The organism is Marinobacterium nitratireducens (assembly GCF_014645375.1).
In the GTDB taxonomy this organism is placed as follows: domain Bacteria; phylum Pseudomonadota; class Gammaproteobacteria; order Pseudomonadales; family Balneatricaceae; genus Marinobacterium_A; species Marinobacterium_A nitratireducens.
On the sequence record NZ_BMLT01000001.1, the window covers coordinates 285930 to 343600 of the forward strand.

A 57671-nucleotide genomic window follows, 5' to 3' on the forward strand; every position below is an offset into this window, starting at 1 on the left:
CTCGAGCCTTTCCTCGATGCCGAGCGTGTCCAGCAGGGCACCGGTGAAGGGGTCGTCATTGATGTTGTAGCGGCCGCACATCGATCGTCTCCCTGTCGTTCTGCATCTGCGCCATCCCGTTCAATCGGCGCCGGCCGGCGGTTCGAAAGGGTAAAGCTGAACGTCTTCCTGTTCGCCGGCGCAGTTGCGTGCAACCAGACCGACCGCCGGTTCCGTGTCGCTCAGGTTGACCGCCTGGTGCGGCACGTTCTCCGGTATGTAAAGGAAATCGCCGGGTCCGTTGATCACCGATCGTTTCAGGTCGTCGCCATAACAGGTCTGAACCCGGCCGCTGAGCAGGTAAATGGCGGTCTCGAAGCCGCAATGCAGATGTGGTTCGGAACGCGCGCCCGGCGGTATCACCACCAGGTTCATCGAGATGCCGCGGGCGCCGGCGGTACGATCGGAAATGCCGACAAAATACGAAAGCTTCTGCAGTGTCTCCGTGCCGGCGGACGGATGCACGGTCACGACTTCGCCGCCGCCCGCTCCCGGCTTGTTGCGCCACCTGCGCCGCCCCTGCGACATGATATTCTCCCACTTTGGGTCAACACCATCAGTTTAGGTCAGCTGCGTCGCGGCGGGGGACCCTACTGGCTTGGGCTGGGGCTGTTCGGCCTGTATAATCGCCGCCGTTTTTGAACTACGGCGGACTCCATGGACATCCTCGACGAAATCAAAGCGTTCCTCGGCTGCGAAACCCCCGACAGCTGGATACAGGCGGCACTGGAGCACCAGGACCTGCTGCTGATCGATCATGCCCACTGCGAAAAGAAGGCGGCGTCCACGGCGATGTCGCTGATGTTCCGCTACGTCGAGCGGCCGGACCTGCTGAACAAGATGTCGCGCCTGGCGCGCGAGGAGTTGATTCACTTCGAGCAGGTGCTGGCGATCATGGAGAAGCGGGGGATCGTCTACGATCACCTGTCACCGGCGCGTTATGCGGGTGGTTTGCGGGCCGAGGTGCGGACCTACGAGCCCGGCAAGCTGGTGGATACCCTCATCGTCGGTGCGCTGATCGAGGCGCGGTCCTGTGAGCGCTTCGCCAAGCTCGCGCCGCACCTGGATTCGGAACTGTCTAAGTTCTACCGTTCGCTGCTCAAGTCCGAAGGGCGTCACTACCAGGATTATCTGGGGCTGGCGCGGGATGCGGCGGGTGAGCCGATCGAAGAGCGCATCGAGACCTTCCGCCGCATCGAAAACGAGCTGATCCTGTCCGAGGACGATACCTTCCGTTTCCACAGCGGCGCGCCGGCAGCGGCCTGAGTATCGGCGCAGGAGCAGCGCCTCGCCGCGAATGATCCGGTATCGTGCCAAGTTTGTTCGTCGCGGGGGCGCGACTCCTACGGGTATGGCAAGCCGGGTGGCTGATTCGTGTAGGAGCGGCGCCTCGCCGCGAATGATCCGGCATCGTGCCAAGTTTGTTCGTCGCGAGGGCGTGACTCCTACGGGTATGGCCAGCCGCGTGCCTGATTTTCGTAGGAGCGGCGCCCCGCCGCGAATGATCCGGTATCGTGCCAAGTTTGTTCGTCGCGGGGGCGTGACTCCTACGGGTATGGCCAGCCGGGTGGCTGACTCGTGTAGGAGCGGCGCCCCGCCGCGAATGATCCGGCATCGTGCCAAGTTTGTTCGTCGCGAGGGCGCGACTCCTACGGGTATGGCCAGCCGGGTGGCTGATTCGTGTAGGAGCGGCGCCCCGCCGCGAATGATCCGGCATCGTGCCAAGTTTGTTCGTCGCGGGGGCGCGACTCCTACGGGCATAGCCAGCGGGGCGTCGCTGCCACTAAACCGCTAATCGATCGGGAAATCGATCAGTTCGAAACCCGCGTCGTCCAGCCGCAGGTACCAGCCCCGGGCATCCCAGTCACCCAGCACGATGCGGGTGCCGACGCCGGCGCCGATCTGATCCGGATGGATGGCGGGGCGGTGGGTATGGCCGTGGATCAGCAGCTCGACCCCCGCCTGCTGCATGGCGGCTTTCACGGCCTGTGGATTGACGTCCATGATATCGGCCGTCTTTTCCATGCCGCGGGCTTTGCTGGCGTCACGCAGCTGGCGCGCGATCGCCATGCGTTGCTCGAGCGACTGGGCCAGAAACTGCCGTTGCCATTCGGGATCGCGTACCTGGGCGCGGAATGCCTGATACTCGACATCGTCGGTGCACAGCTGATCGCCGTGCATGAGCAGTACCGGCCCCCTGGGGTGGTCGATGACCTGCTCGCCGGGCAGCAGTTGCGCGCCGATCCGTTCCATGAAGGCCTGGCCGACGAGAAAGTCGCGGTTGCCATGCTGGAAGTATAGGCGGGTGCCGCTGGCGGCCAGCGCCGGGAGCGCAGCGTAGACCTCGTCGAGCCCCGGCATGGGCGCATCGTCGCCGATCCAGGCCTCGAAGATGTCCCCGAGCAGATAGAGTTCGTCGGCACCCGGCGCCGTCTGCTGCAAAAACTGCAGAAACGCCCCGCACAGGTCGGGGCGTTCGGGGCGCAGATGCAGATCTGACGCGAAGAGTCGAAGCATGCCGCGGGCTTAGTCTTCGATCGTGGCGGATTCGATCACGACGTCCTCGACCGGAACGTCCTGGTGGCCGGCGCGGAAGCCGGTCTTGACCGCCTTGATCTTGTTGACCACGTCCATGCCCTCGACGACCTTGCCGAATACCGCGTAGCCCCAGCCCTGGGTGGTTTTGGCGCTGTGGTTGAGGAAACTGTTGTCGTTGACGTTGATGAAGAACTGCGCCGACGCCGAGTGCGGATCCATGGTGCGTGCCATGGCCAGGGTGCCGGTTTCGTTCTTCAGACCGTTGTCGGCTTCGTTTTCGATGCTGGCACGGGTCTGCTTCTCTTTCATGCCGGGTTCCATACCGCCGCCCTGGATCATGAAGCCGTCGATGACGCGGTGGAAGATGACGCCGTCGTAGAAGCCGTCACGCACGTACTGTTCGAAGTTGGCGGCGGTTTTCGGCGCCTTCTCGTGGTTGAGCTCGATCTTGATGACGCCGTGATTGGTGTTGAGGATTACCATGGGTACTGTCCTGATAGGCTGTGCTTGAACGCCGACATTATAACGAAGTGCTTGCGAATCGCACCCCTGGAAGCGTCTCGCGCCTTCGCTCGACCGTTCGATGCGTATATAATATTGCGACTTTTTCGCTGTCAGGACAGACTTGGACGCCCAGCCGACTATGAGCAAACACGAAACCGTCAAGCCGACGAACTTTATTCACCAGATCATCGAGAAAGACCTTGCGGAACAAAAGGTTGCCGGTGGTCAGGTCATCACCCGCTTTCCGCCGGAGCCGAACGGCTACCTGCATATCGGGCACGCCAAGTCCATCTGTCTCAATTTCGGTACCGCCGAGAAGTATCAGGGCGTCTGTCACCTGCGCTTCGACGACACCAACCCGGAGAAGGAAAGCCAGGAGTACATCGACGCCATCGCCGAGGACGTGCGCTGGCTCGGCTTCAAATGGGCCGGTGATATCCGCTACACCTCCGACTACTTCGAGCAGCTGCACCAGTGGGCGGTATACCTGATCGAGCAGGGCAAGGCCTACGTCGACAGTCTCAGCGCCCACGAGATGCGCGAGTTCCGCGGCACCCTGACCGAACCGGGCAGGAACAGCCCGTACCGCGAGCGCTCGGTCGAAGAGAACCTGGAGCTGTTCGAGCGCATGCGCAACGGCGAGTTCGACGAGGGCGACTGCGTGCTGCGCGCCAGAATCGACATGGCGGCGCCGAACATGAACCTGCGCGACCCGGTCATCTACCGTATTCGCAAGGCGCACCACCACCAGAGCGGCGACAAGTGGTGCATCTACCCGTCCTACGACTTCGCCCACGGCCAGTCCGATGCCATCGAGGGTATTACCCACTCGATCTGCACCCTGGAGTTCGAGGACCACCGGCCGTTGTACGACTGGTTCGTCGAAAACCTGCCGGTGCCGGCGCAGCCGCGTCAGTACGAATTCGCGCGCCTGAACCTGAATTATACCGTTACCAGCAAGCGCAAGCTGAAACTGCTGGTGGAAGAGAAGCACGTCGCCGGCTGGGACGACCCGCGCATGCCGACCATCTCCGGCTTGCGCCGTCGCGGCTTCACCCCGGCCTCGATCCGCAATTTCTGTGAAATGATCGGCGTCACGCGCTCCAACGGCATCGTCGACATGGGCATGCTGGAAGCGGCGATCCGGGAAGATCTCGACGCCAACGCGCCGCGCGCCATGTGCGTCACCCGTCCGCTGAAAGTCACCATCAGCAACTTCGACGCGGGCGCGGAGGAGTGGTTCGAGCTGCCGGCGCACCCGAAGGACGAGTCGATGGGCCTGCGCAAGGTGCCTTTCACCCGCAACCTGCTGATCGAGCAGGAAGACTTCGCCGAAGAGAAGCCGCGCAAGTGGAAGCGCCTGGCGCCGGGCGATGCGGTGCGTCTGCGCGGTTCCTACGTCATCACCTGCGACGAGGTAATCAAGGACGAAGCGGGCAGCGTTGTCGAGCTGATCTGCAGCTACGACCCGGCGACCCGCGGCGAGAACCCCACCGGCTACAAACCCAACGGCGTCATTCACTGGGTGTCCGCCGACAACTCCGTGCCCTGCGAGGTGCGCCTCTATGATCGCCTGTTCACCGAGGCAAACCCGGACGGCGACAAAGAGCGCGATTTCCACGCCTTCCTCAACCCCGAGTCGCTGGAAGTGCTGACCGAGAGCCGTGCCGAGATCGGGCTCAAGCATGCCGTCGCCGAATCCCACTATCAGTTCGAGCGTCTGGGTTACTTCAGCGTCGACAGGGATTCCGACGAATCCCGCCTGGTGTTCAACCGCACCGTCACGCTGCGCGACTCCTGGGCCAAGATTCAGGGCAAGTAGCAGTATCTGCAGGAGTGCGCTCCTCGACCGAAGGAAGCCTGGCACCGTTGCCGGATGGGTTCGCCCGTAGGAGTCCGCTCCGCGGGCGAATGAGCGTCGCCATCGTTGCAGGGTTCGTCGCGAGGAAATGCCCGCAAGTTTGGCTGCGCCGTTCCCACGGGTGATTCGCTACCGGTCATGCGTAGCCGCGCCCCGCGGCGAATAAAACCGGCACGGTGTCATCTGATTCGCCGCGAGGAAGTGCCCGTAGGTTTGGCTGCGCCGCTCCCACGGGCGATTCGCTACCGGTCATGCGCAGGAGCCGCGCCCCGCGGCGAATTTTCCAGTCTGAAGGTGTGTCTACCGGGTCCAGGCCCGGTCGGACTGCCAGCGCTCGATGCGCTCTATGACCCAGTCGGGATCGTCGTGCGGCAGGTCGTGGCCGGCGCTTGAGTGATATTCCAGCCGTGCGCCCCAGCGCTCGGCGATGGTGGCGCTGCAGGCCGGGCTCACCAGCCGGTCCTGGTCGCAGGCCAGCACCAGGGTCGGGGCCAGCGGATGCTTGCCGCCGGCACGGCAGCGGGCCGACGCCAGCAACTGGCGCAGGAAGTTGCCGTGGCTGACCGGGTTCTCGGCGGCGTAGCGACGCCAGGCCGTCAGTGTCGCGTCACGGGTATCGCTTCGGTTGCAGCTGATATCGAAGATGGTCGCCTCGCGGGCGTCGCTCGATTGCATCAGGGCTCTCAGCAGTCTGATCAGCGCGGGCGGCCTTATTCGCTGCCAGGGCGGACTCATGTCGCCGAAGCTGGTATTGATCACCACCAGTCCTGCAACCTCGTGCGGATAGCGCAGTGCCCAGCGCGCCGCCACCATGGCGCCCATCGACAGTCCCAGCAGGTTCAGCGGTCCAGGCAACGCCAGCGATTCCCGTACGCTTGCCAGTGCCTGCTCCAGGCTGAGAGCGCTGCTTTCGCGACAGTAGGTGCCATTGCCCGGGAGGTCCGGGCAGTAAACCGGCACGCCGAGGCGGTCGGCCAGTCGCTGTGGGAAGTCGCCCCAGTGACGGTGCTCGCGAACCAGTCCGCGCAGCAATACCCAGGGCTTTGCTTCGTCGTCTTGCACTCCCGTTGCGGGCAGGAAGCGGGGAATATCGGCGTTCATTCAGGATCGCTCCGGCCGCGCCCAGCGCCGCACGGCCTGGCGCTGGTGCCTGGCCCGGCTGTCTTCGTCCGGCAGCCAGCTTTGCCAGGAGCGGGTGGCGCGGATCAGGAAGTCGAACAGCAGGCTGTGACGGCGCAGAATGCGTTTGTGCCGGTGCGGCACCAGGGGGTTGAACAGGCCCTTGAAACTGGTCAGCTGGCGCAGGTTTTTCTTCACCCAGAGCCAGGAACCCATTTCCAGCGTCAGTGGCAGAAAGATCCCGCCCTGGCGTTCGCGCTGCTGCGCATAGAGATAGTCCCACAGATCGCCGTGGGTACGGTACTGGTGAAACTGCGGCTCGATGACGTACGGATGGTGCGGCTGGGCGCGCTCGAACAGACGGGTCAGCGCGTGTACCTCGGCGGCATGTTCCAGCATCCGCTGGCTTCCGGCGTAGGGAAACCAGATTCGGTCGCGCATGCCGAAACCGGAGTGGCAGTCCAGCGCCAGGGTGAAGGGGGCATCTGCGATCTGCGCCGTCACCAGGTCGCAGAGCGCCTGCGATTCGGGCTGCATGGCGCTGTCGCGCGCGCCGCGGTACCAGGGCAGCCAGCTCCCGACGCGGTGGCCGGACAGCGGCCAGGCGCTGGGTGCTTCGGCGTCGATAGGGGCGTTGCGCATCAGATCGACGCCGTTGCCGTTACTGCGCCAGCCGTGCGCCATGCCGACCGGATTCACCAGCGGGCACAGCACCAGCCGGATGTGCGCGAGATCCTGCTGTAGGCCCTGATCCCACTCGAGCCGGCTGAGCAGATTGCGCAACTGCGCCAGCAGGAGTTGGGTGCCAATTCGCTCGACACCGTGGATTCCGCCGCTGAGCATCAGTACAGGCGCGTCGGATGCCGGGTTGCCCAGGGTCAGAGCATACAGCGGCAGGGCCAGGTCGCCGTCGCGGATCTCGGCAATCACGGTCGTGTCGAGGCGCGACGCGCCCTTGCGGATCAGGCGCTCGAGCCGATGCAGTTCCGGCAGATGACGGCGGTAATAGGTTGTCAGCGGCTCGTTGCGGCGGGCGGGGCGGCGGGCGGTGGCGAGCAGGGATTCCATCATTGCGCGAAAAGGCCGGGCTGGGGTTATGAGAAATCAGTCTAGCAGCCAGTCGGGCTCAACGCTGATCTACTGCGAAAACGCCGCTTTTGGTGATTTTATGTTCTCTTCTTCGTTAAATAGCACCACTATTCGCCTCAAAAGAGCTCATAAACTGCCTCAAAACGGTCTTTCCCTCGCTACAATCGGTCAAGACCGGCAGGCTGCTGGCAGCCAGCTGCGGTGTGCGGGCCTGGGGGAAAGCCTGGGTCGATCTGCTATGCTCGCGGACATCGTGAACGAAGGGCGGGTAAAGGATGAAACGCAAGGCAGGTTTGGGTGTCGCGGCCATGGCAGCGTTGCTGCTCGGCGGCTGCAGTGCAGTCGCCACCGATTCGACGGGTATCATTCGTGGCGATATCGCCGTCGAACGGCTGGCGCTGTTGCCGGAGGCGGTGCTCGAGACCTCCGGTCTGGCGCGGATCGACGGCCAGTTGTGGACCATCAACGACAGTGGCAACGAGGCCGCCCTTTACCAGCTCTCGGCCAGCGGCGACGCCCTGAGCCGGACGCTGTACCTGGCCGGAGCCCGGAATATCGACTGGGAAGCGCTGGCGGCGGATGACGAGCAGCTCTACGTTGCCGACTGTGGCAACAATCGCGGCCGTCGTACGCAGCTCGATCTGTACCGGGTGGCGCGGACAGAGCTTGGCGCCCGGGACGGCAGTCGCATCGATAGCCGGCGCATGCAGTTTCGTTACGGTGACCGGACCGAGGTGACGGCATCCGACAGTCACAACTACGACTGCGAGGCATTGACGGTGGTCGACGGCAGCCTCTGGATGTTCAGCAAGAACCGCGGCGACGGCCGCAGCAGTCTCTACCGGCTCGACCCTTCGCTCTCCGAACAGGCGGTGTTTCCCGAGGCGAGCTACCCGGTGGACGGTCTTGTCACCGGCGCCGACTTCGACCCGGTTGGCCGTCAGCTGGCCCTGGTCGGCTACAGCCGGGAGCGGCTGCCGGGCTATAGCTTCCTGTGGCTGGTTCCGGTACCCGGCGAGCTGCCGGACTGGTCCGCTGCAAGGCGTTACCGTCTGGGCGTCTATGCGCAGTGGGAAGCGGTCAGCTGGGACGGTCCTCGGCGCCTGGTGCTGAGCGCCGAGCGCAGCGCGCTTTCGGACACCATGCTCGGCGAAATTCGCCTCGATGAAGAGGGCAGGCCGCCGCCGGCGCGTCAGGCCACCAGGGATCTCTGGTGATAGGCAAAACGGCCGCGCCAGAGCAGGGCCAATTGCTTTATAATGGCCGCAACTTGTGCCACCGGCCCCGTTCGGTCGGTGGATCGGCAACTTGAAACGCAAAAGCTGGTTTGATGCTGCAAATCTACAACACTCTGAGCAAGGAAAAGGCGCCTTTCGAGCCGCTCGAGGCGGGCAAAATCAAGATGTACGTCTGCGGTATCACCGTGTACGACTACTGTCATATCGGCCATGCCCGGGTGATGGTGGCGTTCGACGTCATCACCCGTTATCTGCGGGCCCGTGGCTGGGACGTCAATTATGTCCGCAACATCACCGACGTCGACGACAAGATCATCCGCCGCGCAGCGGAAAACGGCGAGGCGCCGGATGAACTGACGGCGCGCATGATCGACGCCATGCACGAGGACGAGGATCGTCTTGCCGTGCTGCGTCCGGATCGGGAGCCCCGCGCCACCGCGCACATGGACGACATCATCGCCCTGGTGCAGACGCTGATCGACAAGGGTTATGCCTATCAGGCATCGAATGGCGACGTCTACTACCGCGTCGAGAAGTTCGAGGGCTACGGCAAGCTCACGCGCCAGAACATCGACGAGCTGCGTTCCGGGGCCCGTATCGAGGTCGGCGAAGCCAAGGAAAGCCCGCTTGATTTCGTGCTCTGGAAGGCGGCGAAACCGGGCGAGGTCAGCTGGCCGTCACCCTGGGGCGACGGGCGTCCCGGCTGGCATATCGAGTGCTCCGCGATGTCCAAGTGCTGCCTCGGCGATACCTTCGACATTCACGGCGGTGGTCCGGATCTGCCGTTCCCGCACCATGAAAACGAAATCGCCCAGTCGGAGGCGGCCAACGGTGTGACCTTCGCCAATACCTGGATGCACGCGGGCCCGGTAAGGGTGAACAGCGAAAAGATGTCGAAGTCGCTCGGCAATTTCTTCACCATTCGCGATGTACTGGAAAAGTACAACCCGGAGGTGGTGCGCTATTTCCTGGCCAGCGTTCACTACCGCAGTTACATCGACTACAGCGAAGACAGTCTTAAGGAAGCGCAGAGTGCGCTCGAGCGTTTCTATCAGGCGCTGGCCTCGGTCGACGCGGCCGACTCCGAGCCGGAAAACGATTACGAGGCGCGCTTCTTCGCCGCGATGGACGACGACTTCAACACCCCGAAGGCGCTGGCGGTGCTGTTCGAACTGGTCACCGAACTCAACAAGGCGAGTCGCGACGGCCTGGCCGTTGCCGGACAGCTGGCCGCTCAGCTCAAGCGTCTGGGCGGCATCATCGGCCTGCTGCAGCAGGCGCCGGATGCCTACCTCAAAGGTGAGGATCGCGCCGGCGAGCTGACCTCAGAGGCGATCGAGGCGATGATCGAGCAGCGCAATGCCGCGCGGCGCGAGAAAAACTTCGCCGAATCCGATCGTATTCGCGACGAGCTTGCGGCCCAGGGCGTCATTCTCAAGGACAGCCGTGAGGGTACCAGCTGGTATCGCGAAAGCTGATCGTCAAGGCGGCCCCCGGGCCGCCTTTTTCATGCCGCTTTCAGATCCATTTCATCGCGGTTTTCTACACTCATGTCCGTGACCCTGATACTGTTTTGTAAAAAGCCCGCAGTGGGTGTCGGCAAGCAGCGTCTCGCGGCATCGCTGGGCAAATCGGCGGCGCTGCGGATCGCCGCTGCGCTGCACGAATGTGCGCTGGCACAGCTGCGCCAGTGGCCGGGACCGAAGGTGGTTGCGGTTGCCGACCCCGGTGACCTGGCGGATTACCATTGCCGCTATCCCGATATCGACCGGGTGCTGGCGCAGCCGCAGGGCAATCTGGGGGTGCGAATCAACGGTATCGACCAGCAGTTGCGGCGTGCGGGCATGACCTGCGGTATCGTCATCGGTTCGGATACGCCCGAGCAAACCCCGGCGATGCTGGCCCGGGCCGCCGCTGCGCTGGAAGCCCGTGATGTCGTGCTGGCGCCGGCCAGCGATGGCGGCGTTTCGCTGATGGCCAGTCGCCGCCCCTGGCCGGAACTCGAAGCGTTGCCCTGGAGTACCGCCTTGCTGGGCGAAGCGCTGGCGCGTTGCTGCACCGGGGCCGGGCTGGAGCTCGGCTGGTGCGAGCCCTGCGCCGATGTCGACAGGCTGCAGGACCTGCGCCGACTCAAGCGTACGCTCGCCGACGACTGCCGGCCAGAGCAGCGGGCATTGCATCAATTGCTGGAGGAATTGATCTGATGGAACCTATTCGTAGTCGCGCCTGGTACCAGACGCCCGGCGGTCAGCCCCGTGGCTATATTCGGCCTCACCGGCTGCGCGAGCTCTGGTTCCATACCGGCACCGCCTGCAACCTCAGCTGTCCGTTTTGCCTGGAGGGTTCCGGGCCCGGTGACGATCGCCTGGAGATCCTGAAACTGGCCGATATCGAGCCGTTCCTGGCCGAGGCCCGGGAACTGGGGGTGGAACAGCTTTCCTTTACCGGCGGCGAACCCTTTCTGGCGAAGGACCTGATCCGCATTCTGCAGGCGGCCGGCGACATCGCCCCATGCCTGGTGCTGACCAACGGCACCGATGCCCTGCATGCGCGTGCCGACCAACTGGAGGCATTGCGCGCGACGCGGCACCCGGTGAGCTTTCGCGTCAGTATCGACTACCCGCAGCGCGAAGCCCACGATGCGGGACGCGGGGAGGGTAACTTCGACAAGGCGCTAGAAGGGCTGAAGTTGCTGCATGAGCGCGGTTTTCATCTCTCCATCGCCCGTCAGATGAAGCCCGACGAAGATCGTGCTGCGGTCGAGGCGCAGTTCGCGGCCCTGCTGCGCGCGCGGGGCCTGCCCGCGGATCTCCGGCTGGTGGCGTTTCCCGACTTTCTACCGCCCGGCAGCAGCGCCGAGGTGCCTGCCGTGACGACCGACTGCATGACCCGCTATCAGACCGAGGAGAGCCGGCGCGACTTTATGTGTGCGTTCAGCAAGATGGTGGTCAAGCAGCATGGCCGCATGCGCGTCTATGCCTGTACTCTGGTCGACGACGACCCCGAGTACGACCTGGGGGCGACGCTGCGCGAGGCGATGGAGCAGCAGGTCAGCATGAAGCACCACCGCTGCTTCTCCTGTTTCCGCTACGGCGCCTCCTGCAGCGAGATCTGAGTCTTGGCGGCCCGTCCCGATGTCAGTCTTGTTATCCCGGTGGGGCCGGGCGAGTCCGGAGATTTCCCTCTGCTGTCGCAACTGGCCATGCTGCCGCCTGATTGGGAGTTGATTCTGGCGCTGTGCGAGCCGCGCGAGGATCTCGAGGCGCTTGTTTCTCGTCATATTTATACCGTTATCTCAGCTCCCGGACGCAGCTCTCAGATGAACCGTGCCAGCGAGGTCGCCAGGGGGCGGTGGCTCTGGTTTCTTCACCTCGACTCCCGGCTCACCGACAAAATGCTGCTGGCTCTGCAGGAGGGGCTTGGTTCGGCGCCAGAGGCGCTGCACTATTTTCGCCTTGGCTTTGCCGGTGACGGTGCGGGCCCCATGCACCTCAATGCCGTCGGCGCCAATCTGCGCTCGCGGCTGCTGGGCGTGCCGTTCGGAGACCAGGGCTTTTGTCTTCCGGCTTCAGTGTTCCGCCGGCTGGGCGGCTATCCCGAGCAGGTGCCTTACGGCGAGGACCATTTGCTGGTTTGGCGAGCCAGGCAGGAGGGCGTCAGGCTGAACGAACTGAACGCCACGCTGGAGACCAGCGCGCGCAAATATTGCAGGCACGGCTGGCTCAGGCTGACCCTCCTGTACCAGTGGCGCTGGATACGTCAGGCGCTGCCCGAGTACTATCGGCTGCTGGCCGGACGTCTGTGATGCAGGGCGCGCCGGGGGACGTTTTCGGCACGAGAGGCAATGATGAGCAATATCGCGATGCAAAAACCCCGGATCGAAATCGAATACTGCCCCGGCTGTCGATGGCTGCTGCGTGCCGGCTGGATGGCCCAGGAGCTGCTGAGTACCTTCGAGGCGCAACTGGGGGAGGTGGCGTTGATCCCGAGCAGGGTTCCCGGCGCCTTCCAGGTACGCTTCGACGGCGAGCTGCTTTGGTGTCGCAAGCGTAATCAGGGCTTTCCGGGAATCAAGGAACTCAAGCAATTGGTGCGCGACAAGCTCGATCCCGATATGAACCTGGGACACCTCGATCGCGAGTAGAAGAGGCGACGCTTACGGCGTTGGGTTCGTAGCGGGCGCTGCCCGGGACGTCTCGTAACCTATCTGCCTGTGCTGGCACCGGGCTGAAAGTCGAGGGGGTTCGTAGGGCGCCATGAGTGCAGCGAATCGCGCCGTTTGATGGCGCCGTTCGTCGGTATTTGCTCCTGCAATACCGATCTTCCCGCCATCCATGGCGGTTGCTTCGCTCAGGGCGCCCTACGCAGTTGCACCCTACGGATCAACCGCGCCTTTGCAGTATCACCGCGTCGGCTGCGACGAATTCGAGATCGCAGTCGTAGCGCCGGGCCAGGTATTCGAAGGTATGGTTGCTGAAGAAGCAGACATGGGTCTGGTCATTCTTGTAGTGCCAGCGGCTGAAGGCCTCGGCATCGATGACGCGCTTGGTCATGACGCCAAGCAGGCCGCCCGGCTTCAGCAATCCCATCAGGCGTTCGATTTCCTCGCCCGGGCGGTACAGGTGCTCGACGACTTCGGTTGCGCAGACGAAATCGTAGCGCTGCTGCAGCGCCGACTCGTCCGGGGCGTAGTAGAGATCGTACAGGCGAACCTGATGGCCGGCCTCTCGCAGCATTGTTGCCAGTGCAGGGCCCGGGCCGCAGCCAAAATCCAGCCCGCTGCTGCCCGGAGCCAGACGTGCGTTCAGCGGCTCGAAAAGCCGGGACAGGAAACGCCGGTAGCCGGCATCCATCGGGTCGTTTTCGTGGGTATCGTAGATCGTCTTTTCAGCGCTGGCGTCGAGACGCTGCTGCGGCGGCACGAATACCAGATCGCAGTCGTCGCACTGCAGATATTCCCGGCGTCGGTCGCGATGGTAGGGATGGCAGTCGCCGCCCGCGCAGAGCGGGCAGGCGGGCTGGGTTGCCATCAGCTTGCGCTGAAGGCGTTGCAGGCTTCGAGGGTGTTTTCCATCAGGCAGGCAACCGTCATCGGTCCTACGCCGCCCGGGACCGGAGTGATCCAGCTGGCGCGCTCCGCGGCTGTTTCGTACTCGACATCGCCAACCAGGCGGCCATCGTCGAGACGATTGATGCCGACGTCGATCACCACCGCGCCGGGCTTGATCCATTCTCCCTTCACAAGGCCGGGGATACCGACCCCGACCACAACGATCTCGCCACGGGCCACGTGCTTGTCGAGGTCGCGGGTGAAGCGGTGGGTGGTGGTGACGGTGCAGCCGGCCAGCAGCAGCTCCAGCGACATCGGGCGACCGACGATGTTGGAGGCGCCTACCACGACCGCTTCCTTGCCGTGAAATTCGATGCCGGTGGACTCGAGCAGCTTCATGACGCCTTTCGGGGTGCAGGGGCGCAGCGCGGGCAGGCGCTGTGCCAGTCGGCCAAGATTGAACGGGTGGAAACCGTCGACATCCTTGTCGGGACGGATGCGTTCGAGGATTTCGTTGGCTTCGAGATGCTCCGGCAGCGGCAGCTGCACCAGGATGCCGTCGACTTCGGCGTTGGCATTGAGGTCGTCTACCAGTCCGAGCAGTTCCTGCTGGCTGGTGGAGGCGGGGAGGTCGTAGGAGAGCGATTCAATGCCGACTTCCTTGCAGGCATTCTTCTTGTTGCGGACATAGACCTGGGAAGCGGAGTCGCTGCCGACCAGTACCACCGCCAGGCAGGGCGCGCGCTTGCCCGCCGCCAGGCGCTGTTGGACGCCTTCGGCGACCTGCTGGCGTACTTCGGTGGCGATTCGCTTACCGTCTATAATGTGTGCAGTCATCGTTGAGCTGTCTTCCTCGAACCTAAGGCTATTTAACTGCCGCGGATTTTCTCATGGTTACAGCTGTGGGGCCAAGTGGGTATTTCAAATAGAGCGCGACTGTATACCCCGGACCCGCCCGTCAGGAGGATTCGGGCGTAAAGCAGGGGCGTTTCGAGTCGGTTCGGCCAGCCCTGCCCAGGGCAACGAACCTCCTGTATCGGCATCATCCGCAAATACAGGGTGCAGCAGGGCCTGTCTGCTGCTTTATCGGCGCCGTTCTGTATCCCTGTATAATCTCTAACCAGTTTGATTTTGCTGAAAAAAATTCGAACTGGGTGTTGACGCGGGGGAAGAGCGGGCTTAGTATACGCACCTCCTTCGGACGGGTCGCCAGCTAGGGCGGCAAGTGAGAAGGCGGGCAGCAAGCAAGGCGCCCGTAGCTCAACCGGATAGAGCAACGGCCTTCTAAGCCGTAGGTTGCAGGTTCGAGTCCTGCCGGGCGTGCCACTTGCAACCTTGCTGTACCGGACGAGTAGAAATCAGGTAGTGGTGGGCGTAGCTCAGTTGGTAGAGCCCAGGATTGTGACTCCTGTGGTCGTGGGTTCAAGTCCCATCGTCCACCCCATTCCTGACTTCGCTTTATGCGGACGTGGTGAAATTGGTAGACACGCCAGATTTAGGTTCTGGTGCCGAGAGGTGTGAGAGTTCGAGTCTCTCCGTCCGCACCATGTCTGTACATTACGCTGTGGTGGGCGTAGCTCAGTTGGTAGAGCCCAGGATTGTGACTCCTGTGGTCGTGGGTTCAAGTCCCATCGTCCACCCCATTTTCTCCTTTCTTTCCCGTCTTTTATCTGTCTTTTCGCCTGCGCGAATCCAGGGTGCAGCTGCGCCTTTAGGGTAGCGGAAACCCGTTATTTCAGGGTGTATTCGCCTTGACTATTCGGGGTAACTGGCACAGAATTTCGCGCTTTGCTATTTCAGGTTCTGCGGCGTCTGTGTCAGGTCGGGAAACGATGTTACCGCCTTGCGGATCTCTCAGGGACGGATACGTGCCCCGCAGATCTCGATCCAATATGCTGCAAGTTTTTTTGTGAGGAATTCCATGCAAGTTTCTGTTGAAGCGACTTCGGGCCTCGAGCGTCAGATGACGATCACTGTTCCGGCCGAGCGTATCGATAATGATGTAGCCAAGCGTGTGCAGGAGACTGCCCGTCGCGTCCGTATCGATGGCTTCCGTCCGGGCAAAGTACCGGTCAAGATTGTCCAGAAGCGCTACGGTGCCGGTATTCGCCAGGAAGTTCTGGGTGAAGTCGTACAGCAGAGCTTCTATGAAGCGGCTCAGCAGGAGAAGCTGATCCCGGCCGGCGGCCCGAATATCGAATTCAAGACCGACAAGGCCGGCGAAGACTTCGAGTTCGTCGCGACTTTCGAAGTGTACCCGGAAATTGCTCTGGCCGACTTCTCCGAAGTCGAGATCGAGAAGCAGAACGCCACCGTTACCGACGCCGATCTGGACAACATGATCGAAACCCTGCGCAAGCAGCAGGCTGGCTGGGACGTGGTAGAGCGTGCCGCCGAAGAAGGCGACCGCGTCAAGATCGACTTCGAAGGCTTTATCGACGGTGAAGCTTTCGAAGGCGGCAAGGGCGAGGGCATGGACCTGGTGCTGGGCTCCAACACCATGATCCCGGGCTTCGAGGCAGGCTTGATCGGCGTATCTGCCGGCGACGAGAAAGAACTTAACGTCACTTTCCCGGAAGACTACCAGGCGGAAAACCTCAAGGGTAAAGACGCTGTCTTCAAGGTCAAGGTCGAAAGCGTTTCCGCTTCCTCTCTGCCGGAACTGAACGAAGAGTTCTTCGCCAAGTTCGGCCTGGAAGGCAAGACCGAAGAAGAATTCAAGTCAGAAGTTCGCGCCAACATGGAGCGTGAGCTGAAGCAGGCGCTGAAGATGAAGCTCAAGGAGCAGGCCTTCGGCAAGCTGGTCAAGCAGAACAGCATCGACGTGCCGAGCGCGCTGGTCGACAGCGAAATCGACAACCTGCGCAAGCAGGCGCTGCAGCAGTTTGGCGGCGGCAACGCCAACCTGGATCCGAGCATGCTGCCGAAGGAGCTGTTCGAAGATCAGGCCAAGCGTCGCGTCAGCGTCGGTCTGCTGGTTCAGGAAGTGATCAAGGCCAACGAAATCAAGGTCGACGAAGACCGTGTTCGCGCCCAGATCGAAGAGCTGGCCGCTACTTACCAGGAACCGCAGCAGGTGATCGACTGGTACTACGGCAACAACGAAATGCTGAACCAGATCCAGAGCCTGGTGATGGAAGATCAGGTAGTTGATCAGCTGCTCGCATCTGCTAAAGTCGTGGAAGTAGAAGTCAGCTACGAAGACGCGATCAAGCCGGCTCAGCCCGAAGCTGAAGCCGAGGGCGAAGAAGAAGCTGCCGCTGAATAAGCCGGTCGCGGATTCGCTCTAGCAGGTCAAGGAAAAACGACAGTTGGCGCAGGCTGGCTGTCGTTTTTTTCGCTTATAAGGCTAAGGAGAGAAGTTGAATGTCAGATATCTTCAAGGGGCAGGGCGCATCCACCATCACCTCCAACCTGGTGCCGATGGTGGTCGAGCAGACCGCACGCGGAGAGCGGGCCTACGATATCTACTCGCGGTTGCTGAAGGAGCGCGTGATTTTCCTCGTGGGCCAGGTTGAAGACCATATGGCCAATCTGATCGTGGCGCAGCTGTTGTTCCTCGAAGCCGAAAACCCGGACAAGGATATCCATCTGTATATCAACTCTCCGGGTGGTTCGGTGACAGCGGGCCTGGCGATTTACGATACCATGCGTTTCATCAAGCCCGACGTCAGTACCATGTGTATCGGCCAGGCGGCCAGCATGGGTGCCTTCCTGTTGGCGGGCGGAGCCGCTGGCAAGCGTTTCGCGCTGCCGAACTCCCGCGTCATGATCCATCAGCCGCTGGGTGGCTACCAGGGCCAGGCGACCGATATCGAGATCCATACCAAGGAAATCCTGTCGATTCGCCACAAGCTCAATGAAATCCTGGCGCACCATACCGGTCAGGATCTCGAAACCATCTCCCGCGATACCGATCGCGACAACTTCATGGGCCCGGAGGCGGCCCGGGAGTACGGTCTGATCGACGAGGTACTGAGCCAGCGGGTAGCCGAAGGCTGACCAACACGGCCGGAGCCGCCGGGCAGCCGACAGGGCCCGATGGCTCCGGAACGGTTATAATTGGCGTATCGGGTTGAAATCGTGCGACCATGCCGTTATCTATAAAGTTTACGCTATCGCACAGTTGAGGTAGTCGAATGTCCGACGTTATGAAAGGTAAAGGCGGAGACGGCAGCAAGCTGTTCTGTTCGTTCTGTGGCAAAAGCCAGGACGAGGTACGCAAGCTGATTGCCGGACCGTCCGTCTTTATCTGTGATGAGTGTGTCGATCTGTGCAACGACATCATTCGTGAAGAGATCCAGGAGATCGAAAGCCAGGAGCAGAGCGAGCGCCTGCCGATTCCGGCCGAGATCAAGAGCAACCTGGATGACTACGTGATCGGCCAGGAGCAGGCCAAGAAGGTTCTGTCGGTTGCAGTCTATAACCACTACAAGCGCCTGCGCTTCAAGGAGCGTCGGGAGCAGGGCGTCGAGCTCGGCAAGAGCAACATCCTGCTGATCGGTCCCACCGGTAGCGGCAAGACGCTGCTGGCGCAGACGCTGGCGCGCATGCTCAACGTGCCCTTTACCATCGCCGACGCCACTACGCTGACCGAAGCGGGCTATGTCGGCGAGGATGTCGAGAACATCATTCAGAAGCTGCTGCAGAAGTGCGACTACGATGTCGAGAAGGCTCAGCTGGGTATCGTCTACATTGACGAGATCGACAAGATCTCGCGCAAGTCCGACAATCCGTCCATCACCCGTGACGTCTCGGGCGAGGGCGTGCAGCAGGCTCTGCTGAAGCTGATCGAAGGCACCGTGGCTTCGGTACCGCCTCAGGGTGGCCGCAAGCATCCGCAGCAGGAGTTCCTGCAGGTCGATACCTCGAACATCCTGTTCATCTGTGGCGGCGCCTTTGCCGGCCTGGACCAGATCATCCGGGCGCGCTCGGAAAAGAGCTCTATCGGCTTCAGTGCCCAGGTCAAGGGCAAGGAAGATCAGAAGTCGGTCGGCGAAACCCTGATGGGTGTCGAAGCGGACGACCTGGTCAAGTATGGTCTGATCCCGGAGTTCGTCGGCCGTCTGCCGATGGTGGCGGTGCTGTCTGAACTCGACGAGGAAGCGCTGATCACCATCCTGACCGAGCCGAAGAACAGCCTGACCAAGCAGTACGCGGCGCTGTTCGAGATGGAAGGTGTCGAAGTCGACTTCCGCAAGGAGGCGCTGCGCGCCGTCGCCCGCAAGGCGCTGGAGCGTCGTACCGGTGCCCGTGGTCTGCGCTCGATTCTCGAGGCGGTCCTGCTCGATACCATGTATCAGCTGCCGTCGCTCGAAAATGTCGGCAAGGTCGTGATCGACGAGGGCGTGATCGAAGGCGAATCGGAACCGCTGCTGATCTACGAGTCGCCTGAAAAGGCGCCACGCGCCGCAGCGGAAGACTGATTCCGCGCTTTCTGTGAAAGTGCATGAAAAGGGACGCCTCGCGCGTCCCTTTTGCGTTGCGCTCGGCGTGAACCTTACCGTCTCCGTAGGGTGCCGGTGAACGGAGTGAACCGCACCAAAGGTGGGAGGTGCGGTTCGCAGGCTTACCGGCACCCTACATCCGTGCCCACGTGCCGGCTTTTTCGCGCAGTCACGACGAAACGGCTTCGCCATAGAGGCGATCCCGGGCCCGTAGGGTGCCGGTGAACGGAGTGAACCGCACCAAAGCGGCGGGCGGTGCGGTTCGCAAGCTCAGGGCACCCTACAAGTCGGCAGCAGCACGTGCCCGTTCTGGCCAGCTGTCCGGCACCACGAAGCCTCGCGAGTGTTCGACCCAGTCGTCGCCACTGCCGGACGGCCGTAACAGACTGACCAGCAACGGCCCGGCCTGATGCGCGAGCCGGTCGAGCAGCGACGGCAGATCGAGCACCTCTGCCGGATCGAGCCGGGCAGGGGACAGCCAGGAGAGCTTGGGCAGGATGCTGAAACCTTCGGCCGGCGCTGGTGACCGGCTTTGGAACTCGGCAAGCGTGCACCAGAACCCCCGCAGGTGCCCGGGACTGATCTCCGGGTGCAGCCGGCGAGGTATCCCGGTCGCGATGTCCCCGGCTGTGCTGTGATAGAACAGGTATCCCGGCATCAGCAGCTCGATAGCGGGGTTGTCGGCGCCAATTTCTGCCAGCTGCTGCTGGCCTGCGGGGCTTTGCGACAGCAGCAGCTGGTGCTGCTGCAGGCGCTGCCACTTGATATCGAGCCGGTCGCGAAGCCCGGGACCTACGAAGTGCTCCAGTTCGCTGCCGTCGCCCACGCAGAGGTAGAATTTCACTGCAGCCTCGAGGTGGTGCCAGCGCCCCAGGTGGCGATAGACGAAATCGAACTCGCCGAGGGTGCGACCCTCCGTGCGGCACTGCATATTGCGATGCAGGTCGTCGACGCCGTCCTGCAGCAGCTCCGCGACCAGGTCTTCGAAGTAGAATCCGAGCCGACGCTGCCGGGAGGGCTCGGGCGCGCTGTCGGGAACGGCTGAGGGGACGCCGATACCGGCAAGGGACGGCAGGGCGCTGCGCATCAGTGCCGGTGCCCTCAGCGTCCAGAGGCGGTCGCGCCGCAGCGCATCGGGTTCATGCAGCAGCTCGTCGAACAGTTGTCGCCCGGCTTTGGCCGTATCCAGTGAGTTCAAAAGCTTGGTAAACTCCCTGTTTTGTGATGCAAAGGAAGATATGCCGCGATGACGTTTGTCCAGAAACGCTCCACCAACACCACGCCGGTAAGCGCCCGCGAGCGCAGACTGATGGTATCGGATAACGATATCAACTACATCCTGGTCAACGGAGCCCAGCTGGCGCTGAGCAAGCTCAAAAGAGCCAAGACATTCGACGCGCGCCTCTACTATTTTGCCGAGATCGGTGTCTACCTGGAAGTGTCCCTGTCCCGCGGCGCCGGTATCAGCGATGATACCCGCGAGACTCTGCAGGAGATCCACAAGCGCGCGCTGCATCTGCATATGGACGCCAACAAGGCCGACCACCTGGACAGATCCGAAAAAGCCACCAGCTGATTCCGACCACAGGACTGCAATCGAGTTGTGACTGAAACCATCTCCCGGAGCTTCGATGCCAAAGCGTTTTTAACGCGCCTGACCTCCCGGCCCGGTGTCTACCAGATGTATGGCGCCGACGGCGAGATCCTCTATGTCGGCAAGGCCAAGAATCTCAAAAAGCGAGTCAGCAGTTATTTTCGCAGCACGGGCCTGGCGCCGAAAACCCGGGCACTGGTGGCGCGCATCACCCACGTCGAGGTGACCGTAACCAACAGCGAGACCGAAGCGCTGCTGCTGGAACAGAACCTGATCAAGGAGCAGCGACCGCCCTACAATATCCTGCTCCGGGACGACAAGTCCTACCCCTACATCTTCGTGTCGGACCGGGACACCTATCCGGCGGTACGCTTTCATCGCGGCGCCAAGCGCAGAAAAGGCCGTTACTTCGGCCCCTATCCCAGCGGCGGTGCGGTGCGCGAGACGCTGAACCTGATGCAGAAGCTGTTTCGCATCCGCTCCTGCGAGGACAGTTTTTTCCGCAACCGCTCGCGCCCCTGTCTGCAGTACCAGATCGACCGCTGCACCGGCCCCTGTGTCGAACTGGTGACGCCGCAGCAGTATGCCGACGATCTGCGCCATGCCACCATGTTTCTCGACGGCAAGAGCCAGGCGGTGATGCAGGAGCTGGCGCAACAGATGGACGCGGCCGCGGCGCGTCTCGACTTCGAGCAGGCAGCCCGCTACCGCGACCAGATTTCCCAGTTGCAACGCATTCAGGAACAGCAGTACGTCAGCGGCATGGACGGCGATGCCGACGTCGTCGGCTGCGCGCTCAAGGCCGGCGCCGTTGGCGTGCACATGCTATACGTTCGCGGCGGGCGAATCATCGGCAGCAAGGTGTTTCATCCCAAGGTTTCGGTCGAGGACAGCGAGGCCGGCGTGCTGTCGGCGTTTCTGGCGCAGTGGTACCTCGGTTCCGCGCGGGAGATTCCCGACCAGGTGATAGTGCCGTTTGCGCTGGAGGACGGGGAGGCGCTGGAGCAGGCGCTGGCACAGCGTCGCGGGCGCAAGGTGGCACTGCAGCACCGGGTCCGGGGTGACAAGGCCGGCTGGCAACGCCTGGCGCAGACCAACGCCGAGCAGCAGCTCGCCAGTCACCTGGCCAGCAAGCAGAACATCTACAATCGTTTTCTCGTGCTTCAGGAGACTCTGGGGCTGGATGCGGTGCCGCAACGTCTCGAGTGCTTCGATATCAGTCACAGCTCGGGTGAGGCCACGGTCGCCTCCTGCGTGGTGTTCGACCGCAACGGACCGCTCAAATCGGACTACCGTCATTTCAATATCGAGGGCATTACCGCCGGCGACGACTATGCCGCGATGCAGCAGGCGCTGTCGCGACGCTATACGCGGCTGAAGAAGGGCGAGGGCAAGCTGCCCGATATCCTGCTGATAGACGGCGGCAAGGGACAGGTCACCCAGGCACGCGAGGTGCTGCAGGAACTGCAGATCGACGAGGTACTGATCGTCGGCGTCGCCAAGGGCCCGAGCCGGCGCGCCGGACTCGAAGTGCTGGTGCTGGCCGACAGCAACGAGGAGATCACCCTGGCGGGCGATGCGCCGGCGCTGCACCTGATACAGCACATCCGCGACGAGGCCCACCGATTCGCCATCACCGGCCACCGCGCGCGGCGCGGGAAGGCGCGGCGCCAGTCGAGGCTCGAAGGCATCGCCGGCGTCGGTCCGAAAAGACGGCGGGAGTTGTTACGCTATTTCGGTGGCGCGGCGGAAGTGGAGCGCGCGAGTGTTGAAGAAATTGCAAAAGTCTCTACCATAAGCCGCAAGCTCGCGGAGGAAATCTACGCCGCGCTACATCCAGATCCCTAGAAGCCTGTCGAACTGAAGATTGTTCTACTGCTGAAAAACTGATTCAAAAAGGCTTCTAGCAGCAGGTAAGCTGTAGTACATGAAAATCCCTAATCTGTTGACCCTTGCGCGAATTCTCCTTATCCCCGTTTTCGTGCTGCTCTATTATCTGCCGCAGGCGTGGTCGCCGCTGGCTGCCGCGATGGTGTTCGGTCTGGCGGCGCTGACCGACTGGTTCGATGGCTATCTGGCGCGGCGCCTCGACCAGTCAACGCCGTTCGGCGCCTTTCTCGACCCGGTTGCCGACAAGCTGATGGTCGCGGTCGCCCTGGTGCTGCTGGTCGAAACCTTCGACGAGCCCTGGATCACGATACCGGCAATGATCATCATCGGCCGCGAGATCGTGATTTCGGCACTGCGCGAGTGGATGGCCGAGATCGGCGAGCGCGCGAGCGTCGCGGTGTCCTATATCGGCAAGGTCAAAACCACGCTGCAGATGATCGCGATCCTGCTGCTGATCGCCTTTACGCCGTACTCGACACTGTCCTGGATCGGTGTCGCGGCGCTGTACGGTGCCACCCTGCTGACCCTCTGGTCGATGGTGCAGTACCTGATGGCCGCCTGGCCGCTGCTGCGCGAGGATATCTGATACCGCCAAAGACCGGCGTTATCAGCGTGAAGCCGCAGGAGACCGGCCGATGCCGGGCTCCTGCGGCTTTTTTATGGTTCTTCGCGCTTTAGCGGTAAAAACGTAAATCGTGGGATGACTGGAGCGACGCCCCGGTACGGCGTATCCGTCACTGCTACGGCCAGGGCGTCGTGCGACCCCTCTTGGGCGTATGCATGCCCACGCGCGTTCGCAGGCAGAGGCCCAGATTGAGTCGCTTGAACGTTTTTTGACCTAAGTGCTTAATCTCTAAGAAAAAAATCTTTTATTTCAGTGTTGACACATTCGCCGAGGTCTCTATAATACGCAGCACTTACGAAGCAGGCGGGAATAGCTCAGTTGGTAGAGCACGACCTTGCCAAGGTCGGGGTCGCGAGTTCGAGTCTCGTTTCCCGCTCCAATCGTCAACGATTGAGCCCGCATCGTAAGGCGCTATCCGAGGCTGGATGGCAGAGTGGTCATGCAGCGGACTGCAACTCCGTGTACGCCGGTTCGATTCCGACTCCAGCCTCCATTTCTTTTCGCCCGGGTGGTGAAATTGGTAGACACAGGAGACTTAAAATCTCCCGCCTTCACGGGCGTACCGGTTCGATTCCGGTCCCGGGCACCAATATCCACGCGGCATTCCCAGTAAGCGCCCGCTTACGAAGAAGCGCTTTTCGATAATCTGCGAAATCCGATAATCTGCGAAAAAGCTTTCCGAAATTTCCTGACGTGCTTGTCCAGCGGTTTTCAGTTTTAACGACTGAAGGCGTCCTGGCGATCTGGGAATGATCAGATCGACGGAACTTCCCGGCTTCTGGTAGGTGCGGTTGGCCGATTTGAAGTGGCTCTTAACCCATTTGAGCGAGCCGGGCTCTTGCCGCTTTCAAGTCGGTGTAATCGGCGCTGGCCGGGAAAAGGCCGCAAATGCGGGCGAGAGATCGGTGAGCGTCTTCGGCGCGCCCTTGGTGCTTCAGGCAGTCGCTTAGTGCCAAGGCCGCTCGCAGCTCCAGCAGTCGGGCGCCCTGGTGTCTGGCTGTTGCGATGGATCGGCGCAAGCAGGCTTCGACGTACTCGACCTCATCGGGCCGGCGCTGCGCCAGGGGCGTCTGCCGGGTCAAGAGCTCGGCCTTGAGTAAGAAGAGTTCGGCCTCGAATACCGGTTCCTGCTGCCGGGTCAGCACTTGCTCGGCGTCGGCCAACTGCGTCAATGCTTCTTCGATCAGGCCGGCCTTGCCGAGGGCATCCGCTTCCAGGGTCAGAAAGTGGGAATGGAAAAGCCGGGTTTCGGTCCGGTGGAATGCGGCCAGCCCGTCGCGAATCCGCTCGATACCCTCGCGACCGGCGGTCCGTTCCGCCATCGCCCATCCAGACAGCACCTTGCCGTAAAGCAGCCAGATCGCAAAATTGTTTTCCCGGGCGAGGTCGATGGCCGCTTCTGCGCAGGCTTGAGCCTGTTCGCCCTCCCGGCGCAAGCGGTGCCGCTCTGCGGCGAAACAGAGGGTGGCGGCCAGACTGAAAAGGTGGCCGCGCTGCCGTGCCATATCGGTCGCCTCGGACATCATGCGTGCTGCCTGGCGCGAATCACCCATCAGCTCCAGCACCATCGCCAACAGATAACGGCTCCAGACGCCGGGCTCGAGCCCGTAAAGGGTGGCGTGCTGGCTGTGGAGCCGGGCGTCGTAAAGCTTTAGCGCCTCTGACAGATGCGCGTAGGCTTCCTGGAGCCTGCCGAGGAAGAAGAGCACCGAGCCCAGGGCGCAATGGGCCTCCAGCAGGAAATCGCGGTCCTTTTCCTGCTCCGCCAGCCGGAGTAGCTGCCGTCCAAGCTCGCTGGCGGTCTCGTGCTCGGCACGTACAAGGTAATGGTTCCTGAGCCCTGCCAGGATAAAGGAGAGGTCGGCCGTCGATCCCATTTGCCGCTGCAGCGCCAGGGCGCGCCGATAGGCCTGTTCCACCTCGGACGCTGCATGGCCTCTAACGGCGATCAGGTTGGGACCCAGGGAAAGTTGCAGTGCCAGCTCGGTGCGGGCGCGCTCCGGCGTATCGGGCAGCGCCTCCAGCAGCTCGAGTGCCCGGCCAAGATGTCCAATGGCTTCTTCGTTGGCCGAACGTTGTGCCGCCTGCCGTCCGGCACAATGCAGAAACTGCACGGCCTTGGGCAGGTTTCGTCCCTGGGTGTAGTGGTGCGCCAGCTCGTTGCAATGGTCCTCGAGGTGTCCCTCAAAAAGGGTTTCGATGGCCTCCGCCGTTCTTGCATGAAGCGTTTCGCGCCTTTCCTTCAGCAGACTGCCGTAGGCGACTTCCTGAGTCAGGGCATGCTTGAAGCTGTACTCCACTTCCGGAAACGCCGGACGCTCATAGAGAAACTCGCCATTTTGCAACTGTGACAGCAGGTCGCGCAGCTCATCGTCTTCGAGGTCGACGAGGTAACGCATCAAGCTCCAGGAAAATGCTTTGCCGATCACGGCCAGTGTCTGGAGCAAAGCCTTCTGGGCCAGTGGCAGACGATCGATTCTAGCGCTCAGCACGCCCTGAACGTTGGTGGGAATGTGCAGAGCGGCGGGGCGTCGATTGAGCCGGTATTGGCCGCGTACCCCACACAGCACCTGCTCCTCGACCAGGGTCCGGACCACCTCTTCGAGAAAGAAGGGGTTGCCTTCCGTCTGTTCCATGATCCTGGGCCTGATCGGTGCGAGGCTGGCGTCTTTGCCCAGCAGAGTGTCGAGCAGTTCGGAGGATTCGTCGCCCCCGAGCGGCTGCAGACGGATCTGATGGAAATGGCGGTATCCTTCCCACCGGTGGCGGTACTCGGGCCGGTAGTTCACCAGCAGCAGGATCCGCGCGCCGGCAACGTCTTCGATCAGGCTCTCGAGAAAGGCCAGCGTTTCGCGATCCAGCCACTGCAGGTCTTCGACGATGATCACCAGGGGTTGCTCGAGGCTCTCGCGCATCAGCAGTTGTTTCACCGCTTTGAAGGTATGTTGCCGTTTGAGCCTCGGATCCATCTGCGACAGCTCCGACGGCGACTCGTCGAGGCCGAGCAGAGGATCAAGGTAGCGCCGGCTCGCTTCGAGTTCCGGATCCAGTGCCTGCAAGATGGCGGTCACTTTTTCGCGGCATTGGCGCTTGTCGTCGCGGGCGCCAATCGTAAAATAATTCTTCAGCAGCTCTATCAGAGGAAGGTAGGCAAAGGCCTTGCCGTGGGACACCGAAAAGGTTTCCAGTACCCGGCAATCGCGTTCGCACAGTTGCTTGAACTCGAAAAACAGACGGGACTTGCCAACGCCCGGCTCGCCGACGACGCCAACCACCTGACCCCGTTGCTCGCGTGTCCGCGCCAGCGCCTTCGATAGCCGCGCCAGTTCGCGCCGCCGGCCGGTAAAGCGAACGAGCCCACGGTGTGCCGCAACCTGCAGCCGGGTGCGCATCGCACCGACACCCTCCAGTTGGAAGATCGTGACCGGTTCGGTGATGCCCCGGACCTTTATCGCCCCCAGCGAGCGGCACTCGAAATAGCCTTCGGCCAGTCGGTGGGTCGTCTCGCTGAGGACGATGGATCCCGGCTTCGCCAGCCCCTCGAGGCGCGAGGCCAGGTGTATGGTCTGCCCGACCGGATCGTAGTCGGTGCGCAGGTCCTCGGTGCGAATCGAACGCACCACCACTTCACCACTGTGAATGCCAACCCGGATCTGCAGCGGGCGAGCCTGCGCCATACCGCGGCTGGCGGAATAACGCGCCATGGCGTCGCGCATGCGCAGTGCGGCGAAGAGCGCGCGCTGGGCATGGTCTTCATGGGCGATCGGCGCGCCGAACAGGGCCAGAATACCGTCACCTAGGGACTTGGCGACATAGCCCTCGTAGTGATGGACCGCTTCCATCATCAATTCCAGCACCGGATCGATCAGGCGCCGGACCTCTTCCGGGTCGAGGTACTCGATCAGCGACGTCGATCCGGCCATATCGGCGAACAGGGCCGTAATGATCTTGCGCTCGCCCGCCACGGCGCCTCTCGCCTGCAGCGCGGCCTGTTCGGCGCGAATGCGGTCGGCGAGATGGCGGGGCGTATAGTCGATGGGGGCAGCCCTTTCGGGGTGTTCGGTCGCTGACGCCCGGTCGCCGAGCGAAGCGCCGCAGGCTTCACAGAATTTCGCGCCTTCATTGACCCGATGGCCGCAGCGGGGACAGCTACGCAGCAGCAGGGTACCGCACTGGCTGCAGTAGGTTGCGCTCTCCGACGTCCCGCATCCGCAATTGGCGCAGCGCATCGATGCCTCGTCTGTCTGGCCGTTCCGATTCGCCGGTAACTATTCGGCCGGTGTCACGGGTTGGCCGTTTGCTCGAGCCGAGTCTTTGTGAATCGGCCAAGGAACCTGAGAAACTATTTCGATTGTACGTACGTTACCTAAAAATCATAGTGCAGTTCCGCTGGAACCTACGAATGGAACGCTACGGCTGGAGAACGGTGAATCACAGGCTCCTCAAGACGCGGCCGGAGTCCGGGCGTTTACTTGCCTCCCCGCAGCACCATCTCGCACGGATTGGATGATGCCGACAGCCGTGACAGGATGGAGCTTGCGAGTATATTCAGGCCGGAGGTCGCCCAGGTCATGGCGCCGAACGTCACGGTGCGTTCCATGCTCAGGGCGGCGGTGGGTTTCTGCAGGGTACCGGTGACATCGAACAGCCGGTCGGCAACGCCGAGAAATCCGATGCCAAGACCACGCCTTGGAGCCGTTTTGAAGCGGAACTGGATCTTGCCGCTGCGCAGGTTGACGGCGCCGCCCCCTAGCACGTTCAGCTGGCCGGTTCTGAGGGCGAGGCCCTTGCTGCTGGTTGCGACGCCTTCGGCAATATCGAACTGCATGACGGCGCACTCCAGCCTGCTCTGGTCCCCGATCTGTTCTTGCGGCAGAATCGCGCCCAGCAAGGTATAGATAACGTCGCCAAGCGGCAGCTTCGCGGAAACGGCCTTGCTCAATCTGCCCTCGCCAACGACCATCAGGAACTGGCCTCGGCCGGACTGGATCAGGTCGTTCAGCGATGATCCCGTGCCCCTGAGATTGAACTCCACCTCCAGCGGGGCCCGCGTCGCATCGCCGCCATGCTGAGCGCTGTTGATCAGCTCGCTGAGCTCGAGCTTGCCACTGTGCTGGACGGATGCCTGCCAGCCTCTCTTGGCCGGCTTGAGGTCGATATCGGCGCTCAGGCGCCTGTTCTCGGCGCCCAGTATCAGTTTGAGGTGGCTGTCCTCAAGGTCTGCGTCGGCCTCGAACTGCTCCAGTTCATAGGTATCGAGCAGCAGCCGTCCGATGCTGAGCTTGAGAGCGCCATTGAACCCCTGCAGGATATCCTCCGGCAGTTCGCGCTGCAGCAGCGGCAGCGCTTTGTCCTCGGGTTGCCCGGACCGGCTGAGGTAGGGCTGGAGATCGAGGAGATTCGAGTTCAAGGATCCGCCTATGCGGCCCTCCTGCGTCAGCGGGAAACTCAGCTCGCCGCTGATATCGCTGCCGTCACTGGTCACCTCGATCTGCGTAAGCTGCAAGCAGCAGTCTGTGATCTGCAGCTGCGCGGCCATCTCGATGGCGGGACTTTCCGGTATTTCGATCCGGCCACTGAGCGGCCAGCCGGGACTCTTCTGATCCTGGGGCTTGGCAGGGGCTGTCGAAATGCGGATCAGGGTATTTCTATAGGTGAAGTCTGTTTCGACCTCGGGCGGCCCACCGGGGGGCTTCCTGTATCCGATGCCGGCAATACCGAGCCGATAGGCCACGCCATCGGAAGAGCGGTAACTCAGCTGCGAGTTCTCTATTCTCAATTCGTTTACCGCAACGCCGGGCGTCTCCTCGCCTGCGTTGTCGCCACCGAACGACCAGTTCTGCCGGCCGTCGGCCGCGACTTCCAGAGCGACGTCGGCGTTCTGCACCATCACCTGTTCCAGTTCGAGGCGGCGCTGCAGCAGCGCGGATGTGCTCAGCATCACCGTTGCGCGTTCTGCTCGCGCCAGGTATTCGCCGCTGCTCCACTGCGGATTGCCGATCCAGAGCCCTTTCAGGGTGATGCCCGGCGAGCGGGACCAGTGCAGGGACAGGCCCTGCTCGATTCGGACCTCGCGCCCAAGCGCTGCCGCGAGCATGCTTTCCAGATGCCGGTCCAGGTAGAGCCGGATATAGACGAGGCCCACCAAAAGGATGCCGCAGGTCACTGCGATGATCGTGACAACGGTTGTTTTAATCGCCATCTTCGTTCACTCCAGCCTGTCGTCTCGCAGACCAAAGCGCCTTTCGCGCCGGACTTGCACCCACTGAACGGGGCAGGGCGCTTGCAATCCGGCGCCGGGCTGGTACGACGACTTCACTGGCAGTTTAGCCGATAGCGTGCGCATGCTTGCGCCAGACGCCTGTCCGGAACGCGGCGCTGCATCCGATCCGGCGGATTGCCGGCGGTCAGTTCAGATCGCGGCCGCGCGGCGACGAACCGCCTGTATCTGGCGGTGTGACCGTTGGTGCGGGTTGGGGAGCGACAGGCGGGGAGGCTGAGCGCGCCGGTGGGGGGAAAATCGACAGTCTTGAATTCTGAATCGCGACTGGAACGGACTCGCTGAGCTTGAACGCTTCGTAAGCTGTATCCACTTTCCATGATGAGCACACACTTGGTGGCGCTCCAGATAGCGGAAACTTCGTAAGCAGAGTCGCTCTTGAACCGAACCTTGCACGATCGAATCGTCGATCCGTTGATTCGCCGGACCCACCAGCCTACCGCCGATGCCGTTGACGGAAAAATCCTTGGGAAACCGGAATTTTACCTTGAGGCACTGACCCTCGTATGGGACAGCATGGTATGCCTCTTCACGCCTTCTTACGGATACTATTGGACACGCATTCGCTCAGTTGTTCCAGCCGTCATCGAGCCCGTAGGCTTTAACACCGCAGTAGTGCTCCATTGGAAAATCTAGTCTCAAATCCGCTGATTGCAAAGGTTTCAGTGTGTCTTTTGCAGTATTTCCCGCGCTTTGTCGGCATAACCGTCGCTGCCCTGTGCAAGATCCGACAGCAGCGTGCGGAATTCGTCGAATGAATGACTCTGTTGCTTGGCCAGCGCCAGATAGAAGCGGTAGCGGCTGCTGTCGCGATTGGCCTGCTGAACGCCGTCGAGCATCTGCTGTGCCTGTGCGGTCTCGTGACGCGAAAGGTGCAGCACCGCAAGTTCTATGCGGGACTCGTCATCCTGCGGGATCTGCTCGACGATCTGCTGCAGGTACGCCATGGCCTGTTCCGTGTTGCCCAGACTGAGCTCGGTGAGCGCCAGGTGGCGCAGTGCATTGGCATCGGCAGGATTCAGGTGCAGCGCATTGTGCAACGCCTGCCGGGCGTCGCCGAAGTTGTTTCCGAGAAAACAGCAGATGCCGTACTGGGCCCAGGCTTCTGCATTGCGCTGGTCCAGTGACAGCGCGCTCTGGTAGCTGCGCAGGGCCTCCGCATAGCGCTTTTGCGCGGCCTGGGCGATGCCGAGCCGCACATACAGCGGACTGGCGTCCGGCTGCAATCCGATGGCCCGCTGCGCGGCGTATTCGCCGCCGGTGAAATCTCCCAGCAGCACCCTGAAACGAGCCAGTGCGTCCCAGGCAATGGGATTGACCGGGTCCTGCGCCACCGCCTGCTCGATGTGTCGCATGCCGTCCTCGACCTGCTGCAGCGCGATCAGGACCTGCCCGAGGTTACAGTGGGCCATCGATGAGCCTGGGTCCAGCGCGATGGCACTGCGCAGATGCAGCAGTGCCGGTTCCCATTGCTGCTGCTGGCTGAGCAGAAAGCCCAGGTTGTTGTGCGCGCTGGCGCTGTCGGGGTCGAGCTCGAGCGCGGCGCGATAGGCTGTCGCGGCCGCGTCCAGGTCACCCTGGCCGTGGGCCTGCAATCCCTGTCTCAGAAAATCGGCAACGCTGTTCATCAGGCAATCCTCCCGATCAGGCCTCGCAGCAGTTGATTGGTATCGATATCGGGCACCTCGAACTGGACATCGTCCAGCGAGATGTCGAAGGGTTCGCCCTCATGGTAGTGCACCGGCAGACGGATACCGAAGCGGTAGCCGGAGCCGAAGGTGTAGGATGCGAACTGCCAGCGTTCATCGTAAACGCTGAAGCCCAGCGCGCGCACGCTGACGTAACCGGAAATATCGAAGGTGAAGCTCGGCTGGGCGTGGACCGCCAGGTTGGCGCTGATATCCAGACCGTCGGAAGGCGTCCAGTCGATGTGGACGCCGGCCTCGGCCGCGCCCTCGATTCCCAGGGTGCCGCCGATTTCCAGACCGCCGGTGGCGCTGGCGCCGGTAATGCCGAGGCCGATGCCGGCACGGACCGAGAGTCGCAGTCCGGCATCCGCCGGTACCCTCAGGTGGGCGTCACCGGTGACCCGGGTGTTTTCCTCGTGCGCCGGGTTGTAGGTGATGCCGATACGCATCTCGTCGATCACACCGGGGCCGATGCCGGCGACCGCGCTCAGACCGCCGCCGACTTCGGCAACGATGCCGGGCACGATCGGTGCCTGCACGGCGATATTGAAAATGGACTTGTTGATTTCGCGCCGGGCGAAGATCTCGACTTCATTGGGTATCCCGATCTCGCCCGAAACCGTCACTTCGCCGTTGGGGTCGAAGCGGATCCCGGCGGTGCCCTGCAGCCAGGGCGCGATCTGGATGGTGGCGGAGCCCGAGCCATAGATATTCAGCGCCCCCTCCGGCAACGGGTCGCCGCTGGGGCGGCCGTCCTCGCCGACGGCGCGGTTGGTGGCGCCAACGGTCACCCGTCCCGACAGCATGCCGCGCTGAAAGGCGCCGCTGAATTCGGCGGTGAAGGCGCCGTCGTCGTAGCTTACGGTGAGCTGGGAATCGACGCCGGGAATGGCCGGCTGGGCGGTACCGCTGGCGCTGACGCGCCAGTCGTCGCCGCGCTTGTTGACGGTGACGTCGATAGAGCCCGAACGAATCGCCGGGTTGGCGGTGAGCTGAAGGTTGCCGCCGATGGTCAGCCCGGCCTCCTCGGAGTAGGCGACGCTGAGCCCCGCCTGCTGGATGCCGGGGATGTCCGGCTGCACGTCGCCTGTCGCCGAGAAGGCGCCTTCGTTGTACTCGGCGGTGATGTTGGCGGAGCGAATACCCTTGATCTTGTCGGGCTGGTCGATGCCGATGGTGCCGCGTCCGCCGAACTGACCGTTTCGGTACCAGGCGTCGATCTCGGCCCGGTCGAACAGGTTGGGGTCGAAGTTGAACTTGCCCTGCGCCTCGAACGCCTGCTCGCTCGACATGCCGGCGCGGATCTCCCCTGAGCCCAGGTTCTCGATCTCGACGCCGATCATGCCTTCCGCCCCGAAGCCACGCGTGCCGGCGAAGATGCGCAGCGAGCTGTGGGTGATGCTGATGGGGCGGGGCAGGCTGATGCCGTCTATCGGAATGGTGGCGTCCACTTCGACATCGGAGCCTGTGATGTTCAGGCCGATGCGGGTGCCGCGCAGCAGCGGGAGGTCGCAGTTGATCTGGCCGCCGGCGACCAGTCCGACGCCGCCCTGCAGCTGCGCGTTGTCGATCTCGACCGGGCTGAAGCCCTTGGCGCGCAGCCGGTTGCGAACCCAGCCCTGGACGCTGGACGGATCGATGACGCCGCCGTACATGACGCCGGCCATCGGCACGATATTCCAGGTGAAGGGCTGTCCCTGAAGATACTTGTTCTGACTATAGGCAAAGCCGGTGACGGTGCCGGTACCGCCTTCGGTGCTGCCCGCGGCCTGCTGGTAGTTCAGCTGGGTGACGCGGATGCTGGCGGCGGAATTGCGACCGCTGAAGCCCCAGCCGGGGTCCTGTCCGAGCTCGACCTGCTGCTGACCTTCGCGCCAGGGGATACTGGCGCGCTGACCGCCGTTGGGGTTGGAAAAAATCACGATGCGGGTCGGGCTGCCCTGCAGGTTGTAATGCCGGATCTGGCGTTCGTTGAGCACGTTTAGGCCGCTGAGATGGGCGCCGGAGTTGATCTGGTCGATGGTGTAATGGTCTTCCGGGTGCCCGGCGACACGCATGGTGGCGCCGTGCTGCGTTATGGTGACCTCGTCGCGGGCGCGGGCGTTGATGGCGCTGCTGCGCACGGTGTTGGCCGACCAGACATGACGCCCGAGGGCCAGCAGGTCGTCGATCTTGCGGTTCAGCTCGTTGTTGATCTTGGAGCCGGAGCTGCGGTTGGCGGAGGATTCCAGCAGCCAGAAGTTGGCGATGTCACCGTCGGCGCCGCCGAGCTGGAATTCCCGCTTGTGGTCCACGTCGTAGGTACGGAAGCTGCCCTGGCGATTCCAGCGCGGCCGTTTGAGCTGCTGCACGATCTGGGGTTTGGTCCCCATGATGAACTGGTTTTCACGCTTCAGCTTGAGGTAGTAGGCCGGCTCGTTGTTGATGGTCATGCTCGGCGCATCCGCAACCTTGGTGGTCAGCGCCGAATCCAGGCTGCCCTCCTGGACGGCGCCGTCCCAGACGCTGCTCTGGGTATTGTCCCGCGTGCGCCCGGCTTCGATCACGCAGGGCTGGGGCGTGAACGGCTTTTTCACGCCCGGCAGGTCGATTCGCGGCAGGGTGATGGTATGGGCGCTGCGGTCCATTTCGCCGAGCGTCGGGTGAGTCAGTACGCCGTTGGTCGCCAGCGTCGCGCCGCGCTGCGTGGCACGCTCGGTTGGAGTCGCCGCCGGTGCGGCCGCGCTTGCGGCACCGCCGGCGCGATAGATCTTGCGCGCCACCTGTCGCCCCTGCTGGATCACGTGGGTCAGTTCGTGGGCAAGCAGTTCGCGTCCCGCTTCGGTTTCCGGCGTGAATTCGCCGGGGGCGAAGTAGATGTCGCTGCCGACGGTGAAGGCCCGTGCGTTGAGCTCCCGGCAAAGTTCCGCCGCCTCGTTGTCGTTATGGATAACGACATGGGAGAAGTCGTTGCCGAACTGCTGCTCCATGTCCTTGAGGACGGCATCGGGCAGCGGGCTGCCGTTGCCGCGGCTGTTCTGGATTTTCTGCTCCAAAAGGGCGGCGGAGGTTTCCTCCTGCTCTTCGCTGGGCGCCGCCGCTTCGGGTTCTTCCTCCTGTTGCCGCCAGAGTTTCGCCATCAAGGGTTCTTCTTCCTCGTCGCCCGTTTGACGCCGGAGCTTGGTCTGGGCTTCCTCCTCTTCGCCCTTGCGCCATAGTTTGGTCTGCGCGGTTTCCTCTTCCTCCTCGAGCTGGCGCATCAGTTTGGTCTGGGCGGCTTCCTCTTCTTCCTCCCGCTGGAGTTTCGGCTGCGCGGCCTCTTCCTCCTCCTGACGCCGAACCTTCGGCATCATGGCTTCTTCTTCCTCTTCGTCGGCCTGACGCGCAACGGTGCGGCCGACAACGCGCTGGGCGGAAGCGACCGGCGGGGTTTCCTCGTCCGGGGCCGGGCGGGCACTGCGCCTGACGTCCGCCGCCACGGCATCGGCTTCCTTCTCCTCGGCATCCTGGGGATCGCTGACCTGTAGCTTGCGCTGGAGGTAGGCCGGCTTGCGCAGCTTGCGCCGGGATTTGGGAGGTCCCTGGGTTTTGCGCTGTGTCGTGGCTTTGGGTTTGCTGATCTGCTTGGCGTCCATGACTATTTGCCCAGGTTGTCCAGAGCGCCGGGCATGCTGCGCCCGAGTTTCTGGTATTCCCGCTGTATCGCCCGCACCAGGCGTCGCGGTTCTATGGGTGCGTCCGCCGACTGGGTGCCGGCGGCGGTCAGCACCGCGTTGCGAATCTGGCCGCCGCTGAGGTCGCAGTGGCTGGCCAGCGCGCGAACGACGTCGTCGCCGGGTGCCCGCGTTCCGAGATGGCTGTGCCAGAGGCGCTGGCGTTCGGCGAATCCCGGGAGCGGAAAGTCGATGATGACTTCGATACGCCGGTTGAAAGCGCTGTCGATGCGCTCGCGACTGTTGGTGGTCAGGATCACGATGCCGGGATGGTTCTCGATGCGCGCCAGCAGGTAGTTGGTCAGGTTGTTGGCGTAGCGCTCGCCGGTCTGCTTGGCGTCGGTGCGGCTGCCGAACAGCGAGTCGGCCTCGTCGAAAAGCAGTAGCACGTCGCAGGCGGCGGCCTGGTCCAGCAGCAGCCCGAGATTTTTTTCCGATTCGCCGATGTACTTGTTCATCACCGCGCCGAGGTCGACGCGGTAGAGCGGTGCACCGAGGCGGTTGGCCAGGTAGCTCGCCGCCAGCGTCTTGCCGGTGCCACTTTCGCCGACGAACAGGGCACGCAGTCCGCTGTTGCGGCTGGCCTGCAGGGTGCATCCGAGGTTGTGCCAGAGCGACTCGCGCTGCTGCGCCCGCAGGATCATGTCTTCCAGGTAGCCCTCTATCAGGGGTGGAAATACCACCGCGTCCCGGGACACGTTGCGCAGTACCGGTTGCGCCAGCAGGCGCAGCCTTTCCGCGCCATGGGCCTGACGTGCCAGACGTACATGCTCGGCGTCCACGGGGGTGGCGCTTTGCGCCGCGTAGCGGCGGGCACTTTGCGCCAGCTGCGCGATGCCGGGGCCGCTGAGAAGCACGCTGCCGCTGAGCTGACGCGCCAGCGATTCCTGTTGCAGCGCCTGATACCAGAGCTCGTAGCGCTGTTGCTGATCCGGCAGGCCCAGCAGATATTCCTGACAGGCGTCGCCGGTAACGGCGCCATCCGGGTTCAGGACCATGATGGCCGGATGGGCCAGGGCCTGCGGCGGCAGGTGCAGCGCGTCGCCGGCAGCGAGTTCTAGCTCGATGACCGGCAGCCAGCGGGCATATCGACAGGCGAGGCGGAAGGGTTCGCTGTCCTGCCATAGCCGCAGCGGCGTCAACAGCGGCTGCATCGCCAGCAGCCCTGCCAGCTCCTGCGCCATCAGGCGTCGCCCGCTGCCGGGGTGGCCGCGAAGTATCAGCGTCTGCAGCTGGCCGTTCAGCAGTGGCCGGGCGAGTTCCGGCAACGCCTGACGGGCGGAGCCGGGCAGCAGGCTGCGCTCGCCGCCGCTCAGGGTGTGGGTGCCGGGCCAGGGCCGGCTGCGTTCGTTCAGTACCGACCAGAAGGGCGCTTCGATGCGCAGGTTCTGCAACGGCAGCGGGCCTTCGCCCTCGAGCGTCAGGAGCGAGCGCGTCAGCAACGGACTGTTGACCAGGTCCAGCGCGTCCCTTGGATCGCTCTTAGGGAACAGACTGTTGATCAGTTCCAGCGCCAGATGGACGCTGAGGGCGCCGCCGGTCTCCGGGTGCTGCAGTTCGTGCAGGGCGAAGGTAATCTGCGGCCGGGTTTCCGCGAGACCTGCCAGCACCAGCACGAAGGCCTCTTCCGGGTTCAGTTCGAGTTCGGCGATGCATTCTGCCAGGCCGCCGCCGCGGGGCGGCCAGTGCCGGCGCATCGCCAGGTCGCACGCAGTCCATTCGCAGTCTTGGTCCGCTCCGGTCTGAGCGCTGCCATAGCGGGCGATTCCGGCCTCCGCCCACTGCAGCAGGGCGGTGAGGCTGGAATCGTTCATCGACAACAGTGCACGGTCCGTCATCTCAGAGTCCTCAACGGTGATCGGAGCGCTGCCCGAAATGGAACTGCACGACGCGACCCAGCCAGGGCAGCCAGCCCGGGTTCAGGTCCAGGCCCGCGAGGCGCACCTCCAGGCGGGTGTGTGACATCTCCAGGTGCATATCCAGATGGCTCGCGCTATAGCGAACGCGCGCCGGCAGCGCGAGCAGCGACGGCTGCCAGAGCCCGGATGCGCCGTACCAGTCCTGCGCCAGCGCCTCGATGCGCGGGCGCTCCGGCAGCGCGGGCAGCGCGGCGAGATCCTCGCGATCGTCCAGCCCGAGCTGCATCGCCAGAAAGGACGTCAGCGGATCCTGCTCGTTCAGATCGAGCAGCTGTGCCACTCGATAGAGCCAGATCCAGCCACTGGGCAGCGCTTCGCGGTAGTCCGCCATGATCGCCTGCAGGCCGGGCCGGTTCAGAAAGTTGAGCAGATAGAGGGCGCCGCCCTGCCCGGTATAAAACTCGGGTTCCGCCCCGCCCCCTGTCTGCTGATCGTCCGGCGCCCTTATGGCGACCCGGTGCAGCGGGTGTGGCCGCGGATTTTCACTGTCGGGTGCCGGTGATTGCGCTGTTCCCCCGCTCGCCGGCAGCGCCTGAATCGAAATAGTGGGCGCGTCGGAACGAGAGGGACGACGGTTATCCAGCGCTCGGTTGCAGGATTCACCTGGGGCTGCTGGTTTGTAAGCCGATGCGCTGGGCTTTGCCGCAGCGCCGTGCCGCGCGCTTTGCGGGGTGCTTTCTGTAGCAGGGCGCGGGCCCGGGGGCGGTGCGGCAGTGGATTGCGCGGCGCTGACGGGAGACGGAACAGGCCCGTTGCCGGTGGTGTCGCCCAGGCGCTTCGCGATGGCGCTGACAGTCGCCGTGGCGGACTGGATCAGCATCAGCGGGGCCGATTCCTGTGCCATCAGCAGGGCCGACAGCTGAAAGCGGGGGCTGTCGGGCGTCAGGGTTTGCAGTGCCGGGCGCCAGCGCGCCAGAACCTGTGGCGCCAGGCGGACGTCGGCACGGCTGCGGGGCGCCGTCGCCCGGCTATCCAGCCGGTAGCCGTTTTTCCAGCACAGTTCCGCGATCAGCTGTTCGGCGCTCCTGTCGTCCAGCGCCTGCCAGACCCGGGCAAGCTGTTGCCTGCCGTGCAGACGCTGTGTCAGCGCGTTGAGGTGCGTCAGGTTGTCTGCCAGCAGCGAGCCGATTGCCTGACCGGGCGGCATCCCGAACAGACGTGACCAGCGCCGCCAGTACCAACGTTGCGCGGCGACGCCCGCGGCGAGGTCCGACAGCAGCGCCGCGAGCATATCCTGTTCGCTGGCGAAGCGCATGATGTTGCCGGGGTCGCCGTCGTGGTGAAGGTGGCGGCGCACCTGATCCAGCAGTGCCGGCGCTATGCGATCGGCGCTCCCGGTAACATGTATTTGCCGAACGAAGACGATTTCGTCGGCACCGGTCTCGGGCCAGCTGGCCTGCTGCAGGTTTCGGCTCACCCGGTCCTGGGCGTCGGCCGGGCCGCGGATGCGCAGGGTGCGAATGTTGGCGTCGCAGCAAGGGGTCAGCATGGCGGGGCTCTACCTGCTCAGGTTGCCGACCACCGCGAAGCGGGAGTCGATGCGAAGACTGGGCTGCACCAGGTTGACGATGCGGACCTGGGTGCTGTCGGGGCTGTGGTCCTCCACCGCAAGCTCCGCCGCCACCTGCTGGTCAAGGTCCAGAAGCTGCAGCTTGACGCCCGGCAGAACCGCCCGGTTGAGCCGGACCCGGAATCGCTCGCCGGGTTGCGCCACACGCGGTGCCACGAAGACCGTGCCCCTGACGATTTCCCGGGGATCGCCCAGCGACGCGAAGATCAGGGCGGCGCGTATCATGTTGCGCATGGCGCTGCGGCTGGCCGCGTCGGCGTCATCGCTCAGTTGCCGGAACCACCAGTCGATGAGTTCGGCAAGGGTACGGGTGGCGTTGAAGTCGTCCTGTTCGGCCCGTTCCAGACCCGGCCACCAACCCACCTGCTCGACGCGGATACGATCGTCCTCCGCCAGTTGCCCCCACTGCAGACGAATGGAGCCCGGGAGCAGTGAGAGTTTCTCCAGCAGGCAGGCCTGGCACTGCTCCAGCCGCTCGCGCAGGGTTTGCGCCTGTTTACGCAGATCCCCCCGACCGCCCTGGGCCAGATCCTCCAGCGAGAATACCCTGGCCGCCTGCTGCTGCGTCTTCAGGCTGCTGGCGGTAAAGGCCGGCAACGAGAGCCTGGACCATTGCTGCAACACCGAGCGGGTCTGCAGCTGCACGTTGTGCAGGCGCGCCTGCAGGGTGCCGGTCCCGCTGTCGAGGCCCGAGGGCTTCGGCCGGGCTTCGAAACGGGCCTGACGCAGTTTGCCGAGATAGCCGTACCTGTCGAACGGCGGCAGTTTGGGGCGCAGCGGCCTGAGGCTGGCCCAGTCGTCCATCGGAATCTCGCAGACGGCGTCGAAGAAGCTGTCGAGCTCCTGTGGCAGGCTGGCGTCGGTATCGCCGTCGCAGCCGGGGACGATGTCGTTGCGGCCGCGATGACGCAGCGACAGCGGATCGGCCAGGGCGACGGATACCGGCGTTTCGCGCACCCGCACATAGAAAAGTCCCTGCAGCGCGGTGGTCAGGATGCGCGAGCGCTCGAGGTTGGCGTCGTGGGCCTGACGCCAGTCCTCTTCGAGCAGGCGCTGAGCCACGCCGTAGTCGCCGAGCTGTTCGTCGAAGTCGCGGTCGAGGTTTTCCAGGGTTTCGCGCGCGACCCGGATCAGGCCGCTGAGTTTTTCGATCTCGGCGAGTTTGCGGGTGTGTTCGCGCAGTTTGCCCTGCAGCTTGCGTTCGATCCGGTTGTAGCGCCCCTCGACAATGGAGATCCACTGGGTCAGCACCTTGCCGGCATTGAACAGGGCTTCGTAGCGCTTCTGACTCGCCACCAGGCCACGCAGCCGCAGTTCTTTGGCGCTGTCGCCGGCGGCCAGTTCCCTGGCCCGGGCGTCGATTTCGTCTTCGAGCCGGGACGGGTCGACCAGGCCGAAACTCTGTTCGCTGGCCTTGAGTTTCTTGCGCAGTGCCGAGGCATCGGTGGGGTCGAACAGGTCCTGGATCGTGGTCACCAGATCCTGCATGCCGAAATAGGCCTTGCGGTACTCGTTGATTTCGGGGCTGATATGGTCCAGCACGCCGAAGCGGAATTCCTTGGCATCGAAGGCCGGCTTGCTGACGGCGCTCTTGCCGAGGTTGGCCAACAGGTCGAGGCGCTGCTTGTTGATACCGAGCTCGAACGCGGAATAGGTCTCGGGCTTGGTGGTCAGGTAGGTGGGCGTGCTGCTGATGCTGGTGTTCAGCGCCGAGGTCAGCAGGTTGCTGCTGAAACTTTTGCTGAGGCGGGTCGCGGTTTCCGTTGTCGGGGTGGCCGTCCCGGCCGTTGCGGCGGTGCGCTGCACCGGTGCCGCCGCCGTGACGCTGGCGGTGGCGGCGGAGAGTTCCTCAGGAATCAGATTGGTGTTGAGGCTGGCGTAGGGCAACCAGCGGGCCACCTGGAGGCCGTTGCCGTCGCCCGCGACACCGCCGGCAAGGGAAGAGAGCGCGACCGTCTGCGAGTCCAGTTGCTGGCGCATCAGCAGCAGCAGGTCGCGGGTCTTTTCCAGCCGCGAGCGGACGGTGCGGATCTGGTTTTCGATGGCTTCGAGTTCCACCAGTGCCACGGCGTAGCGAATCACCAGACCGTCTTCGTCCGGCACGGGCACCGGCGGCGGAACCGGGACGTCGTCGACGGTGACCAGCCAGTTGCGATAGAAATCCGGCTGCGCCGGTACGCCGCGATCGTAGGGATAGGGCGGGGCGGTGGACGCCGCAGATCCGAGCGCCTGCAGCGCACGGCCGATGACGTTGCCGAACAGGCTGGCCGGGGCGATCGGCGGTAACGCGGGCTTGGGCAGGTCCAGGTGCCTGAACTGCGCCGGATCCAGCACCCGGTGTTCGATCGCGGGCATGCCGTCGGGGCCGGTCAAAGGCGCTTCGTTGGAGGGCTCCACGAAGTAGAGCCGGTCGAACTGCACCCGCCAGCGATGCCAGGCGTTGTAGGCGCGCATGTAAAAACGATAGATATCCGCTTCGAGCCGCGTGTCGGTCGGCGGAATGTCCAGCAGGTCGGGGCGGTAGTCGCGGCGGTCGATCGCCAGCAGCAGGCGGATGTTGTCACCGCCGCCCTGGCGCAGGTCGATGACCCGTCGCGGCAGGTGTCGTGCGATCAGTTCCGCGACCGAGTCCGACGGCACCGGCACCATGTCGATGCCCAGGTGCTGCGGCAGCCACAGCAGGCCGGGTGCGCCGGCATCGGGGTTCTGCAGCCAGGGAACGGGCAGCTGACCCGCGGCGGGGAGATAATCCAGGTGCAGGTCGGTGCCGAGAAAATCCTGCAGCGGGGTGTCTGCGTTGCCCGGCTCGCCGTAGCGCTGCATGGTGCGGCGCAACGCCGCGCTGACCTGATTCAGAAGCACCCGGTAACCGGCACCGTCGACCGCCTCGTATCGGCCGGCAGCCTCCGACACCCAGCTCACGCTGTGGTCATCACCGCTGCTTTCGATCGCCAGCAGCGCCAGCGGCACGGCCTGGTTGAAGGCGCCCAGAAACTCGCCGTCGACGCGGTCTGCGGCGATCCAGTTCTGCAACTGCTCCGGCGGAGTGGTGGCGACCACTTCCGGCGCTATGGCCAGGCGCCGCAGCTGCACGCTGGTGACCGCCACCAGACGCGAGTCCCGGGTGGGGTCGAACTCCGCCCGCTGGCAGGGCTCGACGCCGGGGGCATCGATGGTGTCGAGCGTCTGCTGCAGTGTCAGGTAGTAGACGCCGGTGGCATCGGACGTGGCCGTGCGGGTCAGGTAATGCTCGATCAGGCTGCGCCATTCGGCCTTGAGCGGGGTTTGCAGGTTCAGCGTCTGCCCCTGCGGCGTAAGCGCAAGCCCCGGGTTGACGACGAAGGTGTCATGGTCCGCGAGTCCGCCTGCGCCGCTGCTGCCAAGGCGCAGGCCCTGAACCACGCCGGCCGGCCGGCTCTTCAGCAATGGTGCTAGGCGCGCATCGGCGTAGGCCTGCTGGCGATCGAACTCCTCTTCGCCGAGGTGACGCCCGGCGAACAGGTGCAGCCTCTCCAGTGAAGGAGCGCTGGCAATGGGGCGGTGCAGCACGATGAACGGCATGGTCGGCTCCTTAGTTGATCTGTCCCACCAGTTCTTCCCAGCGCCCGGCAAGATCGCCTTCGATGCCGCTGTCGGCGGCACTGTCGAGCACGATCTTGCCGGTGACGGCGGGGTGACGCTCATCCGCTTCCTGCAAGCGTTCAAGCAGCGCCGGCAGCGTCTCCCGCTCGATCAGCACCTGCAGGGTCGGCCAGACGACGGCGTCGTAGTGCCGTTCGACCCGCAGCAGGAACTCGTTGGCCTGCAGGACGCCGGCTGCCCGGTCACCGGCGCGTTCGACGAGCCGTCTCAGCGCCTGCATGCCGTCGTCGTCCGGTGGTCGGCGGACCTCGGCCAGGCGCTCGAAGTTGATAAAGCGCAGCAGCACGCTGTCTTCGTCCTCGATAACGCTGCCGGGATCGGATGGCGTGGTCGGCACCGAATCATCGCTCGCCGGCGGTGGCTCGACCGGCTCCGGCAGTTCGCTGCCGCGGGCCAGGACGATGCCGCTGACCGCGGTTTCCGCGGCACGGATCGGGCGGCGCACATACAGCAGCTGGCCGTCGGCGACGGCATCCCAGATGTGCTGCCAGACGCTGGCATCGGTATCGAGCGCGTGCACCGGCTGCACCGGGTAGAGCTTCAGGCGCAGCAGATCCAGCTGCGGCAGACGGCGGCTCCCGGGGTCGTAATCCCGTTCCAGCTGGCGGGCGTAGAGTCCATAATCCTGATTGGCCAGCGGCGCCAGCACCACGATGTCGATGCTTTCACGGCTGTTGAGATCGATGTTGGGCAGTTCCAGCGACTCGCTGCGAATCAGTGCCAGGTCCGACAGTCGTATGGGGGCGACATGGACGTTGAAGTGCTCGGGGAAATAGCCCTGGTGGCCGTTGACCGCGTCGACGGCGTCCTTCGGTACGGTGCCCACCGGGGGCAGCAGGCTGAAATAGTCGCGGGCCGCGAAGTGGTTGTCGAGACTGCCGCCGGCGCGTGCCGTGAAAATATCCGCCAGCAGCGCTTCGTACTGGCGCGACAGGTCCCGCTGCTGATCGGCGCTGCCGCCCTGCGGCCGCGCCGGCTGACGCAGTAGCTGACTGTCGAGCCATTGCGCGGTGTCGTTCTGGATGGCGATAATCCCGAGCGCCACGCTGTCCTCGGGTATCAGCGCATCGGCCAGCCCGTTGCCCAGCAGTTCGCGCATCAGACTGGCGCGGATATGCAGCGGATTCTGCTGCGGCAACGGCAGCGGCAGGGGCACCAGCCCCAGCTGCACCGATTCCGTTACCAGGGCGTAGTCGGCGCCGCGTTTGGAGGCCAGGTCGGTGGGGAAGACCTCGGCGATGTCGGTGGCCACTTCGACATACTTGAGCACCACCGCGTACAGCCCGCGGTTGAAGTGCCGGTATTTGCTGTTGTTCAGCTGGGCGATAAGCGCCCGGTCGCCGAGACTTACCAGCAGCTCACTGCTGAGCTGCAGAACCCGTCCGAGTGCGGTGACGGCCTGTCCCGGCTGCAGCCTCAGCAGGCCCGAAAAGCTGTCATATTCCAGTTCGAGACCGGCAATCACGCCCTGTCCGAGTACCTTGCCGACTTCCCGCAGGCGCTGATCGAGGTAGATCTGGTCCCGCTCCAGGTCCTCGGCGGTAAGCAGGCGTCCGTCGAAGTAATGGGTGCGGGTCATGCGCGGGTCGATATCGGCGATATGCTCCAGGCTGTCGCCGGCGGCGACCGGATCCCCGAGGGGTTGAAACAGTATCTCGCTCATGGTGTCTCCTCGCAGCTTTCAGGGCCTTGCCGCTCAAGGGCGCGCAATGCCCATGTCGGTTCAGGCCTGCCGGTTGAGCCAGGCCAGCTGGCTGGCGGTGGTGAGGAAGGGGCGCACCAGATTGTTGATGCTGATCCGTTCCGGATTCACCAGAATATTGGCAGGGTCCGTGGTGTCGATGCTGATCCGCGCCAGCAGCAGACGGGCGCCGGCCTCGAGCTCGTCGGCCAGGTTGGTGGTGGCGACGCCGCCGGCATCGAGCGCATGCAAGAGCCTTGCATGCAGGCCGAGCTGTGCGGCCGCCGCCGGGTTGCTCAGCTCCAGCTCGTCCAGCGTCTGCTGTTCCGCGGCGCTCAGGGTCGGCGGCGCGTCCGCGACCGGCGTGTGGCTGGCCCAGGGGGCAAAGCGCTCGTCGGGTTCCGGCGGCAGTTCGGGAATCAGCTCCAGCTGCACGCTTTCGGCGGTGCGACTCGGCTGCACCGCATCGGTACTGAGGTTGAGCTTGCGCGTCAGCACCGGTTGCCTGGCCAGCGGGCAGTCCTTCTGGCGTACCGTGACCTTGAGCCAGAGCCGTTCGGTACCGCCGTCGTAGCCTTCCAGCAGATCGCCCTCGCTCTGGGCGTCCAGCCACTGGCGCAGATTGATGCAGTAGGTTTCGTGCACCAGCACCTCGCGGCCCAGACCGTCGACGGCGATCCCCGGGCTGACCTGAAGCCGCACCAGCACATCGTCGCTGTCGTTTTCGTGGCTGTCCGGGTCCATGCTGACGCGCAGGCCCGCCAGGGTGCCGTAGCCGTGCAGCCAGTACTGGTGGCGGGTGAGGCGGCGCCGGTGGTAGGCCTGCTCGTCGCGGGTGGCCTCGAGCCCCAGCATCATGCCGGCTTCGTAGGACACACGGCGCAGCGGCTCCGCCAGCTGGTCGTCCTGTTTCAGTGTCGGCAGGTCGTCCTGGTCACTCATGGGACCTCCTCATGGTTCGTCTCCTTGTCAGGCGCCGGCGTTGATATCCCGAGGCGAAAACGCCGCCGGGTTGTGCAGCAGGCCTTCCTGTCCGATACGGGTTTGATCGAGGATTACAGGCGCCGCGTCGGGCTGCCTCTCCAGATAGGTGTCCACGCCGAGCAGCGGCGACGTACCGAGTATGAAAGGCTGCTCGGTTTCGATAATGCGCCATTGCAGGTGGGCCGCAAGCTGCTCTCTCAGCATCGTTTCGACGGCGCCGCGTTGCTCGCGGGCGCGGCCGTGCAGCAGCACGCTGACGCGGTGCCCGTAGCGCTCGAAAAAGGCTTCCACCGCGCGGGCCTCTTCCTCCGTGGCCAGCTCCGGCGCGAACAGCGCCAGAAATTCCCGTGCGTTCATATCGGACAGGATCAGGCTGTCGCCGACGATACTGTTGCCGCTCATGCCGGTGCCGAGGGTCAGCGGGTGCTCGGCGTCGTCCATATTGCGACCGAGGATGGTCGCCAGGGTGCGCCGCAGGCGGAAGTTCTCCAGTACCACGACTTCACCGCGTTGAACGCCGCCGTCGGTAAGGATGTCCAGCGCCAGGTTGACCGCGGGCAGCGTGCCCTTGTATTGCTGGATCAGGGTGGCCTGTTTCAGCCAGCGCCGCTGGCGCGGCAGCGGCCAGTGCCCGGGCAGTTCGGTACCGAGCGAGCGGGCCAGCCACTTGAGATTCTGAGGCGGTGCCGAATCCGGGTGCAGCAGCTGGTCGCTGGCGGCGATACGGCCCTCGATGGGGGTCAGCACGCCTTCGAAGGTCGCCAGCAGCCGCTCACGGGTGTCGGCGCCGTTGGCCGGACCGCTGGCGTTGTCGGGGTCGAACTGCAGTTCCTGGCGGTACAGCTCCGGCAGGTAGGCTTCCTGATAGGAAAAGCGGGGCTGGTAGACCCGGATGGCGTGCAGAACCGGGGTGGTCCGGCCGTTCCCCTGCAGCCGGATCTGCAGCTGCAGATAGCGTCCGGCGAGCCGGCGAACCGGGCCGGAAGGACGCTGCAGCAGCAGCTCGAACAGTCCGCGCCGGCCCGGTTCGTGCCCGGACAGGGCCTGCTGGAACGCCAGCTCCGATGGCAGCGGATTCCACGCCGGCGCCGGCTGCTCGACAAGCTCCGCGCTGCCGCGCTGATCGGGGCTGTCGTAGACGCGCGCGGCCAGGCCGATGGAGCAGCCCGGCGGTATGCAGGCGTCGAGGTACACCCGGTGCCAGAGGGTGTTGGGCGCGCCGGAGTCCATCACCTCCTGCAGCAATGCGCTGGCCTCGAGGTGGTAGCGGGGCTGGCGCAGCGCGTGCAGCTCCCGCGGCCGCGGGTCGAAATCCGGGTAATCCGGGTCCGGCTGAGCCTGGTAGCGCAACTGGCCGTCGGCGCAGCTGGCGAAGCGCGGCACCGCCAGCGACAGCATCGGATAGCGTTCCCTGATCAGGCGGGCTTCGCCGCCGGCCTCCGTGCTGCCGGGATACAGCGCCAGTACCGGGCAGTCTCGGTGGCGGAATTCGCCATCGTCGGCCTGCCGCGGCGCCAGCGCCGCCAGACGGCCCGGTGCCGCCAGCGCGAGGTCGACGGCGAAGGGGGCCTCTTGGTCCAGCGTGAAGTGTTGCAGCGGGCGGTCGGCTATCGGGGAGCGCGCGCGGGCAAGAATACGCTGGTTGCCGGCGCCGTCGTGCACCAGCATATAAACCCGTTGTTCATCGCCGCAGATCGCCAGGGCTTCCCAACCGGCCGGCAGTGGCTGCTGCCAGGCAAGGCCGAGCGCTCCGGGATTGGTGGTCAGGGGCTCGAAGCGGTCGTCCTGCGGCGCATAGGACAGTGGCAGCGGCTCGCCGGTGCAACGCATCAGCCGGTCGGCACCGATGCACCAGATGCCGTTGTCGGCATCGACCCAGGCGCGGCGGGGCGCGACCGGCAGTGAGCACAGGGTTTGCCAGCGACGGCGCAGGTGAAACAGCAGCAGGCCATGTTCATCGACATCGTTGCTGAACGGTGCGGCAAGGCGGCCTTCGCGGTTCAGGCTCAGATCCCGCAGGGTGCCGGCCGGCGCACTCAGGGCGTTAAGCGTGCCGTCCTTGAGCGTCATCCAGCCGCGACCGCTGTTGAATTCGACAGCGGTGGCGTCGGCGCCGAGGCGCGCGACCTGATAGTAGGCGTCCACCGCCATCGGTGTCGAGGCCTGCCAGGCGGCGATAGCCGCTGCCGCATCCCCCGCGGGCAGTCGCAGACTCTGGTTCTGGGCCAGTGTCAGGGCCTGCTTGCCGGCGTGCCACTGCAGCCGCCGCGAGCCCTCGGCGAACTCGGCTTCGCTGCGCAGCAGGAAGTAGGGGGTGTTGTTGACGTCCATCAGCAGCGGTCCATCAGCAAATATCCGGTATCACCGGTACGGCGATGCCGTCTCCGGGTTCCGCGGGGGCGCCCTGCAGCGGGCCGATACCGCCTGGCAGCGGCGGCGTGTCACCCGCACCGCCGATGCCGGCGCGGACCCCGACAAGCTCCGGCAACTGGTAGTCGCTCAGATCCAGCGCCTCGGTCGGGGGCAGGCGGCGCCAGACGGTCTTGCCGTCCACACGGGTCTGTTCGAACAGCGCCACGGCGTTGACCGCCTGCACGCCCTCGACCCTTGCCGCCTGGGTCAGCAACTCGTTCGCCCGCACCGCACGGCCCAGGGGCCAGCCTTCGGCGCTGGCGCCGCCGGGCGCCAGCGGCCACAGGTACCCGGTGATGGCGGTCTGTACCGAATTGAGGGTCTGCTGCTCGGTCTGCGGATCCCGAACCTGAACCAGGATGCTGACCGCAATCGGCACGAACTGCGGGCTCAGCACATAGAGTTCGGTGCCCACCAGAATCCGGCTGAGCAGGTGGTTGAACAGGTCCTTGAGCAGGCCCTTGGTGGGCTTGGGCCAGTTGCCGATGCCGACCCGTGCCGGCGGCAGCACGAATACGCTGACGACCCCGGGCACATCCCGTTGCGCCGCATCCAGGGTATTGCCCGGCAGAAATCCCTCCATCACCTCGGCGCGGGCCACCGGGTTGACGGGATTGGCGCGGCAGATCTGCTGGAAGTCGGCGGCGGTAACGGCGCGGTTGCGGTGGGTCAGGAAGCGGGGGATGCGCTGCTCGGCCTGTTCCAGGCTTTCGGCGTCGCGCCCGCCGCGCAGTGGCCATTCGTGGCGCAGCTTGAAGCGGGGGCTGCCGTCGACGATTTCCTTGATGCTGCCGGCGGGCAGGTTGCCGTCCTCGCCACCGCCGTAGCGATACCCGGCGACGCGAATGCGGACGCCCCGCGGCGGGCGGCGGCCGTTTTCCAGGCCGTCTCCGAAGTAGACATGGCCCGATTGCGGGTCCAGCCGGTAGACCCGGGCGTCCGCGCCCAGGCCGGCGAGATAGTCGACGCCGCGCCAGGCGACCCAGGCGCCGTCCTCTTCGACCTGCAGGTCCAGGGAGGCGGCGTCGATCTGCTGATCCGGCAGGCTCACCACCTGATCCGGCAGCCCGGTGCCGAGACCGACAATGCGGTCGCGGCGCAGGCCCTGCGCCACCACCTCGACGCCGTTGAGGCCCAGGTAGCCGAGCACGAGTTTGGGATCGTCCGGGCAGCGCAGTCTTATCCAGAGCGCGACGCGGGCCGCATCGACGGCATCGTCGAGCGCCGGTGGCAGATTCTTGCTGCCGTCGAACATGGGATCGGCGTTGGCGAAGTCTGCGAACAGGGCACTGTTGGCGGGCAGCCGCAGCCGCACCACGCCGGCCTGACGCCCGCCCAGTGAAGTGTCCGAGATCAGATCCAGCGGCAGAAAACGGGTACCGCCGTCGGGACCCTCGGCCACCAGTTCCCACTGCAGCTCGCGCGCCTCCATGTCGCTGACGCTGTCGCCGTCCAGATCGTCCGCCGGCGCTATCGCGACGTTGAGGCGAATGCCCGCCAGATTGTCGCGCAACAGATCGAGATGGTCGTCCAGTTGCCTGGGTGCGATGCACGCCAGATAGAAACTTTTGTCCAGGCTGCGGGCAAGACTCAGCGGTTCGCGACCGATATCGAAGCGCCGCGGCTGAAAGGGTTTCGGGGTTTCGCCCTTGCGCAGACCGAACTGCTCGTGCAGATCCTGAAGTGTCATGCCCAGCTGCGCCAGATCGTCGGTGCTCAGGCTTTGTTTGATCAGCACCTGCAGCCCCAGGCAGGTGGGCTGAAGCTCGCCGACGCAGGTCAGGCTCTGCTTGCCGCCGCGTAACTGGGTGCCGTCGTTGAGCAGCGGCGGCAGCGTGACGCTGGTGGGGCCTGCATCGACGCAGACCAGGCCCCGCGCCGGGCGTGCCGGGCGCAGCGGGATCTGCAGCAGATTGAGCAGAATGCGGCGCTGGCGCTCGGGAATCAGGTTGGCGCGGTAGAGGATGGTTTCGGTGAGCCAGGCAAAGAGGTCGATAAACCCGTGCACCGGATCGCCCGGCGCGACCTGCGTCAGTTCCGGCAGGTGGGTGGCGAGGCGCTCCCTGGCTTCGGCGACCAGGTCGTCGAAGCGGCGATCGTCCAGATTGGGGACCGGTAATGGCATGGTCTCTCGTCCTCCTTTGCAGACAGCTTGAAAAGCTATCCGCGTTGCCGAATGCTTCGTTAAAACAGGCTCACAATGCTCATTTAGCCCACTAAACCGCGCTTCTTCGCCTGTTTATGCCTCGCCTCGGCTGCCTCGATTACGCTTTTCAGCCATTTGCTAGACACCCAGATTCAGGGTCAGCCCCAACTCGGCGGGGGCAGGGTTGTGACGCAGGCGGTAGCGGATATTGATGTGCACCTCCGACAGATCCTCGGGGCTGGGGCGGACCTCGACGCCGTCCACCACCACCCGTGGCTCCCAGAGCGCAAGCGACTTCCTGACGACGCCGGCGATCAGGTTGCGGGTGGTTTCGTTGTTGGGCTGGTGGACGAAGTTCAGCAGCCCGGCGCCGAAATCCGGACGCTGCAGGCGCTCGCCCGGGCGTGTGAGCAGAATATTCAGCATCACCTCGCGCACGCTCTGGTCGTCCGTGGCCCAGCCAAGGGCGCCGTCTTCGTCGACGCCGCCCAGCGGCCAGCTGCGAATCCTGGGAGTCGGAGTTGTCATCGCCGTTTTACCTCATCCCTACTTGTCGATTTTCGGGAACGGAAGGCAGATCCGTACCCATGGCAGCCAGAAGAAAACGATATTCAGCAGCGAGATCATGATCATCAGCAGGATCATCGCCACCAGGGTGATCACCGGCAGGCTGAACGAGCAGATCCATTGCACGCCCAGCTTTGGGCCTTCGCCGATAACATCTTCGCTGGCGCCTTTTTTAAGCTTCAGGCCGTTGATGAAGTCGAAGGTGTCGCCGGGCGTCAGCACCGAGGCGCCCCGGGCCAGCCCGCGTTTCAGATCCCGCAGGCTCGGCATCTGGATCAGCGACGGCCGGCTGGCTTCCGGGTCCAGCGGTGCCGCGACGCGGAACTGCAGTGAGCGGCACTGGGCATCGCCCCACTGGATCTGTTCCTTGCCCTGATCGTTGCGCGAGCGTACGAACGGCACTAGCTGATAGACGTCCGCCTCGCCCTGGCCGAACTTGGGCAACGGAATTTCCCGCGCCTGCGCCAGGGTCTGGGCGCGAAAGCGCTGGCCGAGCCGGTAACGGATATCCTCGGCGTCGCTGGCCTCCAGTCGCAGGGACAGGTTCAGCGTACCGTTGCCGCCTGCATCGGGTAACGGCGCCAGTTGCGCCAGGTGTTCGAGGCCGCCGGCGTTGTCGGCCGCGTCTTCCTGTTCGATCAGCCATTGCACCAGCGGGTTGCCCTCTGCGCGGGCGAAGCAGTCCTGCAGATAGGCAAACAGGTGAAAGCGGCGGGCGTGCCTGACCGGCTCGCGGCTCTGTGCCTTGAAGCCCGCCTCCTCCTGCGCAGCGCCACGAAGCCGTGCGGGTAGCCGCTCTTCATCATGGAACCAGATGCCGGAGAACAGGGTTTCGAGCTCGGCGTTGGCCTCGCGTCCGGCTTCGCCGAGGTGGTAACGGTTGACCAGCAGGCGCAGCAGTTCGAACAGCCCCTTGCTCGGCACGCCGTTCTCGACCTGCAGGTTGTCGGCGGTTCGCCACTGCGTTTGCCTGCCGTCGCGATAACCGAACGGCCAGGGCAGGGAGCGGGCCGCCAGATCCTCGATCTCATCCTGGCTTTGCGCGTCGAACAGGCCCTGGGCGTTACGCTCGTAGTAGAAACCGCCCAGTGGCACATAGCCGAACAGCAGGCTGTGGCGCTTGCCGCTGGCGTCGGTGCTGTTGAGAACATGCAGCGGGTGGGTCTGCTCGCCGGTGTAGGTCGCCTGGTTGGTGCGGGGATGCAGCATGCCGTTGGCGCAAAGGCGCCGGTCCAGGTCCGGATCCCTGATCCCGGCGCTGGCGTCCTGCCAGCCCAGCGCTTCGCCCTCTTCGACAATCCAGGCCTGCTCGCGATCACCGCGCAGCCGGCGAATCACGAAGCCGGCCGAGGTGATGCGCGCGGGGTCCAGCGCCGGACGGCCGAAGCGCTCGCAGACCACTTCGCAGCAGAACAGATGAAAGGCCCGGTGCGTGGGCAGCCGCAAAACCGGCTTGCCGTCGTAAGGGCTGTGGGTCTCTTCCCGTATCCAGTCGACGAACTGCGGTTGCGCAAAGCGCTGTTTGCTGACGTCCTGCTGGAAGCGGGCGACAAAGTCGGGATCCAGGTAACGCAGCAGGGTCGCCCGCTCCGATGATTCGAAGTAGGGGGCCCTGAGGCGAACGTCGTGAAGCATCTGTGCGCTGGTCATAATCGTTGCCTGTTACCAGATATTGCCCGCACCGGGCGTGTAGGTGGTTCCCACCACCGAAGTGGCGATAATGGTGTCGCACTGCACTACGCCGCTGAAGCGGGACATGCCGGCGTCGACCTGTACCAGCGCCGCCGACAGATTGACCTGGGCGGCGTTGATGTTCACCGGGCCTGCGCTGTCTACGGTGATTTCGGCCGCGGTCATGGAAACGCTCTGGCTGCCGCGTTCGATCCTGACCTCGCCGCCGCCGCTCTCGGTGACGGTGACGCGGTAACCGGAGCGGGTGCGCAGTTCCACCCTGGGATCGTTGTCGTCGAACTCGAGCACGGTATCGCCGGGAGTGCGGATGACGTAGTGCTCCTGCTGCGGATCGGCATCCTCCGGGCGGCTGCCGCTGCCGCACCAGATGCTGCCCAGCACCAGCGGCGTGTCCTGGTCGATGAACGCGATTACAACGATCTCGCCGATGCGCGGGATGAAACTGGCGCCATAACCGTCGCCGGCGGACGGGGCCACCACGCTGGCCCACATCTCCATCGGTGCGGATTGCAGCCGCACCTTGACTCGGCCGCGGCTGTCCGGGTCGGCGTTATCGGTGACCTGTGCCAGTTGCAGACTGTGCAGATGGCCGAGGGTGTGGGCATTCATGGGGCAGGGCTCCAGTCGGCTCGATTGACTTTCAAATGGGTTTCGTAACCCGTGCTGCTATCGAAACGGTGGCTGCAGTGCACCACTTGATAGGTTCCGCGCAGCCGAGGCGAGACGCCGCTGAGAAGGATCTCGCGGCCGCTTTTCAGCGTCGGTTCCCCCTGGCAGACGATATCGCCCTGCACGAAGCGCTTGGCCATGCGGTGAAAGTGCGCTTGGGCGTAGGCATCGGCCTCGGCCTGGCTGCGGGCGAACGGATGAGGCACGGTTTCGTCGCCGGGCCAGCCCAGCCGGGACAGGGTATCGGCAGCGCTGGTCGCCTCGGGCGCCGGTGACAGACGCTCGCTGCTGTGCTCCACCGCTTCGGCGGTGGCGACGCTGTAACCCTGGCTGCGCGAGGCCCGCGGCTGATGGTTGAGGTCGGCGATCAGGCGGACGCGCAGCGCGCTGTCCTGGGCGCTGAGCTCGACCGGCGCGCTGTCCGGCTCTTCAGGCCGGGCGCGCAGGGTATCGTCTTCCAGCCGCAGCGCGATGTCGAAGCGCCCGAGCAGGCGCAGCAGGAATGCCAGGTCGCTTTCGTTGAGCTGGTGCCAGCTGTCATTGACCCCGGATACCTGAACGTCGGCGCGAAGACCGGCTTCGGCGGCGATGGCCCGGACGATCTCGTCCGGTGAGTACTCTTCGTAGCTGCGATTCTGCCGTGCGCGCGCGAGCCGGTGCAGCCGGTCCTGCAGCAGCAGCGCCAGGGTCGGCGCACCTTCGCCGTACTGCTCCTCGATGGCGGTGACTTCGCCTTTGAAAATCCGTACCGGGTCGGGCTGGCCCATGTCGATCTCCAGCTCCGCGCCAAGGGCGATATCGTCGAACACCCAGGCCGGCGTGCTGGCGCCTTCCGGGGTGCCCCAGTTGGTCAACGTCAGCTCGGCATGGGCGCAGCCGTGCAGCGGCAGGTTGACCACCAGTCCCGTGAGGGCTTCGACCAGATCGTCGCGCCGCTCGCCGTCGACCCGGACCACCGGGCGGCTGTTGATGAAGGCGTTATCGGGCATAATCCCTCGCTCAGTCCACTTGCAGGCGCTGCTGGCGCTGGCGGATTCGCGCCAGGGTATCGGCCAGATCCGCCTCGTTTTTGTCCAGCGGCTGTTGCTCGGCCGCCGGCAGGTTTTCGTTCGCCTGGGTGACCGGTTCCTGGATATCGGCGATGACTTCTTCGATCACGACGGGCATTTGTCAGCTCCTGCGTTGCGTTCGGATTGGTTGCCGGCCATCAGTCAAACCCGACACCGGCATCGAGCTCGAGCGCCGGACCTTCGGCGCCGGTCTCGATTCCGGCTCCGAGTACCGCGCCGGCCCTGGCACCGGCCCCGAAGGCGCCTTCCACGCGGGTACCGAGGCTGGCGGATGCGCCGAAGGAGAAGGCCGGCTGCGCCGAGAAAGAGGTCTTGACGCCAATGGCAGCGCCGCCGCCGGCCTTGATGCCGACCGACGCTTTGGCCGACACGCCGGGCACCGCCAGTACCGCGGCGCCGGGCAGACGCGGGTTCTCGATGCCGTTGTACAGCGCGGTATCGCGCCAGTTGCCCGGGCCCTCGCTGGCGCCGGGCACGGGGCTGGTATGCTGATTGGTGCCGGTGTCGCCGTTGCCGGTGGGCGAAAGGGTCGGCGTGTCCTGCTGCGCCGCGGCGACGCCGTCGCTGCGCTGGCGGAACTGGTAACGGTCTTCCTTCAGGCGCAGCACCACCTTGGCGCGCAGCGGTCGGCCTTCCTTGGAGAAGTAGTCCAGTGTCTCCTCGTAATTCTCCACCATGCCGACGAACTCGAAGCTGCCCCACTGGAACAGGCAGCGTTTCGGGGCTTCCATCTGCTCGCCGGACTCGACGGGCTTGAGAAAGCGCTCGGCGATCTTCTTCGTCTGATCGCGGACGTCGGAACCCTGCTCGATATCGTTCTGGGATTCGCCGTCGCCGGCATCGATATAGGTGGTGTCGAACATCAGCTCCACCGACAGCGTGGAGGAGCTCTTGTCGACGAACTGGGCGGCGCGGCTGTTGCCGTTGCGTTTGTTTTCCTTGAGCGTGTTGGACAGCGACACCTTCAGCGACACCGGGTTGAACTGCACATCGACGGCATTGTCCATGTCCGGCGTGTTGTTGTTGCCGCTGACCGGTATCAGCTTGCCGCGCTCGGGGTTCATCATCTCGCTTCAGCTCCCGTTGCCGGCCGCCGCCGGTCGTTCCAGTTCCAGCCCTTCGTGCACCAGGTGCAGTTCTTCGATGGCGACCTGGTTGGCGGTGGCGTTGAGGTCCGGCCCCTTGAACTTGGTCGCCATGACGCCTTCCAGTCGCCAGGTCATCACCGGGTTTTCCGTTTTGCCGTCGATGGGATTGCCCAGCACGATGATCTCGCCGTGGAGGCGGTAACCGTAGTTGGAGCCGCGGGTGCTGGCGTCGAACCAGCTCCAGAGATCGTTGACGCTGGTGACGCCCCGTTTCAGTACTATCGGGGTGAACTTGGTGATGCCGCTGCGCTGCAGTTCGCCCCAGTTGCGGCCGCCTTCCTGAATCGTCTTGGGCTCCATGCTGAGCTCGAATCCGGTGACCTCGCTGAACTGCCCGCTGCACAGCAGCTGGTTGTTCTCACTGTTGTACAGGTTGACTTTGAAGCGGAACGGCACGAACTCAGTCATCGTTCACCCGTCCTTGCCACTCTCCCTGGCGGTTGATGAAGGTAAGATGGATGCGATCGACGGGGAAGGCCGGCGCGATCATGATTTCGTAGATCATCACGCCTTCGCGGGTCTGGCTTTCCTCGATGCGGAAGGCTTCCTCGGCGGTGGCGCCGCGCAGCGCACCCCGTTGCTGCAGCTGGCGGAAAAACCGCTCCAGCAGCAGCCGCGGGCGCGGATCCCGGTAATCGAGATTGAATATCAGCTGCTCGCCCAGGGCATTGAGCTGGCGTCTGAGGTAGCCCAGCAGGCGCATGACTTCCGCCGAACGGTAACCGTCGAAACGTTGTGGAACCTGCGAACGGGAATAGTCATCCGGGTGCAGCGCCGGAACCACCAGGCGCTCGTCATCCAGTTGCAGTTGTCCGTTGCGTTGCTGCAGCACGCCGACACCGGGGTCGTTGCGCAGCTGCACCCGCTCACCGACGCTCAGCGGCGGATAGGGCAGTCCCGCGCTTTGCAGCGGCAGGCCGGCAATCGAGCGCCAGGGACCGCGCGCCTGTGCCTGGGCCGCCTGCTTGCCGGCGATGATGCCAACCGGGCTCGACAGCCCGAGCCCCGGACCACGCAGGTAGGGAAACAGAAACTGGGTCTGGCGCAGACGGGCTCCGGTGTCGCCATCGCGAATCTCGCGAATCCATTGCAGCGCCCGGGCGTCGATGGCGGGGCTGTCCAGCTTGCCGTTGTAGCTCAGCGGCAGCGTCAACAGGCACTGCAGGTCCGGGCGGTGCTTCGCCAGCCAGGGCAGAATGCCCTGCAGAATGCGGTTGAACGCCGCCGGCGGCGGCATTTCGCCAAGTGCCACCTCGTCGCTGTAGCGGCGCTCGCGATGGTCGTCGTCGAGGTCGGTGCCGCAGGGGACGAATTGCGGCGAGGGGTTGTCCAGCCGTACCCGGGGAATATCGGGCAACCGTGCGGGGACCTGCAGACGCTCGAGATCCGGAAACGCCACCGTAGCCAGCGTCGGGATCGCCAGGGCGCAGGCCAGTCCGCGCAGGGTCGATATCTCGTGCAGGCGGGTGTTCTCGGCTGGCAGGAAACCGCTTTGTCCTTCGTTTTCGGGCACGGCGATGACCCAGAGCGTGTCGCCGCCGTTGGCGAAAAAGTCGTCGACACACTGGGGCAGCCAGGCGCGGCGACCGGCCAGTACGCTGACATAGCCGGTATCGGCGCTCTGCGCCCCGGGAAAGATGTCGTGAAACTCGGCACTGGAGCGCAGCGGTATCGGCAGGTGCTGCAGGCCCAGTATGCGCGGATCCCCGCTGCTGGCCTCGAGCTGATCCACGGCATCACCGAATCCCAGGCTACGCATCCGGGACAGGGCACCGCGCAGCGCCAGCAGGCGCCCGATGCGCACCGGGCCCGGACAGTGGCCGAGCATGGCCACTTCCAGAACCGCGTTGCGGGCTTCGAGCGGACGCGGTGTCAGGGTGATTCGGGAAGCCAGCAGTTGCTGCATGATCCGGCGCTTACTCCTGCTCGATATGTTCGACCGCCAGCACCAGCTCCTCGATGGCGACGTCGCTGCCACCCTTGGCGGTGAGTGTCGGTCCGGTCCACTTGATCGGCATGGCGTTGATCAGCTTCCAGGTGACCACCGCCGTGGAGCTGGTCGGGTCTTCGCTCTTGAGCTTGACGGTGACGTTACGCTTGGCGCCGACGTCACCGGCGCGCACCTGGTCGAGCCAGCTGTAGATATTGTCGGCACCGATAACGCCGCGCTTGAGCGTGACATCGCCGGACTTGTGGATGGCGGGAATCTTGGTGACGTAGTTGACCGGCGCATTGCCGTTGCGGTACTCGGCCACCGTGACTTCGGCGTTGAGGCCGGAGATTTCCGAAAAGCCGCCGGCAATATCGCCTTCGGTGCCGTCGTCCAGGTTCACCAGATAATTGAAAACGCTGTAGGGGGTTTCACGAAACTGTGCCATGGCGTCGATTCCTGTTCAGTCTGTTAATCGGTCAGTCCGTTAATCAGCTGTCGGCGGTTTTCTGACCGATGCGGAAAATGACGAACTCCGCGGGCCTGAGCGCGGCCACGCCGACTTCGCACACCAGGCGGCCGTTGTCGAGGTCGTTCTGTGTCATGGTGCTGCGGTCGCAGCGCACGAAGTAGGCGGTCTTGGCGCTGCCGAGCAGGCGACCGTTGACCCATTCGTTGTAGAGAAAATTCTCCACCGTGATGCGCACGTTGTCCCACAGCCTCTCGCCGTTGGGCTCGAATACCACCCACTGGGTGGACTTGTCGATGGAGCGCTCGAGGTAGAGGAAATAGCGCCGCACATTGACGTATTTCCACTCGGGATCGCTGGACAGGGTGCGCCCGCCCCAGACCCGGTGACCGCGGCCGGGGAAGGAGCGCAGGCAGTTGACGCCGTCCGGGTTCAGCAGCTCCTGCTGGAAGCGGTTGATGTCCTGGGCAAAGCCCAGCGCGCCGATCACAGGTTCGTTGGCGGGGGCCTTGTGCACGCCGCGCTGGACGTCGGTATTGGCGTAGACGCCGGCAATAAAGCCCGACGGCGGCAGCGACAGGGTAGGGCTGATCCCGCGGGGATCGGCGGCCACCACCCAGGGGTAGTAAAGCGCCAGGCGGGAGTCGTCGAAGTTGGAGCGGAACTCGCGCACTTCGGACAGCGACATGCCTTCGCGGCTGTCGACGATGCCGACTCTGTAGCGCATCTTGCGGCAGTGCTTCTGCATTTCCGCGATTATCGCCTGGTGGTTGGTGGCATCGGCGGAGGCGGCCGGGACCATCACGATGGCGATGTCCTCGACATCCTCCAGCGCCGCGAAGCCGGAGCTGCCGTTGACTTCGTCGATGACGCCGCCGTAGTGCAGCGCGGCCGGCACGGCACCGTCACTGCCGCCGGTAAGGCTGATTAGGTAACGCGGGCCGTCCACCGAGGTCGGGCCGGGATTCATGGCATCGTCGTCGAACAATTCGAACAGCGCCGTCATCACGTCTTCACCGCTGATGCTGTCGGCCAGCTCGCACTGAACCGGACTGGTGAGGCTGTCGTAGCGTTTCTGCGGCTCTGCCGCCATGACTGCGGCAAGGCTGTTGTCGGCG

At 64.2% G+C, this 57671-nt stretch carries 44 protein-coding genes and 7 tRNA genes (2 of these 51 cut by a window edge); 21 read left to right on the forward strand and 30 right to left on the reverse strand.

Going from position 1 to position 57671, the window contains the following annotated elements:
* On the reverse strand, positions 1–81 hold the 5' portion of the coding sequence (locus IEX85_RS01260; protein WP_188857520.1) for an SOS response-associated peptidase. The gene continues 594 nt to the left of window position 1, outside the view; the window shows 81 of its 675 coding nt (coding positions 1–81); it begins with the start codon at positions 79–81; the stop codon falls past the left edge of the window.
* Positions 82–120: 39 nt separating this feature from the next.
* Complete coding sequence (locus IEX85_RS01265) at positions 121–567, reverse strand: cupin domain-containing protein (RefSeq protein ID WP_188857521.1); 447 nt, start codon at positions 565–567, stop codon at positions 121–123.
* Positions 568–696: 129 nt separating this feature from the next.
* Here IEX85_RS01265 and IEX85_RS01270 point away from each other — a divergent pair, with 129 nt between their 5' ends.
* A complete protein-coding gene (locus IEX85_RS01270) occupies positions 697–1305 on the forward strand; it encodes a MiaE family protein (protein ID WP_188857523.1) in 609 nt (202 codons plus the stop codon).
* Positions 1306–1830: 525 nt separating this feature from the next.
* On the opposite strand, the gene IEX85_RS01275 is transcribed toward IEX85_RS01270, so the two are convergent.
* Complete coding sequence (locus IEX85_RS01275; protein WP_188857525.1) at positions 1831–2556, reverse strand: UDP-2,3-diacylglucosamine diphosphatase; 726 nt, start codon at positions 2554–2556, stop codon at positions 1831–1833.
* 9 nt (positions 2557–2565) lie between these two features.
* Entirely contained in the window at positions 2566–3060 is a 495-nt protein-coding gene (locus IEX85_RS01280) for a peptidylprolyl isomerase (RefSeq protein WP_188857527.1), read from the reverse strand.
* Positions 3061–3220: 160 nt separating this feature from the next.
* Between IEX85_RS01280 and IEX85_RS01285 the strand changes: the two genes are divergently transcribed.
* Positions 3221–4903 carry a glutamine--tRNA ligase/YqeY domain fusion protein gene (locus IEX85_RS01285; protein WP_188857528.1) on the forward strand — a complete coding sequence of 561 codons (1683 nt, stop codon included), beginning with the start codon at positions 3221–3223 and terminating at the stop codon, positions 4901–4903.
* Between the two features lie 339 nt (positions 4904–5242).
* Here the strand turns inward: IEX85_RS01285 and IEX85_RS01290 are convergent, their stop codons facing one another.
* Both IEX85_RS01290 and IEX85_RS01295 read right to left on the reverse strand, forming a co-directional pair.
* On the reverse strand, positions 5243–6043 hold the full coding sequence (locus tag IEX85_RS01290; RefSeq protein ID WP_188857530.1) for an alpha/beta fold hydrolase: 801 nt from the start codon (positions 6041–6043) through the stop codon (positions 5243–5245).
* Positions 6044–7132 (reverse strand): DUF2817 domain-containing protein, encoded by a 1089-nt coding sequence (locus IEX85_RS01295; protein ID WP_229721739.1) that lies wholly within the window; start codon positions 7130–7132, stop codon positions 6044–6046. It abuts the gene before it with no gap.
* A 293-nt stretch (positions 7133–7425) separates the two neighbouring features.
* On the opposite strand from IEX85_RS01295, the gene IEX85_RS01300 reads away from it, so the two are divergent.
* The 6 genes from IEX85_RS01300 to IEX85_RS01325 all read left to right on the forward strand — a co-directional run bounded on the left by IEX85_RS01300 (position 7426) and on the right by IEX85_RS01325 (position 12532).
* Complete coding sequence (locus IEX85_RS01300) at positions 7426–8367, forward strand: hypothetical protein (RefSeq protein WP_188857531.1); 942 nt, start codon at positions 7426–7428, stop codon at positions 8365–8367.
* 113 nt (positions 8368–8480) lie between these two features.
* Complete coding sequence (gene cysS / locus IEX85_RS01305) at positions 8481–9866, forward strand: cysteine--tRNA ligase (RefSeq protein WP_188857533.1); 1386 nt, start codon at positions 8481–8483, stop codon at positions 9864–9866.
* A gap of 72 nt (positions 9867–9938) precedes the next feature.
* Entirely contained in the window at positions 9939–10592 is a 654-nt protein-coding gene (locus IEX85_RS01310) for a TIGR04282 family arsenosugar biosynthesis glycosyltransferase (RefSeq protein WP_188857534.1), read from the forward strand.
* Positions 10592–11503: a radical SAM protein gene (locus tag IEX85_RS01315; RefSeq protein WP_188857536.1), complete on the forward strand. Its 912-nt coding sequence runs from the start codon at positions 10592–10594 to the stop codon at positions 11501–11503. The genes IEX85_RS01310 and IEX85_RS01315 overlap by 1 nt, the downstream gene beginning before the upstream one ends.
* A 3-nt stretch (positions 11504–11506) precedes the next feature.
* Positions 11507–12193, forward strand: a complete 687-nt coding sequence (locus IEX85_RS01320) for a glycosyl transferase family 2 (RefSeq protein WP_188857537.1) — start codon at positions 11507–11509, stop codon at positions 12191–12193.
* Between the two features lie 39 nt (positions 12194–12232).
* On the forward strand, positions 12233–12532 hold the full coding sequence (locus IEX85_RS01325; RefSeq protein ID WP_229721740.1) for an Rdx family protein: 300 nt from the start codon (positions 12233–12235) through the stop codon (positions 12530–12532).
* A 238-nt stretch (positions 12533–12770) separates the two neighbouring features.
* On the opposite strand, the gene IEX85_RS01330 is transcribed toward IEX85_RS01325, so the two are convergent.
* Positions 12771–13418, reverse strand: coding sequence for a methyltransferase domain-containing protein (locus tag IEX85_RS01330; protein ID WP_188857539.1), 648 nt, complete (start codon positions 13416–13418; stop codon positions 12771–12773).
* Positions 13418–14275 carry a bifunctional methylenetetrahydrofolate dehydrogenase/methenyltetrahydrofolate cyclohydrolase FolD gene (gene folD / locus IEX85_RS01335; RefSeq protein WP_188857540.1) on the reverse strand — a complete coding sequence of 286 codons (858 nt, stop codon included), beginning with the start codon at positions 14273–14275 and terminating at the stop codon, positions 13418–13420. The genes IEX85_RS01330 and folD overlap by 1 nt, the downstream gene beginning before the upstream one ends.
* Before the next feature lie 412 nt (positions 14276–14687).
* Between folD and IEX85_RS01340 the strand changes: the two genes are divergently transcribed.
* The 7 genes from IEX85_RS01340 to clpX all read left to right on the forward strand — a co-directional run bounded on the left by IEX85_RS01340 (position 14688) and on the right by clpX (position 18864).
* Positions 14688–14764 (forward strand) — tRNA-Arg (locus tag IEX85_RS01340).
* Positions 14765–14806: 42 nt separating this feature from the next.
* Positions 14807–14882 (forward strand) — tRNA-His (locus IEX85_RS01345).
* 18 nt (positions 14883–14900) lie between these two features.
* Positions 14901–14985, forward strand: a tRNA-Leu gene (locus tag IEX85_RS01350).
* Positions 14986–15005: 20 nt separating this feature from the next.
* Positions 15006–15081, forward strand: a tRNA-His gene (locus tag IEX85_RS01355).
* A gap of 278 nt (positions 15082–15359) precedes the next feature.
* Positions 15360–16706, forward strand: a complete 1347-nt coding sequence (gene tig / locus IEX85_RS01360) for a trigger factor (RefSeq protein WP_188857542.1) — start codon at positions 15360–15362, stop codon at positions 16704–16706.
* 98 nt (positions 16707–16804) lie between these two features.
* Positions 16805–17440: an ATP-dependent Clp endopeptidase proteolytic subunit ClpP gene (clpP, locus tag IEX85_RS01365; RefSeq protein ID WP_188857544.1), complete on the forward strand. Its 636-nt coding sequence runs from the start codon at positions 16805–16807 to the stop codon at positions 17438–17440.
* 137 nt (positions 17441–17577) lie between these two features.
* Positions 17578–18864: an ATP-dependent protease ATP-binding subunit ClpX gene (clpX, locus tag IEX85_RS01370; protein ID WP_188857546.1), complete on the forward strand. Its 1287-nt coding sequence runs from the start codon at positions 17578–17580 to the stop codon at positions 18862–18864.
* Between the two features lie 301 nt (positions 18865–19165).
* Here the strand turns inward: clpX and IEX85_RS01375 are convergent, their stop codons facing one another.
* Entirely contained in the window at positions 19166–20083 is a 918-nt protein-coding gene (locus IEX85_RS01375; RefSeq protein ID WP_188857547.1) for a DUF1853 family protein, read from the reverse strand.
* A gap of 48 nt (positions 20084–20131) precedes the next feature.
* Between IEX85_RS01375 and IEX85_RS01380 the strand changes: the two genes are divergently transcribed.
* The 6 genes from IEX85_RS01380 (at position 20132) to IEX85_RS01405 (ending at position 23583) form a co-directional block, all read left to right on the forward strand.
* On the forward strand, positions 20132–20461 hold the full coding sequence (locus tag IEX85_RS01380) for an excinuclease ABC subunit C (RefSeq protein WP_188857549.1): 330 nt from the start codon (positions 20132–20134) through the stop codon (positions 20459–20461).
* A gap of 27 nt (positions 20462–20488) precedes the next feature.
* Positions 20489–22327, forward strand: a complete 1839-nt coding sequence (gene uvrC, locus IEX85_RS01385; RefSeq protein ID WP_268238054.1) for an excinuclease ABC subunit UvrC — start codon at positions 20489–20491, stop codon at positions 22325–22327.
* A 79-nt stretch (positions 22328–22406) separates the two neighbouring features.
* Complete coding sequence (pgsA, locus tag IEX85_RS01390; RefSeq protein ID WP_188857550.1) at positions 22407–22955, forward strand: CDP-diacylglycerol--glycerol-3-phosphate 3-phosphatidyltransferase; 549 nt, start codon at positions 22407–22409, stop codon at positions 22953–22955.
* A 342-nt stretch (positions 22956–23297) separates the two neighbouring features.
* A tRNA-Gly gene (locus tag IEX85_RS01395) sits at positions 23298–23373 on the forward strand.
* A 40-nt stretch (positions 23374–23413) separates the two neighbouring features.
* A tRNA-Cys gene (locus IEX85_RS01400) sits at positions 23414–23487 on the forward strand.
* A 9-nt stretch (positions 23488–23496) separates the two neighbouring features.
* Positions 23497–23583, forward strand: a tRNA-Leu gene (locus IEX85_RS01405).
* A gap of 223 nt (positions 23584–23806) precedes the next feature.
* Here the strand turns inward: IEX85_RS01405 and IEX85_RS01410 are convergent.
* From IEX85_RS01410 to IEX85_RS01510, 21 genes are all read right to left on the reverse strand, one after another.
* Positions 23807–27223 (reverse strand): adenylate/guanylate cyclase domain-containing protein, encoded by a 3417-nt coding sequence (locus IEX85_RS01410; RefSeq protein ID WP_188857552.1) that lies wholly within the window; start codon positions 27221–27223, stop codon positions 23807–23809.
* Positions 27224–27462: 239 nt separating this feature from the next.
* Positions 27463–29196, reverse strand: coding sequence for an AsmA family protein (locus IEX85_RS01415; RefSeq protein ID WP_188857554.1), 1734 nt, complete (start codon positions 29194–29196; stop codon positions 27463–27465).
* Positions 29197–29936: 740 nt separating this feature from the next.
* Positions 29937–30902: a tetratricopeptide repeat protein gene (locus IEX85_RS01420; protein ID WP_188857555.1), complete on the reverse strand. Its 966-nt coding sequence runs from the start codon at positions 30900–30902 to the stop codon at positions 29937–29939.
* A complete protein-coding gene (locus tag IEX85_RS01425) occupies positions 30902–34576 on the reverse strand; it encodes an eCIS core domain-containing protein (protein WP_188857557.1) in 3675 nt (1224 codons plus the stop codon). The genes IEX85_RS01420 and IEX85_RS01425 overlap by 1 nt, the downstream gene beginning before the upstream one ends.
* 2 nt (positions 34577–34578) lie before the next feature.
* On the reverse strand, positions 34579–36492 hold the full coding sequence (locus IEX85_RS01430) for an ATP-binding protein (RefSeq protein ID WP_188857558.1): 1914 nt from the start codon (positions 36490–36492) through the stop codon (positions 34579–34581).
* Between the two features lie 10 nt (positions 36493–36502).
* A complete protein-coding gene (locus IEX85_RS01435; protein ID WP_188857560.1) occupies positions 36503–38062 on the reverse strand; it encodes a hypothetical protein in 1560 nt (519 codons plus the stop codon).
* A gap of 9 nt (positions 38063–38071) precedes the next feature.
* The gene (locus IEX85_RS01440) at positions 38072–41704 is read right to left on the reverse strand and encodes a hypothetical protein (protein WP_188857561.1); all 3633 of its coding nucleotides are present in this window, start codon (positions 41702–41704) and stop codon (positions 38072–38074) included.
* A 10-nt stretch (positions 41705–41714) separates the two neighbouring features.
* Complete coding sequence (locus IEX85_RS01445) at positions 41715–43448, reverse strand: hypothetical protein (RefSeq protein WP_188857563.1); 1734 nt, start codon at positions 43446–43448, stop codon at positions 41715–41717.
* 60 nt (positions 43449–43508) lie between these two features.
* On the reverse strand, positions 43509–44408 hold the full coding sequence (locus IEX85_RS01450) for a hypothetical protein (RefSeq protein WP_188857565.1): 900 nt from the start codon (positions 44406–44408) through the stop codon (positions 43509–43511).
* 27 nt (positions 44409–44435) lie between these two features.
* Entirely contained in the window at positions 44436–46781 is a 2346-nt protein-coding gene (locus IEX85_RS01455) for a phage tail protein (RefSeq protein WP_188857567.1), read from the reverse strand.
* 13 nt (positions 46782–46794) lie between these two features.
* Positions 46795–48987, reverse strand: coding sequence for a baseplate J/gp47 family protein (locus IEX85_RS01460; RefSeq protein ID WP_188857569.1), 2193 nt, complete (start codon positions 48985–48987; stop codon positions 46795–46797).
* Between the two features lie 159 nt (positions 48988–49146).
* The gene (locus tag IEX85_RS01465) at positions 49147–49536 is read right to left on the reverse strand and encodes a GPW/gp25 family protein (protein ID WP_188857570.1); all 390 of its coding nucleotides are present in this window, start codon (positions 49534–49536) and stop codon (positions 49147–49149) included.
* A gap of 18 nt (positions 49537–49554) precedes the next feature.
* Positions 49555–51225: a hypothetical protein gene (locus tag IEX85_RS01470; RefSeq protein WP_188857572.1), complete on the reverse strand. Its 1671-nt coding sequence runs from the start codon at positions 51223–51225 to the stop codon at positions 49555–49557.
* Between the two features lie 12 nt (positions 51226–51237).
* Positions 51238–51876, reverse strand: a complete 639-nt coding sequence (locus IEX85_RS01475; RefSeq protein WP_188857574.1) for a phage baseplate assembly protein V — start codon at positions 51874–51876, stop codon at positions 51238–51240.
* A complete protein-coding gene (locus IEX85_RS01480) occupies positions 51873–52925 on the reverse strand; it encodes a phage late control D family protein (protein ID WP_188857576.1) in 1053 nt (350 codons plus the stop codon). The genes IEX85_RS01475 and IEX85_RS01480 overlap by 4 nt, the downstream gene beginning before the upstream one ends.
* Positions 52926–52935: 10 nt before the next feature.
* The gene (locus tag IEX85_RS01485; RefSeq protein WP_188857578.1) at positions 52936–53103 is read right to left on the reverse strand and encodes a hypothetical protein; all 168 of its coding nucleotides are present in this window, start codon (positions 53101–53103) and stop codon (positions 52936–52938) included.
* Between the two features lie 40 nt (positions 53104–53143).
* Positions 53144–54073, reverse strand: coding sequence for a CIS tube protein (locus tag IEX85_RS01490; protein ID WP_188857580.1), 930 nt, complete (start codon positions 54071–54073; stop codon positions 53144–53146).
* Positions 54074–54079: 6 nt separating this feature from the next.
* Positions 54080–54562, reverse strand: a complete 483-nt coding sequence (locus IEX85_RS01495; RefSeq protein ID WP_188857581.1) for a phage tail protein — start codon at positions 54560–54562, stop codon at positions 54080–54082.
* Positions 54555–56060: a hypothetical protein gene (locus IEX85_RS01500; protein WP_188857583.1), complete on the reverse strand. Its 1506-nt coding sequence runs from the start codon at positions 56058–56060 to the stop codon at positions 54555–54557. The genes IEX85_RS01495 and IEX85_RS01500 overlap by 8 nt, the downstream gene beginning before the upstream one ends.
* A 10-nt stretch (positions 56061–56070) precedes the next feature.
* Positions 56071–56532, reverse strand: a complete 462-nt coding sequence (locus tag IEX85_RS01505) for a phage tail protein (RefSeq protein ID WP_188857584.1) — start codon at positions 56530–56532, stop codon at positions 56071–56073.
* A 43-nt stretch (positions 56533–56575) separates the two neighbouring features.
* Positions 56576–57671 carry the 3' portion of a phage tail sheath subtilisin-like domain-containing protein gene (locus IEX85_RS01510; RefSeq protein ID WP_188857586.1) on the reverse strand. It continues 1058 nt past the right edge of the window, so the window shows 1096 of its 2154 coding nt (coding positions 1059–2154); its start codon lies off the right edge, out of view — the gene reads right to left on this strand; the stop codon is at positions 56576–56578.

What these genes read in the sequence shown, in the direction of transcription:
- IEX85_RS01310 (WP_188857534.1), top strand. Translation starts at nt 9,939, where the DNA reads ATGTCCGTGACCCTGATACTGTTTTGTAAAAAGCCCGCAGTGGGTGTC.
- IEX85_RS01480 (WP_188857576.1), bottom strand. Translation starts at nt 52,925, where the DNA reads ATGCCCGATAACGCCTTCATCAACAGCCGCCCGGTGGTCCGGGTCGAC.
- IEX85_RS01410 (WP_188857552.1), bottom strand. Translation starts at nt 27,223, where the DNA reads ATGCGCTGCGCCAATTGCGGATGCGGGACGTCGGAGAGCGCAACCTAC.
- IEX85_RS01485 (WP_188857578.1), bottom strand. Translation starts at nt 53,103, where the DNA reads ATGCCCGTCGTGATCGAAGAAGTCATCGCCGATATCCAGGAACCGGTC.
- IEX85_RS01295 (WP_229721739.1), bottom strand. Translation starts at nt 7,132, where the DNA reads ATGATGGAATCCCTGCTCGCCACCGCCCGCCGCCCCGCCCGCCGCAAC.
- IEX85_RS01315 (WP_188857536.1), top strand. Translation starts at nt 10,592, where the DNA reads ATGGAACCTATTCGTAGTCGCGCCTGGTACCAGACGCCCGGCGGTCAG.
- folD (WP_188857540.1), bottom strand. Translation starts at nt 14,275, where the DNA reads ATGACTGCACACATTATAGACGGTAAGCGAATCGCCACCGAAGTACGC.
- IEX85_RS01265 (WP_188857521.1), bottom strand. Translation starts at nt 567, where the DNA reads ATGTCGCAGGGGCGGCGCAGGTGGCGCAACAAGCCGGGAGCGGGCGGC.
- IEX85_RS01475 (WP_188857574.1), bottom strand. Translation starts at nt 51,876, where the DNA reads ATGAATGCCCACACCCTCGGCCATCTGCACAGTCTGCAACTGGCACAG.
- tig (WP_188857542.1), top strand. Translation starts at nt 15,360, where the DNA reads ATGCAAGTTTCTGTTGAAGCGACTTCGGGCCTCGAGCGTCAGATGACG.
- IEX85_RS01290 (WP_188857530.1), bottom strand. Translation starts at nt 6,043, where the DNA reads ATGAACGCCGATATTCCCCGCTTCCTGCCCGCAACGGGAGTGCAAGAC.
- IEX85_RS01275 (WP_188857525.1), bottom strand. Translation starts at nt 2,556, where the DNA reads ATGCTTCGACTCTTCGCGTCAGATCTGCATCTGCGCCCCGAACGCCCC.
- IEX85_RS01380 (WP_188857549.1), top strand. Translation starts at nt 20,132, where the DNA reads ATGACGTTTGTCCAGAAACGCTCCACCAACACCACGCCGGTAAGCGCC.
- IEX85_RS01460 (WP_188857569.1), bottom strand. Translation starts at nt 48,987, where the DNA reads ATGCCATTACCGGTCCCCAATCTGGACGATCGCCGCTTCGACGACCTG.
- IEX85_RS01280 (WP_188857527.1), bottom strand. Translation starts at nt 3,060, where the DNA reads ATGGTAATCCTCAACACCAATCACGGCGTCATCAAGATCGAGCTCAAC.
- IEX85_RS01270 (WP_188857523.1), top strand. Translation starts at nt 697, where the DNA reads ATGGACATCCTCGACGAAATCAAAGCGTTCCTCGGCTGCGAAACCCCC.
- IEX85_RS01445 (WP_188857563.1), bottom strand. Translation starts at nt 43,448, where the DNA reads ATGAGCGAGATACTGTTTCAACCCCTCGGGGATCCGGTCGCCGCCGGC.
- IEX85_RS01300 (WP_188857531.1), top strand. Translation starts at nt 7,426, where the DNA reads ATGAAACGCAAGGCAGGTTTGGGTGTCGCGGCCATGGCAGCGTTGCTG.
- IEX85_RS01455 (WP_188857567.1), bottom strand. Translation starts at nt 46,781, where the DNA reads ATGGACGTCAACAACACCCCCTACTTCCTGCTGCGCAGCGAAGCCGAG.
- clpP (WP_188857544.1), top strand. Translation starts at nt 16,805, where the DNA reads ATGTCAGATATCTTCAAGGGGCAGGGCGCATCCACCATCACCTCCAAC.
- clpX (WP_188857546.1), top strand. Translation starts at nt 17,578, where the DNA reads ATGTCCGACGTTATGAAAGGTAAAGGCGGAGACGGCAGCAAGCTGTTC.
- IEX85_RS01325 (WP_229721740.1), top strand. Translation starts at nt 12,233, where the DNA reads ATGATGAGCAATATCGCGATGCAAAAACCCCGGATCGAAATCGAATAC.
- IEX85_RS01450 (WP_188857565.1), bottom strand. Translation starts at nt 44,408, where the DNA reads ATGAGTGACCAGGACGACCTGCCGACACTGAAACAGGACGACCAGCTG.
- IEX85_RS01500 (WP_188857583.1), bottom strand. Translation starts at nt 56,060, where the DNA reads ATGCAGCAACTGCTGGCTTCCCGAATCACCCTGACACCGCGTCCGCTC.
- IEX85_RS01420 (WP_188857555.1), bottom strand. Translation starts at nt 30,902, where the DNA reads ATGAACAGCGTTGCCGATTTTCTGAGACAGGGATTGCAGGCCCACGGC.
- IEX85_RS01495 (WP_188857581.1), bottom strand. Translation starts at nt 54,562, where the DNA reads ATGACTGAGTTCGTGCCGTTCCGCTTCAAAGTCAACCTGTACAACAGT.
- IEX85_RS01490 (WP_188857580.1), bottom strand. Translation starts at nt 54,073, where the DNA reads ATGATGAACCCCGAGCGCGGCAAGCTGATACCGGTCAGCGGCAACAAC.
- IEX85_RS01470 (WP_188857572.1), bottom strand. Translation starts at nt 51,225, where the DNA reads ATGACCAGCGCACAGATGCTTCACGACGTTCGCCTCAGGGCCCCCTAC.
- IEX85_RS01430 (WP_188857558.1), bottom strand. Translation starts at nt 36,492, where the DNA reads ATGACGGACCGTGCACTGTTGTCGATGAACGATTCCAGCCTCACCGCC.
- IEX85_RS01285 (WP_188857528.1), top strand. Translation starts at nt 3,221, where the DNA reads ATGAGCAAACACGAAACCGTCAAGCCGACGAACTTTATTCACCAGATC.
- IEX85_RS01415 (WP_188857554.1), bottom strand. Translation starts at nt 29,196, where the DNA reads ATGGCGATTAAAACAACCGTTGTCACGATCATCGCAGTGACCTGCGGC.
- IEX85_RS01505 (WP_188857584.1), bottom strand. Translation starts at nt 56,532, where the DNA reads ATGGCACAGTTTCGTGAAACCCCCTACAGCGTTTTCAATTATCTGGTG.
- IEX85_RS01465 (WP_188857570.1), bottom strand. Translation starts at nt 49,536, where the DNA reads ATGACAACTCCGACTCCCAGGATTCGCAGCTGGCCGCTGGGCGGCGTC.
- IEX85_RS01330 (WP_188857539.1), bottom strand. Translation starts at nt 13,418, where the DNA reads ATGGCAACCCAGCCCGCCTGCCCGCTCTGCGCGGGCGGCGACTGCCAT.
- IEX85_RS01440 (WP_188857561.1), bottom strand. Translation starts at nt 41,704, where the DNA reads ATGCCGTTCATCGTGCTGCACCGCCCCATTGCCAGCGCTCCTTCACTG.
- IEX85_RS01425 (WP_188857557.1), bottom strand. Translation starts at nt 34,576, where the DNA reads ATGGACGCCAAGCAGATCAGCAAACCCAAAGCCACGACACAGCGCAAA.
- pgsA (WP_188857550.1), top strand. Translation starts at nt 22,407, where the DNA reads ATGAAAATCCCTAATCTGTTGACCCTTGCGCGAATTCTCCTTATCCCC.
- IEX85_RS01435 (WP_188857560.1), bottom strand. Translation starts at nt 38,062, where the DNA reads ATGCTGACCCCTTGCTGCGACGCCAACATTCGCACCCTGCGCATCCGC.
- cysS (WP_188857533.1), top strand. Translation starts at nt 8,481, where the DNA reads ATGCTGCAAATCTACAACACTCTGAGCAAGGAAAAGGCGCCTTTCGAG.